At 62.7% G+C, this 57,671-nt stretch carries 38 protein-coding genes (2 of these 38 only partly in view); 18 read left to right on the forward strand and 20 right to left on the reverse strand.

Features of this window, described 5'->3' with window-relative positions; all coding sequences use genetic code 11:
• The 4 genes from LGH70_RS06705 to LGH70_RS06720 all read left to right on the forward strand — a co-directional run.
• On the forward strand, positions 1 to 2,968 hold the 3' portion of the coding sequence (locus tag LGH70_RS06705) for a DNA repair ATPase (protein WP_226183917.1). 1,940 nt of this gene lie to the left of the window's left edge; 2,968 of the gene's 4,908 nt are visible here — the last part of the coding sequence; the start codon falls outside the window, past its left edge; the stop codon is at positions 2,966 to 2,968.
• A gap of 186 nt (positions 2,969 to 3,154) precedes the next feature.
• The gene (locus LGH70_RS06710; RefSeq protein WP_226183919.1) at positions 3,155 to 3,763 is read left to right on the forward strand and encodes a hypothetical protein; all 609 of its coding nucleotides are present in this window, start codon (positions 3,155 to 3,157) and stop codon (positions 3,761 to 3,763) included.
• Positions 3,764 to 4,000: 237 nt separating this feature from the next.
• Entirely contained in the window at positions 4,001 to 4,408 is a 408-nt protein-coding gene (locus LGH70_RS06715; RefSeq protein ID WP_226183921.1) for a DUF3592 domain-containing protein, read from the forward strand.
• A gap of 142 nt (positions 4,409 to 4,550) precedes the next feature.
• Entirely contained in the window at positions 4,551 to 5,087 is a 537-nt protein-coding gene (locus tag LGH70_RS06720; protein WP_226183923.1) for a pyridoxamine 5'-phosphate oxidase family protein, read from the forward strand.
• Positions 5,088 to 5,299: 212 nt separating this feature from the next.
• Here the strand turns inward: LGH70_RS06720 and LGH70_RS06725 are convergent, their stop codons facing one another.
• A complete protein-coding gene (locus tag LGH70_RS06725) occupies positions 5,300 to 6,310 on the reverse strand; it encodes an SDR family oxidoreductase (protein WP_284438444.1) in 1,011 nt (336 codons plus the stop codon).
• 286 nt (positions 6,311 to 6,596) lie between these two features.
• On the reverse strand, positions 6,597 to 8,378 hold the full coding sequence (locus tag LGH70_RS06730) for a DUF885 domain-containing protein (RefSeq protein WP_226183925.1): 1,782 nt from the start codon (positions 8,376 to 8,378) through the stop codon (positions 6,597 to 6,599).
• Between the two features lie 173 nt (positions 8,379 to 8,551).
• Here LGH70_RS06730 and LGH70_RS06735 point away from each other — a divergent pair, with 173 nt between their 5' ends.
• Both LGH70_RS06735 and LGH70_RS06740 read left to right on the forward strand, forming a co-directional pair.
• Entirely contained in the window at positions 8,552 to 11,110 is a 2,559-nt protein-coding gene (locus LGH70_RS06735; protein WP_226183927.1) for an alpha-amylase family glycosyl hydrolase, read from the forward strand.
• A gap of 278 nt (positions 11,111 to 11,388) precedes the next feature.
• Positions 11,389 to 11,844 (forward strand): DUF4174 domain-containing protein, encoded by a 456-nt coding sequence (locus LGH70_RS06740; RefSeq protein WP_226183929.1) that lies wholly within the window; start codon positions 11,389 to 11,391, stop codon positions 11,842 to 11,844.
• 56 nt (positions 11,845 to 11,900) lie between these two features.
• Here LGH70_RS06740 and LGH70_RS06745 read toward each other — a convergent pair whose 3' ends face one another.
• From LGH70_RS06745 to LGH70_RS06755, 3 genes are all read right to left on the reverse strand, one after another.
• Positions 11,901 to 13,418 (reverse strand): efflux transporter outer membrane subunit, encoded by a 1,518-nt coding sequence (locus LGH70_RS06745; RefSeq protein WP_226183931.1) that lies wholly within the window; start codon positions 13,416 to 13,418, stop codon positions 11,901 to 11,903.
• On the reverse strand, positions 13,415 to 14,884 hold the full coding sequence (locus tag LGH70_RS06750) for an efflux RND transporter periplasmic adaptor subunit (protein ID WP_226183933.1): 1,470 nt from the start codon (positions 14,882 to 14,884) through the stop codon (positions 13,415 to 13,417). The genes LGH70_RS06745 and LGH70_RS06750 overlap by 4 nt, the downstream gene beginning before the upstream one ends.
• Before the next feature lie 199 nt (positions 14,885 to 15,083).
• Complete coding sequence (locus LGH70_RS06755) at positions 15,084 to 18,428, reverse strand: efflux RND transporter permease subunit (RefSeq protein ID WP_226183935.1); 3,345 nt, start codon at positions 18,426 to 18,428, stop codon at positions 15,084 to 15,086.
• 446 nt (positions 18,429 to 18,874) lie between these two features.
• On the opposite strand from LGH70_RS06755, the gene LGH70_RS06760 reads away from it, so the two are divergent.
• Positions 18,875 to 19,894: a hypothetical protein gene (locus tag LGH70_RS06760; RefSeq protein WP_226183937.1), complete on the forward strand. Its 1,020-nt coding sequence runs from the start codon at positions 18,875 to 18,877 to the stop codon at positions 19,892 to 19,894.
• A gap of 317 nt (positions 19,895 to 20,211) precedes the next feature.
• Here the strand turns inward: LGH70_RS06760 and LGH70_RS06765 are convergent, their stop codons facing one another.
• From LGH70_RS06765 to LGH70_RS06775, 3 genes are all read right to left on the reverse strand, one after another.
• On the reverse strand, positions 20,212 to 20,547 hold the full coding sequence (locus LGH70_RS06765; protein ID WP_226183939.1) for a hypothetical protein: 336 nt from the start codon (positions 20,545 to 20,547) through the stop codon (positions 20,212 to 20,214).
• 298 nt (positions 20,548 to 20,845) lie between these two features.
• The gene (locus tag LGH70_RS06770; RefSeq protein ID WP_226183941.1) at positions 20,846 to 22,129 is read right to left on the reverse strand and encodes a PQQ-dependent sugar dehydrogenase; all 1,284 of its coding nucleotides are present in this window, start codon (positions 22,127 to 22,129) and stop codon (positions 20,846 to 20,848) included.
• A gap of 365 nt (positions 22,130 to 22,494) precedes the next feature.
• Positions 22,495 to 23,232, reverse strand: a complete 738-nt coding sequence (locus tag LGH70_RS06775) for a hypothetical protein (protein ID WP_226183942.1) — start codon at positions 23,230 to 23,232, stop codon at positions 22,495 to 22,497.
• A 191-nt stretch (positions 23,233 to 23,423) separates the two neighbouring features.
• Between LGH70_RS06775 and LGH70_RS06780 the strand changes: the two genes are divergently transcribed.
• Positions 23,424 to 23,906, forward strand: a complete 483-nt coding sequence (locus LGH70_RS06780; RefSeq protein ID WP_226183945.1) for a DinB family protein — start codon at positions 23,424 to 23,426, stop codon at positions 23,904 to 23,906.
• A 110-nt stretch (positions 23,907 to 24,016) separates the two neighbouring features.
• On the opposite strand, the gene LGH70_RS06785 is transcribed toward LGH70_RS06780, so the two are convergent.
• On the reverse strand, positions 24,017 to 24,841 hold the full coding sequence (locus LGH70_RS06785) for a GNAT family N-acetyltransferase (protein ID WP_226183947.1): 825 nt from the start codon (positions 24,839 to 24,841) through the stop codon (positions 24,017 to 24,019).
• Between the two features lie 123 nt (positions 24,842 to 24,964).
• Here LGH70_RS06785 and LGH70_RS06790 point away from each other — a divergent pair, with 123 nt between their 5' ends.
• Together LGH70_RS06790 and LGH70_RS06795 are read left to right on the forward strand one after the other, a co-directional pair.
• Entirely contained in the window at positions 24,965 to 25,720 is a 756-nt protein-coding gene (locus LGH70_RS06790; RefSeq protein ID WP_226183949.1) for a ThuA domain-containing protein, read from the forward strand.
• Between the two features lie 294 nt (positions 25,721 to 26,014).
• Positions 26,015 to 26,404, forward strand: a complete 390-nt coding sequence (locus LGH70_RS06795; RefSeq protein WP_226183951.1) for a hypothetical protein — start codon at positions 26,015 to 26,017, stop codon at positions 26,402 to 26,404.
• An 87-nt stretch (positions 26,405 to 26,491) separates the two neighbouring features.
• Here the strand turns inward: LGH70_RS06795 and LGH70_RS06800 are convergent, their stop codons facing one another.
• From LGH70_RS06800 to LGH70_RS06810, 3 genes are all read right to left on the reverse strand, one after another.
• A complete protein-coding gene (locus LGH70_RS06800) occupies positions 26,492 to 27,610 on the reverse strand; it encodes a pectate lyase family protein (protein ID WP_226183953.1) in 1,119 nt (372 codons plus the stop codon).
• A 500-nt stretch (positions 27,611 to 28,110) separates the two neighbouring features.
• Positions 28,111 to 32,739, reverse strand: coding sequence for a glycosyl hydrolase (locus LGH70_RS06805; RefSeq protein ID WP_226183955.1), 4,629 nt, complete (start codon positions 32,737 to 32,739; stop codon positions 28,111 to 28,113).
• A 535-nt stretch (positions 32,740 to 33,274) separates the two neighbouring features.
• Positions 33,275 to 34,879, reverse strand: coding sequence for a protein adenylyltransferase SelO (locus LGH70_RS06810; RefSeq protein ID WP_226183957.1), 1,605 nt, complete (start codon positions 34,877 to 34,879; stop codon positions 33,275 to 33,277).
• A gap of 273 nt (positions 34,880 to 35,152) precedes the next feature.
• Here LGH70_RS06810 and LGH70_RS06815 point away from each other — a divergent pair, with 273 nt between their 5' ends.
• Entirely contained in the window at positions 35,153 to 36,124 is a 972-nt protein-coding gene (locus tag LGH70_RS06815) for a helix-turn-helix transcriptional regulator (protein ID WP_226183959.1), read from the forward strand.
• Between the two features lie 64 nt (positions 36,125 to 36,188).
• Entirely contained in the window at positions 36,189 to 36,713 is a 525-nt protein-coding gene (locus LGH70_RS06820; protein WP_226183961.1) for a DinB family protein, read from the forward strand.
• Positions 36,714 to 36,882: 169 nt separating this feature from the next.
• Here LGH70_RS06820 and LGH70_RS06825 read toward each other — a convergent pair whose 3' ends face one another.
• The 4 genes from LGH70_RS06825 to LGH70_RS06840 all read right to left on the reverse strand — a co-directional run bounded on the left by LGH70_RS06825 (position 36,883) and on the right by LGH70_RS06840 (position 39,085).
• Positions 36,883 to 37,251, reverse strand: a complete 369-nt coding sequence (locus LGH70_RS06825) for a cupin domain-containing protein (protein ID WP_226183963.1) — start codon at positions 37,249 to 37,251, stop codon at positions 36,883 to 36,885.
• A 303-nt stretch (positions 37,252 to 37,554) separates the two neighbouring features.
• A complete protein-coding gene (locus LGH70_RS06830; RefSeq protein WP_226183965.1) occupies positions 37,555 to 38,142 on the reverse strand; it encodes a hypothetical protein in 588 nt (195 codons plus the stop codon).
• A 102-nt stretch (positions 38,143 to 38,244) separates the two neighbouring features.
• Positions 38,245 to 38,742 carry a hypothetical protein gene (locus LGH70_RS06835; RefSeq protein ID WP_226183967.1) on the reverse strand — a complete coding sequence of 166 codons (498 nt, stop codon included), beginning with the start codon at positions 38,740 to 38,742 and terminating at the stop codon, positions 38,245 to 38,247.
• A 112-nt stretch (positions 38,743 to 38,854) separates the two neighbouring features.
• Positions 38,855 to 39,085, reverse strand: a complete 231-nt coding sequence (locus LGH70_RS06840; protein WP_226183969.1) for a hypothetical protein — start codon at positions 39,083 to 39,085, stop codon at positions 38,855 to 38,857.
• Between the two features lie 235 nt (positions 39,086 to 39,320).
• Here LGH70_RS06840 and LGH70_RS06845 point away from each other — a divergent pair, with 235 nt between their 5' ends.
• The 4 genes from LGH70_RS06845 (at position 39,321) to LGH70_RS06860 (ending at position 47,325) form a co-directional block, all read left to right on the forward strand.
• Positions 39,321 to 42,563 carry an AsmA family protein gene (locus LGH70_RS06845; protein WP_226183971.1) on the forward strand — a complete coding sequence of 1,081 codons (3,243 nt, stop codon included), beginning with the start codon at positions 39,321 to 39,323 and terminating at the stop codon, positions 42,561 to 42,563.
• A gap of 24 nt (positions 42,564 to 42,587) precedes the next feature.
• Positions 42,588 to 43,904, forward strand: a complete 1,317-nt coding sequence (locus tag LGH70_RS06850; protein WP_226183973.1) for a flavin monoamine oxidase family protein — start codon at positions 42,588 to 42,590, stop codon at positions 43,902 to 43,904.
• 149 nt (positions 43,905 to 44,053) lie between these two features.
• Positions 44,054 to 45,070, forward strand: coding sequence for a zinc dependent phospholipase C family protein (locus tag LGH70_RS06855; protein WP_226183975.1), 1,017 nt, complete (start codon positions 44,054 to 44,056; stop codon positions 45,068 to 45,070).
• 410 nt (positions 45,071 to 45,480) lie between these two features.
• Positions 45,481 to 47,325, forward strand: coding sequence for an endo-1,4-beta-xylanase (locus LGH70_RS06860; protein WP_226183977.1), 1,845 nt, complete (start codon positions 45,481 to 45,483; stop codon positions 47,323 to 47,325).
• Between the two features lie 145 nt (positions 47,326 to 47,470).
• On the opposite strand, the gene asnA is transcribed toward LGH70_RS06860, so the two are convergent.
• From asnA to LGH70_RS06880, 4 genes are all read right to left on the reverse strand, one after another.
• Positions 47,471 to 48,511 (reverse strand): aspartate--ammonia ligase, encoded by a 1,041-nt coding sequence (gene asnA / locus LGH70_RS06865; protein ID WP_226183979.1) that lies wholly within the window; start codon positions 48,509 to 48,511, stop codon positions 47,471 to 47,473.
• A gap of 407 nt (positions 48,512 to 48,918) precedes the next feature.
• On the reverse strand, positions 48,919 to 49,632 hold the full coding sequence (locus tag LGH70_RS06870) for a PD-(D/E)XK nuclease-like domain-containing protein (RefSeq protein ID WP_226183981.1): 714 nt from the start codon (positions 49,630 to 49,632) through the stop codon (positions 48,919 to 48,921).
• A 119-nt stretch (positions 49,633 to 49,751) separates the two neighbouring features.
• Complete coding sequence (locus LGH70_RS06875) at positions 49,752 to 51,797, reverse strand: HelD family protein (RefSeq protein ID WP_226183983.1); 2,046 nt, start codon at positions 51,795 to 51,797, stop codon at positions 49,752 to 49,754.
• Positions 51,798 to 51,976: 179 nt separating this feature from the next.
• Positions 51,977 to 53,218, reverse strand: coding sequence for a BamA/TamA family outer membrane protein (locus tag LGH70_RS06880; RefSeq protein WP_226183998.1), 1,242 nt, complete (start codon positions 53,216 to 53,218; stop codon positions 51,977 to 51,979).
• 520 nt (positions 53,219 to 53,738) lie between these two features.
• On the opposite strand from LGH70_RS06880, the gene LGH70_RS06885 reads away from it, so the two are divergent.
• Positions 53,739 to 56,561 (forward strand): family 78 glycoside hydrolase catalytic domain, encoded by a 2,823-nt coding sequence (locus LGH70_RS06885; RefSeq protein ID WP_226184000.1) that lies wholly within the window; start codon positions 53,739 to 53,741, stop codon positions 56,559 to 56,561.
• A 22-nt stretch (positions 56,562 to 56,583) separates the two neighbouring features.
• Positions 56,584 to 57,671, forward strand: the 5' portion of a protein-coding gene (locus LGH70_RS06890; protein WP_226184002.1) for a glycoside hydrolase family protein. It continues 55 nt past the right edge of the window; 1,088 of the gene's 1,143 nt are visible here — the first part of the coding sequence; its start codon is at positions 56,584 to 56,586; its stop codon lies beyond the right edge, outside the window.

Raw genomic sequence — 57,671 nt, forward strand, 5'->3', positions numbered from 1 at the left:
CGACAACATCTCGACGGTGTACGCCCGCTTCAACCAGATTCGGGCGGCGCTGAAGCGGCGGCGGCAGGCCCTGGCTGGCACCGAGGCCCAGGCCGAGTTTACCGCCCAGCTCAAGCTGCTGGAACAGGCCCTGACCAACTACCTCGACCTCTCGGACACCCCCGCCAAGTGCGACGAGTACCTGACCAAGCTCATGGTGCAGCTCGAAGAGCTGGAAGGCAAATTCCCCGATTTCGACCAGTTCATTGAGCAGCTCACCACCCGCCGCGAGCAGGTAGTAGAAGCCTTCGAATCCAAGAAAACGGCCCTGGTAGCCGCCCGCAACCAGCGCGCCACCGCCCTGCTGCAAAGCGCCGAGCGGCTGCTGAAGGCCGTGCAAAGCCGCCTCACCCGCCTGGAATCGGTGGCGGATATCAACGGGTACTTTGCCGCCGACGTGATGGTGGAGAAGGTGCGCCAAACGGCCCAGGAGCTGATTAACCTCGGCGACTCGGTGAAGTCGGATGATGTGCAGAGCCGACTGAAAACCCTGCGCGAGGACGCCGTGCGCCAGCTCCGCGACCGGGCCGACCTCTACGCCGACGGCGGCCAGACCCTTAAGTTTGGTCCCCACGCCTTTACGGTGAACACTCAGCCGTTGGAGCTGACCGTGGTCCTGCGCGACGGCGACCTGCACTACCACCTCACCGGCACCAACTTTTTCCAGAAGATAACCGACCCGGCCCTGCTGGCCTCCCGGCCCGTCTGGGAGCAAACCGTGGTGTCGGAAAACCAGGACGTGTACCGGGCCGAGTTTCTGGCCTGGCGCATCCTGCAGGCCGCCCAGCACCCCGCGCCGGCCAACCCGGAAGCGGGGCACGCCGCCGTGCTGTCCGTACCCGAGCTGGGCCACCTGAGCCCCGCCGAGCTGCTAACCTACGTGCAGCAGTTTATGGCTGCGCGCTACCAGGAAGGCTACCTCAAAGGCGTGCACGACCACGACGCGGCCTTGCTGCTCACGGCCCTGGTGCGCCTCACCCGCACCGCTGACCTGCTCCGCTACCCCGCCGATACCCGTGCCGCCGCGGCCCTCTACTGGCTGCGCTTCGCCGACCCCGACCAGCGCGCCCACTGGGAGCGGCAGCTCCAGGGCATCGGCGTACTGCTCCAGGTCTTCCCCGATTCGCAGGAGTTCGACGAGCTCAAAACCGAGCTGCAAACGGCAGCAGACCATTTCGCGGAGCAAACCGGCCTCTTCACCTCTCCTCAGGTGGCGGAAACCGGCGACTACCTCTTCCAGGAGCTGACTCACACCGGCACCTTCATCATTGCCGCCGAAGCCGCCGAGCTGTACCAGCAGTTCCAGAAGCAGCTGCACGAGCGCCAGGCCACGGAGCTGTTCCAGCAGTCGGTGACGGGCCTCCAGGACCAGCCCGCCGCCCAGCTCCCCCTGATCCGGCAGTGGCTGCAGGCCTACCTGCGCCAGGCGCCGGCCGCCGCTACGCTCTCCGATTTCTGCAACGAGTGCGCCGTGCTCTTGCTCACCGGCACTTACGATTCGGCACGGGTGGTGCATACGCCCCTGCGCGAAACGCTGGCCGACTTCCAAGGCACTCACGCCCGCCTGGCCGACGACCGGACCTACCACCTCAACTTCCCCGATTTCCGCCGTCGCCTGCTGCACTACGACCGCGCCACGGTAACCCAGTACGAGGCGTTTCAGGAGGTGAAAAAGCAGCTGCTGGCCCGGGCCGCCGAGGACATGCGCCTGGAAGATTTCCGGCCCCGCGTGCTCACGTCGTTCGTGCGCAACCGCCTCATTGACCAGGTGTATTTGCCCATTATTGGCGCCAACCTGGCCAAGCAGATCGGGACGGCGGGGGAAGGCAAGCGTACCGACCTGATGGGTTTGCTGTTGCTTATTTCGCCGCCGGGCTACGGCAAAACCACGCTCATGGAGTACGTGGCCAACCGGCTGGGCCTCATCTTCATGAAGATCAACGGGCCGGCCATCGGGCACGCCGTGACGAGCGTGGACCCCGCCCAGGCTCCCAACGCCGGGGCCCGGCAGGAGCTGGAGAAGCTGAACCTGGCCTTCGAGATGGGCGACAACGTGATGATCTACGTCGACGACATCCAGCACTGCAACCCCGAGTTTCTGCAGAAGTTCATCTCGCTCTGCGACGCCCAGCGCAAGATTGAGGGCGTGTACCAAGGCCGCCCCCGCACCTACGACTTCCGCGGCCGCAAGGTGTGCGTGGTCATGGCCGGCAACCCTTACACCGAAAGCGGCGACGTATTCCAGCTGCCCGACATGCTGGCCAACCGCGCCGACATCTACAACCTCGGCGACATTCTCACGGCCGGCTCCGAAGACGCCTTCCGCCTCTCCTACCTCGAAAACGCCCTCACCAGCAACGCGGCCCTGGCCCGCCTCGCCACCCAAAGCCCCCAGGACGTGCCCGCCCTCATCCGTCTGGCCGAAACCGGGCAGCAGGACGGCCTCAGCTTCGAGGGCAACCACACGCCCGAGGAGCTCAACGAGTACGTGGCCGTACTCCAAAAGCTGCTCCGCCTGCGCGACGTGGTGGCCCGCGTGAATGCGGCCTACATTGCCAGCGCCGCCCAGGCCGACGCCTACCGCACCGAGCCGCCGTTCAAGCTGCAGGGCTCCTACCGCAACATGAACAAGCTGGCCGAAAAGGTGCGCCCCGTGATGAACGACCAGGAAATCGAGCAGCTCCTGGCCGCCCACTACGAAAGCGAGGCCCAAACCCTGACCAGCGCCACCGAAGCTAACCTGCTCAAGCTGCGCGAGCTGCTCGGCTGGCTCACCCCCGAGCAAACCGCCCGCTGGCAGCAAATCAAGCAAACCTACCTCGACAACCTGCGCAACTCCGGCGCCGGCCAGCTCCTGCAGATGCTCGATAAACTGGAGAATATTGCCGGTGGGTTGAGCGGGATTCGGGAGGCGCTGAAGCGGGAGTAATCTTCGGCATTAATTTTAAATTCCGAATATTCCTGTCGTTTGCTGTAAGTGCCTCATGTATGCCGTTAGGCAACAACCCGCATAACAAGTACCAGCACCTGAAGAAACACCGTTAATAAACCACCATTTTAGCAAGCAGCATCCATAGCCTAATCAATTGGGAGCGACTACTTATCCTGTCAAATCATGACGAGCCTGTTTACAAAAACGGTTACTATTCTCGCCCTTCAGCTTGCACTAAACAGTGCGGCAACCGCACAGAAGTGCGAAACATCCATCAAGATGCTCTACGACAAGCTGCACCTTGACTCACAAGCCAATCAGTACCAATACGAAACGGCCTTTTTCAGCTGCTTCCCAAACGATTTCGCCAGCTTTAATAATTTATTTGGGTGGGATGATAAAAAGGGTAAACCCGCCCCATTGTACCACAACAGTGAGCAATACGTCAATCTATTCTTTGCCTGCCAGCACATTCCCGTACAGCGAAAAGTTGATAAAATAGTTGCCATTTGTAAGCACGGCACCTGGGATGCTGACGCTATTAATTTTTTGCAGCAAAACACCCATAATTTCTTTCTAAAGCATCCGGCCAATTTCTTACAGGCGCTAAGACACCAAAAGCCGCAGGACGCAGAATCATTCTGGAGCTTCTACTTCGATTACGAATCTGACCATCACAGAGCCAAGGACCTGCAAGCTGTCAATGCGCTCGTCTCAAAAGATGACATAGCTATGCGCAGAATCATAAAGCAAGCCTATCAAGCACGAGTAAAAGCCTGGACTGTTCATTAGCAGGCCCGGGCAGTACTGAGGCTTTACTTTTACACTAATCTTCCCTTTGGCAACTGCTAGGGCATTTTTATTAGCATGTATACCAAGGCCCATCATTGTTACTAGTGCCTCATACACGACAACCTCCCCACTCCGGCCCCACCCAGCTCCTGCAGATGCTCGACAAGCTGGAAAACATTGCCGGCGGGCTTGAGCGGGATTCGGGAAACGTTGAAGCGGAAGTAACTAACTTAAGCAATGACTCTTTTTGATAGTGTCCTGACCTACCTGGCAACGGTTGATTCAGACCTGCTGATCTGCTTTCTGGTAGGCCTTGTTTTCATCCTGGTGGGGGAATTGATAAAGCGGCAGTACGCCCATTTCCAACAGCACGGGATTCCCGCGCAAGGAATCATCCTCGATTTTCGGGGCACCGGTGACAACCGGCGCTGCGTGGTGCGCTTCGTTACCCAGGATTTGCGCTGGATTACCGAGGAAAGCTCCGACCTCAATTATGCTCAAGGCGAGGAAGTCCCGGTGCTGTACAATCCCAGTAATCCGAGTGACTTTATTATTGGCTCCCCCCACGAAACCAAGCCGTTCTTTCTCTTCACGGTGGTCGGGTTGCTACTGATTGCGTATGTCGTGTACATGCTTCTCAGGTAGCTATTCAAGGCCACATTCTGCCGTTGCTCACTTAGAAAGAGCCTAGCTTGCGGGCAACGCCGGCCCTACTTTTAGCCGGCTACAGGCTTGGCATCCACACGCCCCGGCCCTACCTTGCTGCCCAGCCAAACCCTTCTTCCGCATGGGCAAGCAATACCCCGCCATCAGCGCCGACATTCAGGTCTTTATCGAACGGCAGCACGTGTTCTTCGTGGGCACGGCCGCCGCCGATGGGCGCGTCAATATTTCGCCCAAGGGCCAGGATACCCTGCGCGTGCTGGGCCCCAACCGCGTGGCCTGGCTGAACCTGACCGGCAGCGGCAACGAAACCGCCGCCCACCTGCTGGAGGTCAACCGCATTACGCTGATGTGGTGCGCCTTCGAGGGTCCGCCCAACATCCTGCGCCTCTACGGCACGGCCCGCATCTACCACCCGCGCGACGCGGAGTGGGCCGACTTGCTGCCCCTGTTCCCGGCCCTGCCCGGCGCCCGGCAGATCCTGGTGGTCGACGTGGACCTGGTGCAAACCTCCTGCGGCATGGCCGTACCCTTGCTCGATTACCGGGCCGAGCGCAACCAGCTGAACGACAACATGGACAAGCGCGGCCCCGAGCAGGTGGCGCAGTACTGGCACACCCGCAACACCCGCAGCATCGACGGCAAGCCCACCGGCATCTGAGGTGGGTACCTGGAAGAAGCTTGCGGCATCCCTCTTTCCGCCGTCGGGTAGCTAGCCCACAAGAAAATGCCCCGCAACTCACGTCACGGGGCATTTCTGCAGGGTTATTTGTCAGGCTAAGGACGGTGTAACGCGCACTTGGTAGCGCGCGTGCCCCGCGCCGATTGAATCGTTCTGCCCCGCGAACTACACAGTTTGCGCTACTGCTACCGTTACGGCAGGCCTTTGCCGCCGGCGGCGCCATACACCTGGCCAGTGGCGTAGCTCGCCTGCGGATCGGCCAGCTGCACGTAGATGGAGGCCAGCTCCACGGGTTGCCCAGGCCGCATCATGGGCGTGTCGCCGCCGAATTTCACCAGCTTTTCCTGGGTGGCCCCGCCGCTTACCTGCAGGGGCGTCCAGATGGGGCCCGGCGCCACCCCGTTCACCCGGATTCCCTTCGGGGCGAGCTGCTTGGCCAGAGAGCGTACGTAGTTCGAGGTGGCCGCCTTGGTCTGGGCGTAGTCGTACAGGTCTTCGGAAGGGTCGGTGGCCTGCTCGGAGGTGGTGCCGATGATGGCCGAGCCCGGCTTGAGGTGGGGCAGGGCGGCCTTGATAATCCAGAACGGGGCGTACACGTTGGTTTTCATCGTGGCGTCGAAGTCCTCGGTGGTCACGTCCAGAATCGACTTGCGGGTTTGCTGCCGGGCCGCGTTGCTGACCACGATATCGAGCCCGCCCAGCTGGCGCACGGTTTCCTCGACCAGCTTCTTGCAGAAGGCTTCCTCGCGCAGGTCGCCGGGAATAGCCACGGCCTTCTGGCCGGCCGCCTTGATCAGGGCAATAACCTCCTTGGCATCGGCTTCCTCGGCCGGCAGGTAGTTGATGGCCACATCGGCGCCTTCGCGGGCGTAGGCAATAGCGGCGGCCCGGCCCATGCCCGAGTCGCCGCCCGTAATCAGGGCTTTGCGCCCCTTCAGGCGGCCCGAGCCCTTGTAGCTTTTCTCGCCGTGGTCGGGTTTGGGGTCCATCTGGCTGGCCAGCCCCGGCCAGGCCTGGCTCTGGCTCTTAAACGGCGGCTTGGGGTAGGCTGTGGTGGGGTCCTTTAGGGGTTCGGCCGCGGCTGTTTCGGCCATGCTGCCGCCGCCTTCCGCGCCCAGCACCGGGCCCACGGCCGCTACGGCCAGACTGGCCCCGAGCCCACTGATTACCTGTCGGCGGCTAAGTTTATTTTCGTCTTTCATAGTGATAGAGCGTTTAGGTTGTCTTTCCCTTACGTGCGGAGCCCGCGCCGTAGTTACCCCTACTCGCCCACCACCCGCTCACCAGGCATGAACGCCGATTTCAGACCGTTTAAACCGTGTTTTCTCTGTCATCCTGAATCTGACGTCCACGCAGTGAAGGACCTTACCACGCCAGAACGAAAATCGTTGTTACGACTCGTGCTAACGTGACAAGGTCCTTCACTGCGTGGACGTCAGATTCAGGATGAGACGATAAACAGGATGACCGCCACCGCCGGGCTTACCCTTACTTCTGGGTGGCGGCCCAGGCGTCCATCGTTTTTTCGGCAATGGCCAGGGGCATGGCGGCGTTGGCCAGCAGCTGGTCGTGGAAGGCGCTGAGCTTGAACTTGGAACCCAGCTGCTTCTCGTACTTGCGGCGCATCTCCATGATTTTCATCTGGCCGGTTTTGTAGGCCAACGCCTGCCCGGGCCAGGCCATATACCGCTCGATTTCGGCTGTGGCGGCCTGCTCGTCGATGGCGCGGTTGTCCATCATGTACTTGATGGCCTGCTCGCGGGTCATGTTCTTGGTGTGCATGCCCACGTCTACTACCAGCCGGATGGCGCGGTGCATTTCCCCGTTCAGGGCGCCCATGCGCTGGTAGGGGTCGGTGTAGAGGCCCAGCTCCTTGCCCAGGCTCTCGGTGTAGAGGGCCCAGCCCTCGCTAAAGGCGCTGTAGAAGGCGTAGCGGCGGAACTGGGGCAGCTTCTCGTTTTCCTGCTGCAGGGCAATCTGGTAGTGGTGGCCCGGAATGGCCTCGTGCAGAAACAGCGACTCCATGCCGCGCGTCACGTTGTACTTGGTGGCGTCGATGATGGGCACGTAGAAGATGCCGGGGCGGGAGCCGTCGGCCAGGCCGCGGTTGTACTGGGCCGAGGCCGAGGCGGCGCGGAAGGCTTCGGTCTGGCGCACCTCGAAGCCGGTGCGGGGCACGCGGCCAAACATCTTCTTCAGGTTGGGGTCTATCTTGGCCTGAATGCCGCGGTACACGTTCAGCACTTCCTCCGGCGTTTTGAAGGGCATGAACTTAGGGTCGGTGTTCAGGTAGGTGAAAAAGGCATTCAGGTCGCCCTTAAAGCCGGTTTCCGTCTTGATCTTCTCCATCTCCTGCCGGATGCGCTTCACTTCCGAGAGGCCGGTCTGGTAGATTTCCTCCGGCTTTTTGTCCGTAGTCGTCCAGAACTTCACGGCGTAGCGGTACATATCGGCCCCGCCGGGCACGGCCGAAATACCGGTCGTGGGGCGGGCTTTGGGCAGGTATTCGTTCTTGAGAAAGTCGTGCAGCTTCTGGTAGGTCGGCGCCACCTGCTCCCGGATGGCCTGCTGGTAGGCAGCCGCGAGGCGCTGCTGCTCGGCGGCCGGCACGGCGGCCGGAAACTTGCTCACCGGGCCGTAGAAAATGCTCTTGCTGGGGTCCTGCGTGACGAGGGCTTGCAGCTGGGGCAGCATTTTCTCGACCAGCGGCCGGGGCATCACCACGCCGGCCCGCATGCCGCGCCGGAAGTTGCTGATGGCCGTATCGGCCCACACCGGGTAGGCCCGCACCCGGCTCAGCCAGTTGTCGTAATCCTGGGTGGTTTTGAAGGGCTGGTTGCCCGAGCCCGCACCCAGCTGGGCCAATGAAATAGGCAGGCCGCTGAACTGGGTAAATGGCATCATCCAAGAGTTCTGCTTGAGCCCTTCCAGGCGCATCTGCATCTCGTAGAGGAAGATGTCGTAGCTCACCCGGTCGTTTTCCGACAGCTTCGTGCGGTCAAATTTTTTGGCCTGGTCGAGGTACTGCTGGAAAAACTGGCGCTGGGTCGCGCGGTACGCCACCGTGCCATCGTTGGGCAACTGGTCGTTGTAGCGGTTGTCGCCCTGCGAAGTAGCTTCCAGCGGAAACAGCTTGGCGCGCTCGTCCCAGTACTTCTCGAACATGGCGGCCAGCTGCGGCGAATCGGCGGCGGTGGGCGCAGTGGTATGGCTCGTCAGAGTGCCCAGCAGGGCGGCAGCCAGGGCCGCCGACAGAAACAAGTGTTTCACGGAGAGGAGTTCGGGTTGGTGGAGGCTAAATGTAACGCCATTTGGGCTTGGGGTTGCAGGGAAGCCGCCCCCGAAACTTTCTTTTCTGCGGATGAGCTGATTTCGGGGTACCTTTAGGGGGCTGACTGCGCCCGATTTGTTGCGCTGTTTTTTTCGCCTCTTCCCTCCTGCTGATGAAACACTTTTTACTCCTGGCCCTGCTGCTCTCCAGCCTGGGCGCCCGGGCCGTGCCGCTCACCTTCCGCGTGGATATGCGCCAGCAGACGGTAGCGGCCAGCGGCGTGTACGTGGCGGGCAACTTCCAGGCTGCTGCCGGCTTTGCTGGCGACTGGAACCCGGCCACTACCCGCCTCACCGACGCCGACAACGACCAGATCTACGAAGTGACGGTGAACGTGCCCGCGGGCGTGTACCTCTACAAGTTCGTGAATGGCAACACCTGGCCCGGGGCCGAGCTGCCCTCGACTACCTGCGGCGTGGCCGATGGCAGCAACGTGAACCGCCAGGTAGTGGTGGGCGGCAGCGCCGTGCGCCTGCCCGCCCCGGCCTTCGGTGGGTGCAATACCCAGGTGACGTTTGCCGTAAACATGCGCGGGCAGACCGTGTCGCGCAACGGGGTGCACGTAGTTGGCAACTTCCAGCCCCTGGCCGGCTACGGCACTGAGGGTGATGCCAGCGCCCTGCCCCTCTCCGACGACAACGGCGACGGTATCTACGAAGCTCAGATTTCGTTGCCCGGCCCCAGCCGGTTTCTGTACCGCTTCGTGAACGGCAACACCCTGGCCGGGGCCGAAGCCGTGCCCGCCGCCTGCGGCCCGGCCGATGGCGCCGGGGTGCGGAATCGGGTGTTCGAAGCTCCTGCCGCCGTAAACATGATGCCGGCCGTGTGCTTCGCCACCTGCCAGACCTGCGCGCCGTCCCTGACCGACTACAGCACCCACTGGTGGAACGACGCGGTGTTCTACGAAATCTTCGTGCGCAGCTTCTACGACAGCAACGGCGACGGGCAGGGCGACTTTGCCGGCCTCACCCAGAAGCTCGACTACCTCAACGACGGCAACCCGGCCACCACCACCGACCTGGGCATCACCGGCATCTGGCTGATGCCGATGATGGAGTCGCCGAGCTACCACGGCTACGACGTGACCAACTACCAGGCCACCGAGCCCGACTACGGTACCATGGCCCAGTTCGAAGCCTTTCTGGCAGCAGCCCATGCCCGCGGCATCAAGGTTATTATCGATTTGGTACTGAACCACTCCTCCGACCAGCACCCCTGGTTTCAGCAGGCAGCCGGCAGCGCCACCAGCTCCTACCGCGACTGGTACCGGTGGTCGGCCACCAGCCCCGGTGCGGGCTGGCACCAGCGGGGCGGCAGCTACTACTACGGCTATTTCTGGAGCGGCATGCCCGATCTGAACTGGCGCAATCCGCAGATGAAGAGTGCTATGTGGGATGCCACGCGCTTCTGGCTGCAAAAAGGCGTGGACGGCTACCGCCTCGACGCGGTGAAGTTTCTGGTGGAAAACGGCACGGTGAATGAAAACACCCCCGAGACTATGCAGGTGCTCGAAGAGTTTCACGACGTGGTGCGCCAGGCCAACCCCAACGCCTTTACCGTGGGCGAAGCCTGGTCGAATACCGCGGCCGTGGTGCCCTACGTGCTAAATCAGCGCCTCGATGCCTGCTTCGAGTTTGACCTCTCGGCCGCTATTCTCAACAGCCTGAACACGGGCAGCCCGGTGCCGCTGCGCACCCAGCTCGACGTGGTGGACCGCGCCTACCCCAAGCTGCAGTACGCCACCTTCCTGACCAACCACGACCAGAACCGGGTGATGGATATGCTCGGCGGCAACGCGCTGCGCATGAAGCAGGCCGCCACGCTCTACCTGACCATGCCCGGCGTGCCCTTCCTCTACTACGGCGAGGAAATCGGGATGAGCGGCTCGGGCGTCGACGAGGAAAAGCGCAAGCCCATGCAGTGGACGGCCGGCCCCAACGCGGGCTTCAGCACCGGCACGCCCTGGCGCGCCCCGAGCAGCAACTACCCGCAGGTCAACGTAGCCACCCAAGCTACCAATTCCTCGTCGCTGCTCACCCACTACAAGCTGCTGATTGGCCTGCGCAACACCCACGAGGCGCTGCGCAAAGGCTACCTGCTGCCCGTTACGCCCGCGGCTCCTTCGCCGGCTCCTTCCCTACTGGGCTACGCCCGCGTGTACGGGCAGGAAGCCATTATTGCCCTGTCGAATCTGAGCGGCAGCGCGTCGGTCAACAACCCATCGTTGTCGCTGAGCGTGTCGACCTTGCCGGCGGGCAGCTACCGCGTCCGGGAGCTGATCTTCGGCCAGACGTTTGGTGATGTGACGGTGAATGCCCAAGGTGGCATCAGCAGCTGGACGCCGGCCCCGGGCGTGCTGAACCCGAACCAGACGTTGCTGCTGCACCTGGCGCCGGCCGTGCCCACGGCTACCAGCGGCTCGCAGGCCGGCTTCGCGGCCCAGCTCTACCCCAACCCGGCCACTACCCAGGTACGCCTGGCGCTAAGCGGCCCCGCCACGGCCACGACCAGCGTGCAGGTCTACGATCTGCAGGGCCGCCTGCTGCACACGGCCTCCTTTGCCGGCCGCCAGCACACGCTGAACACCAGCGCCTGGGCCGCGGGCATGTACTTCCTGCGGATTCAATCGGGCGCGGCAGTTTCTATGCAGCGCCTGCAGGTGGCGCGCTAACCACGGCTGGCGGCGCGGCTCTTACTTTTCCGGGTTACTTGCCACCAGTCATGGTCGTCGCCTAGTTAGCTGGCATCAGGGAGCCCACAAAACTCAACCAACATGCCCGTGCGCTCTTTCCCGCTGATTTAACTCCGCCAGCCAGAAAGCATGCTACGCCCGTGGCTGCCGGCTTCATTCGATTTCGCCGCGTTGGCCTCAGCAGGTACGGCAAGCGCCCGATGGGATCTTCTCAACGCCACGTTGCGTTATAGGCTCGTCTGCTTTCCCGTCCGATCATGACTCGTTCTACCCTGCGTGGGCTGCTCATACTCTGTAGCCTCTTTACCTTGTCTGCTGTAGTCCGCGCGCAGTCCCTTCCTGACCAACGCTCACTGGCGGCCTTGCTCAAAGCCAGCCGCTGGCAGAAGCGGGTGCTGCTGCTTTGTGCGCCCACCGCCGACAGCCCCGCTTTGCTGCGCCAACGGCAACTGCTGGCCGCCGACCGCGCCGGCCTGGAAGCGCGGGAGCTGCTGGTGCGCGAAATAGTGCCTGCCACCCTCTCGGCCGCCGACCGAGAGTACCTGACCCAAACGCTCCGGGTTTCCACCACCGGATTTACCGTGCTGCTGCTGGGCAAAGACGGCGGCGTCAAGCGTCGCGAAACCGAGCCCGTTGCACCTTCCTCGCTGTTTGCGACAATCGACGCCATGCCCATGCGCCAGCGGGAAATGCAGGGCAGTAAGCCGCGATAAAGCGCTCCGAAGTACTTAGCAGGCTTCTCGCCATCTGCGGTCCGGGACTTTCCCTGTTACTGCCAGCTTCCTCCCAGCGCCCGCACCAGCTGCACCAAGTAGCGCAGCTGCTCCCCCCGGTTCTGGGCCACGAGCCGGGCCGCGTTCAGGCTGGTCTGGTTGGCATCCACGACTTCAAAGTAGGTGGTCAGGCCCGTGCGGTACCGCTCCTGAGTGAGGCGCACTGCCAGGCGGGAGGCACGCTGTGCCCGCTCCTGGGCCGAGAGCTGCTGCTGGCTGAAGCGGATATCGGCCAGCGCCGTCTCCACTTCCTGCATGGCGACCAGGGCCCGCTGCTGGTACTCGGCTGCCAGGGCCTGGTAGCGGGCGGCGGCTACCTGTTCGGTAGCCCGGTTGCGCCCGCCGTTGAAGATGGGAATAGACACCATGCCGCCCACATAATAAGTGTAGTTGGCGCTTACTTTGGGCAAATCGGCCAGCTCGGCACTCTGCGGGCCAATAGAGCCGTTAAAGGAGACGGTTGGCAGGCGGGCAAGCCGGGCCACATCCCCGCGGGCCTGGGCCGCGGCCAGCTCCCGCTCTGCCCGGAGCAGATCGGGGCGGCGGCTGAGCAGCGTAGCAGGCAGGGACTGGGGAACGACCGGCACGGCAACCACCCCGGGCCGGGGCGCCAGGGCAAAGGCACTGGCTGGCTGCCCGACCACCGTGGCCAGGGCATTCTCCAGCCCGGCACGCTGGCGCTGCACGTCCAGCAGGGCCGCCTCCACCAGGGCCAGCTCACTTTCGGCCCGGCGCACGGCAATCTCATTATCGACGCCGGCCTTGAAGCGGGCCTGGGTTAAGAGCAGGCTTTGCTGGCGGTCTAGGCGCGTCGTATCGAGCACGGCCGCGTCGGCATCGAGGGCCCGCAGGCCGAAGTAATACGTGGCCGCGTCGGTGGTGAGGGTGAGCTGCACGACGCGCAGGTCGGCCTCCTGCGCCTGGGCGTCAGCCCGGGCGGCCCGTACCTCCCCGCGCAGCCGGCCCCATACGTCGGCCTCATAGCTCACGTTCAGCGGCACATAATACTGGGTTTGCACTACGCCCCGCCGGTTGGTAGCCCCGTCGCCGAGGGCAAAGGGAATCGGCCGCAGCCCGGAAAGGCGGGTGCGGTAGGCCTGCGGATCGAGCGTAATGTCGGGCAGCCGATACGAAGTGGCAAGGCGCACGTTGGCCCGGGCTTCCTCTACCCGGGCGGCCGCCGCCCGCAAGGTCGGGCTGGCCGCCAGGGCCTGCTGCTCCAGCTTGTTTAGCTCCGGGTCCGCAAATACCTCCCACCAGGCCGGCAGGCTCGGCAGCTGCTCGGCTACCGGGGCCACCGTGGGCGTGAGCGGCTGCACAACCGGACCCGCCGCCGGGGCCGGGGCGTTTTTCCAGGCTGCCGGCACGGCTACTCCGGGCCGCTGATAGCCGGGGCCGCGGGCACAGCCCAGCAACAGCCCCGTAAGGGAACCCAGGAGTAGCAGCACCCAGCTACCCGCATTCAGATTCCGTTTCTGAATGCAGCGCCCAGAGAAGTAAGACCGTTGCTTCATGGTTTCGCCGCTGGTTTTTGGGCCTCTTCTGCCGACTCCGCGGGCTTGGCCTCAGCCCCGGCCGGCTTACGGGCTTTGTCGACGGGCAGGGACACCCGGGGCCGGTCCGGGTCGTAGAGTGGCTCGGGGCCTTTGGGTTGATCTTTGCCCTTGCCTTTTTTCTCGTCCTTACCCGACTTGGCCTGCCGTACTTCCACGGCCAGGCCGTCGCGCAGGGCTTCGCTCGGGTTGATAACCAGCAGCTCCCCTCCTTTCAGACCTTTGGTCACTTCCACCTGGTCGCCAAAATCCCGGCCTGGCTCGATGGTCTGGAAATACACCTTCTTATTGCGCACCACCACCACCTTGGACTCCAGCCCGCTCGGTACCAGGGCGTTGGCGGAGATAATGACGCTGGGTGCCGTTTGCGGCAGCTGAAACCGGACCAGGGCGAAAATCCCGGGCTTGAGCTCATCCCTGGGGTTGGGTATTTTGACCTCCGTCAGCAGCGTGCGGGTGTCGGCGGCCAGAGCCCCGGAGCTGCGGGAAACGCGGCCGGGAAAAGGCCGGTCCGGAAACTCCGGGACGATAAACTCGGCCGTCAGACCGGGCCTGATGCTGGGCACAAAGTTCTGCGGCACGTTAACAAAGGCGCGCAGCGTGTCGGTTTGCTCCAGCTTGAAGAGCTGGCTACCCTCGGCGTTGCTGGTCGAGACCAGCGCCCCTACCTCCACGGCCCGCTCGGTAACGATGCCGCTGAACGGGGCCGTGACGCGCCGGAAGCTGCGTTGGGCCAGCAGCTGGTTGAGAATGGCCCGCTGGGCTTCGTATTGGGCCCGGCCCTGGTCCAGCTCCTGCCGGGAAATGGCGCCGGGCAGCTCAATGCTGCGCAGGCGGTTGTAGCTGCTGCGGGCCAGTTCCTGGTTGGCACGGGCTTCCGTTACGCGCTGGTCCAGCTCGGGCGTGGCAATCAAGGCCAGTAGCTGACCCTTATTCACCCGGGCGCCGATGTCGGTGTACCAGGCTTCTACGTAGCCGTCGGTGCGGGCAAAGAGGAAGGTTTCCCGGTTCGAGCGGGTGTTGGCCGGCAGCTCCACGCGGGTGGTATCGGGCCCTTTCCGGGCGGGCAGCACCTGCACCACGGGCTTGGCAATGAGTACGGCCCCGGCCGCCTTTTTCCGAGCCCGCGCTTTCTGAATACGCGGGATGATGCCGACCAGCAGCAGCACCACGAAGAAGCCCCCGATACCGAGCAGAATCAGCCGTAAGCGCCGTTTGCTCCGCGGCTTTTTGGCCCCGTCCTCTTGGGGCGCTCCTGCCTGTTCCGCAGCCTTTTCGGGAGCTTCTGGCTCGTCTGGGGCCTCCGACGCGGCCTTTTTTGCCGGCGCATCCTGGGCAGGCGCATCCTCTTCCCCGGCCGGCTTGTCATCGTGCTCCCCAAAGCGCATGTGGTCCCTGATGGCCTGCTCGGGCTGATTGTGGTTCACATCGTCAGCCGGCTTTTTGGGCGGGTCTTTCTCTTCCGCCGGCCGATTTTCGGCTGGCGCATCACGGCCGACGGCCCCCTTTGGCCCAGCAGCGTCATTCTCTTCCGGCTCGGTGGCAACAGGTTTATCAGTCTTATCAGGAGGCAAGTCAGGCATAGGAAAACAGCACGATGGATGAGCGTCAGTAATGGAGGTAGGATCAGGCGGCCACCCGCGCGGCAGAGTGCTTCGCGGGGGCTTTTTTCTTGAGCAGACTATACATAACGGGCACCAGCAGCAGGGTGGTGAAGGTGGCCAGCAGCAGTCCGCCAATCACGGCGCGGGCCAGCGGGGCGTTCTGCTCCCCGCCTTCGCCCAGGGCCAGCGACATGGGCAGCAGGCCGATAATGGCGGCCAGGGCCGTCATCAGCACGGGCCGCAGGCGGGTGAAGCCGGCGTCCAGAGCCGCATCCAGCGGGCTCAGGTCGGGGTCGGCCTCCAGCCGCTCGTTGGCGAAGCTTACGACCAGAATGCTGTTGGCCGTGGCAATACCGATGCACATGATGGCCCCCATCAGCGACGGCACGCTAAACGTGGTCTGGGTCACGAACAGCATCCAGAGCATGCCGGATAAGGCCCCGGGCAAAGCCATGATGATAATAAAGGGCGTCAGCCAGCTTTGGAAGTTGACGACCATCAGCAGGTAGAGCAGCACGATGGCGCCCACCAGCCCCAGACCCAGCCCCAGAAACGAGGTGCGCATGCTTTCTACCTGCCCCCGAATCTCAATTTCGCTGCCCTCGGGTAAGTTCTGCTCCAGGGACTTGACAATGTCGCGGATGTCGCTACTTACCCCGCCCAGGTCGCGGCCTTCCACGCTGGCGTAGATGTCGAGCACGCGCTGAATGTCGTAGTCGCTGACTACGGCCGTGGCCTGCTCCCGGCGGGTGGTGGTGAAGTTGCCCAGCAGCTGGGCCTGCTCCTGGGTGGGGCCGGTAATGCCAATGTTCCGCACCGCGTCGAGCGTCGAGAGCTGTTTGGGCGGGGTTTGCACGGCCACGGTGTAGTTCACGCCCGACTCGGGGTTGAGCCACTGGTTGGGGTCGGTCTGGGTGCTGGAACTTAGGTTGACCAGCACGTTGTCGGCCACGTCGGTCTGGGAAAGGCCGGCCTGCTGGGCCCGCACCCGGTCCACGTCCAGGCGCAGCTGCGGGGTTTTGGTCTGAAACACGAAGGCGTCGACCACGCCCGGCACGGCCGCAATCTTGGCCTGCAGGCGGCGGGCCAGCTTTTCGTTGTCCTCCACCGAGCGGCCACTGATCTGCACGTCGATGGGGGCCGGCAGGCCAAAGTTCAGAGTCTGGTTGACGATGTCGGCGGGCTGGAAGAAGATTTCTAGGTCGGGATACTCCTGCTTGATGCGGCGGCGGATTTCGGTGATGTACTCCTGGCTGGGGCCGTGCTCTTCCTTGAGGGCGACCAGGATTTCACCGTCGCCGGGGCCGATAACGGGGTTGTCGCTCAGCAGCAGGTTGATGGGAATGTTGGGCAGGCCGATGTTGGACAAGACCAAATCCAGCTCCTCGGCCGGCACCACCTGCCGGATGAGCTGCTCCACCTGCCGGAAGCGCCGCTCGGTTTCCTCCAGCCGGGTGCCGGTGGCCGTGCGCACGTGCAGGCGAATCTGGCCCGCATCGACCTTGGGGAAAAAGTCCTGGCCGATAAACGGATACAGGCAGCCCGATACCACAAACAGCCCGGCAAAGCAGCTCACCACCAGCTTGCGGTGGGCCAGCGACCAGCGCAGCGTATCGCCGTAGGCGTCGCGCAGGCGGTTGAAGCGCTTCTCGAAAGCCACGTGGATGCGCCAGATCCAGCCTTTCTCGATGTCCTCGGCCGCTTTTTTCTCTTCTTCGCTCAAAGGCGCTTCCTCGGCTTCCTCAGCCGGTGTGGCCCGGGAAGCTTCCTTATCCAGCTCGGCGGCCCGCAGCTGCTGCAAGCCTTTTTCGGCTTCGCTCACCGGCTGCCCGTCCCGGATTTCCTCGCTGGGCACCCGCTCGGGGCCCTGCCGGTGGAAGATGGGCAGCTCCTTGCGCATAAACTGCATAGCCATCGTCGGCAGCAGCGTGCGCGAGAGAAAGTAGGACACGAACAGCACGATGATAACCGTCAGGGCCAGTGGGGTAAAAATATCGGCGGCCACGCCCTGCAGAAAGAACACCGGCACAAACACGATAGCCAAGCCCATGGTAGAGACCAGCGCGGGCAGGGCCACTTCGCTGGCGCTGTCGAGAATGGATTTTTTGACGCCCTTACCCATGGCCATATTGCGGTGCAGGTTCTCCACTTCCACCGTTGCGTCGTCCACCAGGTTGCCGATGCTCATGGCCAGCCCGCTCAGGGTCATGATGTTGAGCGTCTGCCCGCAGAGGTGCAGAATGATGATGGTCAGCAGCGCGGCCAGCGGAATAGACACCGTAATCATGCCCGTGGAGCGCCAGGAGCCCAGAAACAGCAGGATCATCAGCCCAGTCAGCACGGCCGCCGTTACGCCTTCGATAATCACCCCGGAAATGGCGGAGCGCACGAAAAACGACTGGTCGAAGAGCAGCTTCACATCCAGGCCCGGTGGGGCCGTGCCGATAACGCGGGGCAGTTCCTCCTTGATGCCCTCAATCACATCCAGGGTGCTGGCCAGGCCGCTTTTCAGGATGGGAATGACGGCCGTGCGCTTGCCGTCCTGCCGCACGATGTTGTTTTGCACGGCCGAGCCCTCGTGCACGAAGGCCACGTCGCGAATGTAGACCGGCACCCCGTTCACGGTTTTGATGGGTAAATCGTTGAGCGTGCCGATCATTTCGGGGCTGCTGTTGAGGCGCACATCATACTCCCGGTCCCCGATTTTTGCCACGCCGGCGGGTAGAATCACGTTTTGGTTAATCAGGGTATTGACCACGTCGTTGCCCGACAAGCCCTTGCCGGCCAGCGCGTTGGGGTTGAGGTCCACCATGATCTGCTTGCGCCGGCCGCCGTTGGGCACCAGCAGGGAAGCGCCCTTCACGACGGCCAGTCCGGGCCGGATAAAAGAGCTGCTCGCGTCGTAGAGGTCCGACTCACCCAAGGACTCCGAACTGAGGCTGGCCTGGGCAATGGGCACGTTGGAGGCCGAATACCGGATGATCAGCGGGGCGCCGATACCCTGGGGCAGGCCGCGCAGGATGGTGGCCGTGACGGCTGTGAGCTGGGCCACGCCAGCCTCGGGGTCGGTGCCGGGCTGGAAAAATACCTTGATCAGGCCCACGCCCTTGATGGAGCGTGACTCCAGGTGCTCGATGTTGTTGACCGTGGTGGTATAGATGCGCTGGTTGACGTTGAGCACACGCTTGTTCATCTCCTCGGCGCTCATGCCCTCGTAGCGCCACACCACGCCCACCACCGGAATATTGACCTCGGGGAAGATGTCCACGGCCATGCGCAGGATGGTGGCCACGCCCGCCGCCAGAATGAGCAGGGCCATTACGATAAAAGTATACGGACGCGCAAGGGCAATTCGGACTATCCACATATTCTCTTCGGCGGCGGTAGGTAGTAACGCTAGTGTTCCAAGTTCTTACGGGGAGCGGCGGGTTTACGCCGAACGCCTTCTATGGGTGGGCATAACTCTTAAATCCAGATTTATACCTGCTTGTTTACAATCACCCCGATAAAATCATGGCTGGCTGCAAGCAATGGCGTCACATATTCAGGCGTGGCGGTGGTCGCGCAGCAACGCCACGATGCGACTCCATGCCAGTGCAGCAGTGCTGTCCGGCAACTGTTCCGCTGCCGCGGGCTCTACTGCTTGCTGCCTTACGCGCATGGCCATTCTTTAGCGGAGTACTCCACCTACCTTGGCCGATACGCTTGTTTTACAATCGCACACGACCTCTTGCATGCTAGCGGTTGTGCTTCCAGAGCACGGCACAATAGCCCGGTTTGTCGACCCAGCACTGTCGAGTGCGTATACCGGTTATGCTTCGCCGTTTTCTTCTCGACCCCGACCGTAGCGGCCTGTTCTACCTGCTGCTCTTTATTGCCCTTATTGCCGCCGCGCTCTTCGTCGACCATGCCTTTGACGCGCACTACTCCGTTATTGGCAGCGTGGCCTCCTTCCTGGGCCTGTTCACGGCGTTTCAGAGCTGGAAAGCGGCCCACGAGGCCTCGCGCAATGCCGATCAGGCCCTGGCCCAGATGCAGCAGGTAACCCGCGAAACCCAGGCCCTGGCCCAGTCCAACCATCTGATTGATCAGCAAATCCGGCTGGCTGTCACCACGATCAGCGACGCCACGCGCGAGCTGCACAAGGGCTACCAGCCGGTGCTGGCCGAGGTGGCCGAGTTCCTGGAAAAAGCGGCCGGCAGCGAGTACATGGCTATTATGACGGACACGGCTGCCATTGGCAAGTTGTTCCTGGGCTGCCAGCCCCAACAGCCCCACCGCGACCTGCACGCCCTCACCGACCGCATCCACGAGCTGCTGCTGGATCGGGTGCGCGACGCGCGCGAGTTTTACCTGGCATCCCTGGCGGCCGAAGACCAGCCCGGCTGCTTTCCCCCGGCTGGGGAAGCCAATAGCCTGTTTACCCATTTTGCCCAGCCCGTGTGGCAGCACCTGCGGCCCGGCGAGCCCCTGCCCGAGCCAGACTGGGACAAGCACCGCCGCCTCCACGGGGCCACACTGCGCCAAGTGCAGGACACCTTTGAGCTGTTTTCGGAGCATGCGGCGCAAAAAGCCGCGGGGATAGGCCCACTATTGCCTCTGTCGGTGCTGCCGCTGCAGCTTTTTCTGCGCGTGGATGTGGACGCGCCGGAGCCTTTCCGGGCCCTGGTCATCTTTGTGGGTCAGTACAATCTCAACCGCCTTTCCGAGGCCCGGGCCATGCACACAGCCGACCCAGAGCTGGTCCGCACATTTCTGAGCATGTTTGAGTCCATTGCCGGGCTCGATGGCCATGCCGGCTACCAGCAGCTGCGCCAGCAGTGGCCGTTGTAAGCCAGCGGGCAGCCCTTGGCCGTTAACTCCGTTCGCAGATCTTGTATGGTATGTAGTAGCAACCAATGCTCTGCTTTTTCCGGTAGTTCTTCGCGCACATACTCTCCCACTAGAGCGGTATCACCAGCACTAGGCTATACGACAAGAGGATTTCTTCGCCCAGCTAAGCCTCTGTAATCAGGTTCAGCTTGAAGCAAGTATTTTCATGCAGCAAAAAAGCCCCTACCTACCCAGGCCGGGGCTTTTTGGTGCTGTAGCCACGTCAGCAGAGGCAGAATGGGCGAAGCGCTACTTGCCTGCGCAGGCAAGTATTCGCTCTACCACTGATCGGCCGTAATGGTCATGTCGCAGTCGGCCGGGGTATTCAAAGACACCGGGCCAGTATCACCATTGTGGGCAATCGAACCCCCACTAAAGTCGAACTGACGCGTTTGACCCGTGTGGTCGGCGATAAGGAAAGTACCGTCCGATTTGCCATCGGTAGTAGTGAATTGGGTTTGTGTATCCGCGTTGGCGGGTACGACCCAGGGGCCATTTTCGGCTGTTCCGGTGCCCGCTCCCGAGAAATACACGTTGCCGCTGTTGCCGCCCTCATCGTAGGTCACGGTGAACGTCCAGGGCTGTTGGGATTGGTTGTAGATGTTTCTGTCCATAGTCTGGCTTGCCAGGATGAAGTGGTGGTGTAGAGAGGAGCGACAACGCTCGCCGAAGAAAGGTAGATGATTTGTGCGTAGGACTACGCGCATACCAGGTAGGGCATGCAACGCATTCCAGCAGTGGGGCAAGGGCCCCGGAAGCGCCAACCCGATGCTGCGGCGAGAGCTGGAAATAACGTAATCTGACAACAAGACCCCTCGCCGGCACTTCTCGGGCCTGTCCGTAAACGAAAAACAGTGGCCCGGGAGAAGTGTCTACTTCTCCCGGGCCACTGTTTCCTGGCAGGTGGCGGTATTATGGGCGACTCTTCCGGGGCGCAATCTTCCATAATTCGCCGCTGTCCTCGTCTGTGACAACGTACAGGGCTCCATCTGGGCCCTGGCGCACGTCGCGGATGCGCTGCTTACGTTCGGAGAGCAGGCGCTCTTCTCCCGTTACGCGTCCCTGTTCGACTTGTAGCCGCACCAGCTCCTTATCCTTGAGCGCGCCCACAAACAGGTTGCCGCGCCAGGCCGGAAACGCGTCGCCGGTGTAAAACTGGGCCCCCGATGGCGCAATAACCGGGTCCCAGTAATAGACTGGGTCCACGTAGCCGGGCTTGGTTGTCACGGCGTCAGGGACGGGCTCGCCCGAGTACTCCTCGCCAAAGGTCACCAGCGGCCACCCGAAGTTTTTGCCTCCCTCAAGCCGGTTCAGCTCGTCGCCGCCCTGCGGGCCCATGTCCACGGACCAGAGCTGCCCCTGCGCGTCGAACGCCAGCGACTGCACATTGCGCTGGCCCACCGTCCAGATTTCGGGCAGGGCGCCGGCTTGCTTAATAAAGGGATTACCTGGGGCCGGCTGGCCGTCGGCGGTGATGCGCAGCGTTTTACCCATATGGCTGCCCATTTGCTGGGCCTGGGGCCGGATTTCCAGGTCCGAGCGCTCCCCCAGGCTGACGTAGAGCAGGCCATCGGGACCAAATGCGAGGCGGGAACCATAGTGCTTATCGCCGTCATAAGCCGGCAGGGCCCGGAAAATGACCCGTACCTGACTCAGGCTTCGCTGGTCGGCAGAAAGCACCCCTTTGGCCACGCTGGTGGCGTTGCCCGTAGTGCCCCGGGGCTCGGAAAATGACCAGTAGATTGTGCGGTCCGAGCTGAACGTTGGGCTCAGCGCCACGTCGAGCAGGCCGCCCTGCCCCTTGGCGTACACGGCGGGCACCCCACGGATGGGTTCCCCCAGCTGGCCCGCGGCCGACACGATGCGCAGGGCACCCGGCCGTTCGGTAATCAGCAGCTCGCCGGTGGGCAGCGGCTCTACGGCCCAGGGGTGCGCCAGCCCTTTGGCCAGCACCGTCACCTCGAAGTCGGCCGACGCGGGCAGCTTCCCGGCCCGGGTTTGTTCGGGGAACGTCGGACGCTGCCCGGGCACGTTCGCCACCCGGGTTTCGAGCGGCGTGCGGCCGTTCTGGGCCGTAGCCGGCGCCGGTGCTTTCTCCTGGGCATTGGCGCGTTGCTCCTGGCCGGAGCGGTTGCAAGCGGCCCCGACGCCCAGCAGCAGCAGGGCGGAGGCACGAAGTAAACGGCGTTGGATCATGGGGTAAGGTTGGCTGGTGCAAAAAGCTACCCTTGGATACGCAACTGGCCGGGGACAGTTATCCAGCGCCATTCGCCAGGAAGCCGCCCGCCTACGCAGACGGCTACCCTTCTGAAGCCAAACAAGAACCGGAACTGCATCCACCGGCCTCTTCGCGCACCAGCACACGCTGGGCCACCAGCTTGGCGATGTCGTGCCCGGCCGTGTCCTGCGAACAACGGGCCATGCGCTCCTACTTCGCCGTAGTGAACTTACCTTCGAAGCCGTCGAGCAGGCGCGGAAGCAACTACCCATGCCGTTCGGTAGAGGGCGTCGGCTGGTGGCGCTCCCAGAAGCGGGCCTTAGCCAACACCTGGCCCAGGTGCTTAAGGCAGCGGCTTGCGGGAGACGTAAATAACAGCGGGCAGGTTTTTGCCATTTTCCTGGGGAAGAACTGCGCCGGTGGTGGCATCAAAGCGCAGACCCGACGCCGCAACGTACAGGCGGTTGCGGCCATCCAGGAAGAGGTTGTTGAGATAGTGCCGCGCCGGCAGCGGCAGCTCCGTCTGGGCCGCTCCCTCCAGGCGCAGCAGGTCGGAAGCCGTGTTCCGCCGGGAGGTGGAGTTGGGCATGGGCTCGGAGTTTTCCCGAATCCGGTAGGTGGTATTGGCCGCCGTAGTCACCTGCCCAATGGGTCGGCTCATGGCGCGGTACTGGTCGTAGGGGTACACGCCGGCGGTGTAGTGCCAGGTAACGCCAAAGTCGGCGGTATACATGTCGGCGAAGGTGGCCACCGTTTCGCCCTGCGGCGTGGTGCTGGTGTTTGTCAGCGCGAATATCGTGTCGTTGCGCTGCAGCAGGCCGGGCACGGAGCCATTAAAGTTGTGGCTTTCCCGCCAGGTTTTGCCTTTGTTGGTGGAGGCATACACTTTCTGCTTCGTGGCTACGAGCAGCGTGCGGTCCAGGTCGCCGGCAATGGAATAGGCGGCGTCACCGGAAGACACAGTGGCAATTTCCAGCTTCACCCAGTTCGGGTCGGGGGCTTCGGCGGGCTCTACGGCGGCCTGTTTCTGGCAGGAAGCTGCCGCCAGGCCGGTAATCAGAAGTAGATAAGTCTGTTTCATTGACAAGTAAAAAATGGATACAATACCGCGTTGAGGCAATAGATAGGGCGGTAGCAAGGTAAGTAACAAATTTCTACTATTATGCTTCTCCCAGCACTTGCCTACGCATCTTTGAGCCCAACCGGCCGGCATCCGGATTACCTCTGCTGGCCGTAGATTGGCTATTCTATTTCTCTACCCTTTTGTCGTTTATGGACTCTACCACCCGCGCTACTCTCGTAGCCGAACTCATCGGCATGCTGGAAAAAGGCTACGCCCACGCTTCCTTAGAAGAAATCTGCGCCGACATACCACCGGCCGACCTGAACCGGCGCGTGCCGCAGGTGCCCTACACCCTCTGGGAGTTGACCGAGCACCTGCGCATTGCCCAGTGGGACATCCTCGAATTCTGCCGCGACGCCGCCCACGTTTCGCCCGAGTGGCCCGCCGGCTACTGGCCCGATGCTGCCGTGCCCGCCGATGAAGCCACCTTTCAGGCCACGCTCCGCCGCATCACCCACGACCGGGAAGAGTTTATAACCCTGCTCCAAGACCCCGCTCAGGACCTGCTGACGCCCTTTGCGCACGGCACGGGCCAGAATTTGCTGCGCGAAGCCATGCTCATTGCCGACCACAACAGCTACCATATGGGCCAAGTAGTGCTGCTGCGCCGCCTGCTCGGCAACTGGGAATAGCGCCCGGTCTTTGCACCAATAAGAAAGGCCACCCGTTGGGGTAGCCTTTCTTATTGGTGCTATTCGACAGAAAGGCCGCGGTGTGTCTCTGCTTTGCAGCCGCTCAGCTCCTATTGACTAGGGCTTTCGAGCTGCCACTTAATGCGCGTATAGGCTATGCGGAAGCCGTTTTTCTCGGCATTGCGCTGCGACTGGCTGCCGGGCACCGCGCCCATCATGGCCAGCGTGCAGCCCTGTTGGGCCGCGTGGTGCAGCCGCGCCGCCAGCAGCGCCGACTGGGCGCCCTGCCGCCGCCCACTGGCTACGGTGCTGGCGCCTATGAGCAGGGCCACCCCTTCGTGCATAAACAGGCCGCCCGTTGCAATGGGCTGCCCGGCCAGCTCCACCAGGAAAGGCACCGTCCCGGCGCTACTGGCGCTGAGCTGCCCGTACGCCAGCATAAAGTCGCTTGCCTCAAACGATTCTGTGGCCCAACCGGCGGCCGAAGTCTGCGCCCAGAGCATGGTTTCGGCGGGGGTAATCGGCCGGGTGATAAGCTCAGGGCTGGTAGATACCGGGGCGGCGTGGGCGGGGCTGAGGGGGCGGTAGAGCACGTTGGTATACTCCAGGGGCCGGTAGCCGCGGGCCGGCAGCTGCACCAGCAGCCCCAGCTCGGCCAGCGGACTGACTTCGTGGTAAACAGGTGCGCCATGTGCGGTGAAGAAGCTTTCCATCCGGGCCAGGTCCGGGGCATATACCGGCCCGAACAGGCCCAGGCCGAAGCTCTGGGTCAGCGGCGAGTCGGCGCCGTCGAACATGGCATAGGCGCCGGCCACGGTGAGCCACTCCGCGCCGCTGTCCGGAAACTGCCGCCTGCGGGCTTCTACAAAGTTGGCATTGGCCTGGCCTTCGGTGCGCTCCAGGCGCCGGGCCAGATCCTGATCAGCAAACAGCATCGGGGTATAGGTTAAGAGGCGAGTATGGCCGCAAGGTAAGTGCCGGGCGTTTCTTTCCCTGCCAAAATCCAGTAGCTTACTGCCCCGGCTTCGTTCCTATACTTCCCCACCTCTCTCTTCTCCGTGTCTGCTCTACCCTTGCTTGCGCGCCGCTGCCGCCAAACCCTGCTGCCCCTGCTGACGGCTGCTTTGCTAAGCAGCTCCTTTGGCCGCCCTCAGCCCGCGGCGCCGCCCGCTATTCTGGTGTTCAGCAAAACCGCGGGCTTCCACCATAACTCCATCCCGGCGGGGCTGGCGGCCCTGCAGCAGCTGGGGCAGGCTCACCGCTTCCGCGTGGATACGACTTCCGACAACTCCCGCTTCACCCCCGAACAACTGCGCACTTACCGGGCCGTGGTATTTCTGAACACCACTCAGGATGTGCTGACCGACCCGCAGCAGCAGGCTTTCGAAGCCTATATCCGGGCCGGCAACGGCTTCGTGGGCATCCACGCCGCCGCTGATACCGAGTACGACTGGCCCTGGTACAACGGGCTGGTGGGCGCGTATTTCCTGAGCCACCCGCAGGTACAAACGGCTACGGTGCGCCGCACCAGCGCGCGTCATGCCGCCACGGCCCACCTGCCCGCCGCCTGGCCCCGCACCGACGAATGGTACAACTTCAAGAGCCTAGCTCCCGGCCTCACGGTGCTGGCCACCCTCGACGAGACGACCTACTCCGGCGGCACCAACGGCCCTACGCACCCTTTTGCCTGGTACCACGCCTACGATGGGGGCCGGGCCTTCTATACTGCCGGGGGCCACACGCCCGAAAGCTACCGGGAGCCGCTGTTTCTGCAGCATCTGCTGGGCGGAATCCGGTATGCTATGGGCAAGTAGCCGCTCTGCCGCGCCTACCCTCCGCTGGCAACACGCGGGCCGGCGGGAGAAAATCGCCGGAAACGGCTGGCTGCGGCCCTGACCGAGGTATAAGAACCTGAAAAAGCACAACTCCACCGAACCCGATTCCCTACATTTGCGGGTCATTGCCTGTATTTTTTCTATTCAACTTTCCATTTGATGTCATTTTTACGACGTGGTTTTTTAACCGCCTCCTTGGTTGGTGCACTTGCCTTTGGCAGCCAGGCCCAAACTACCGCACCCGCCGCAGCTTCCGCTACCCCTGTTGCCCAGATGCCGCTGCTCCGCCCCAACCAGCTGAAGGGCGAGAAGTACAAGGATTATTTGAACAAGCGCTACGCCGACGACAAGGAGGCCCGGGCCGTGATTCATCTGTTCAACCGCAAGCACACGGGCGGGGTGCTGTGGCTGCTTACCGGGGCCGGCGTAGTCGGCTTTATTACGTCCCAGACCGGCACCAAAACCACCAGCTCGGGCACCACTACGGTGGAGGTTACGCCCTTGGGGTGGGGCATCGTGCTGGGGCTGTTCGGCGGCGTGGGCATCGGGAAGCTGGCCCGCTTCAACAACGAAAAGCTCTACGCCACCCTGGCCGACTACGACGCCAGCCACGCGTTTACCGGCACCGTAATGGGTAAGCTCAAGGACAAAGATTACCGCTAAACAGCGCTCCGCTTCCTGCAAAACGTTAAACAGCCAAAAAAGCCCCGACAGTGCCGGGGCTTTTTTGTGCTACCAAAGACCCGGCGGCTACAGCTTGCCAATGCCGGCGTTGGCCGTCACGACGGCCTTCACCTCGGCGGCGGGGTTGAGCACGGCCGAATAGGCGTAGGACGGCGTGAAGGTGCACGACGAGTTGGTGGGCTGGGAGCCCAGGCAGGCGCTGTAGGCATTCCCAATGGCGGCCCACTTGCCCAGCGTCGCGCTGTTCTTGCTTACCACCGGGTCGCGCACGTCCTCGAAGGCGTTTTGCTCGGCCCGCACGCAGGCATTCACCCGCGAGTTCACGCCCGAGCCCGTTACGTGGTAGAAGTAGTTGTTGAACACATGGGCCGTGCCGCCGCGGTAGCTGGGCACCCGCTCTTTCACGTTGCGGTAGTAGTTGTGGTGAAACGTCATCTTGCGGTCCGAGGCGTCCGAATCCGAGGAGCCGACCAAGTGGGCCTTGTGGTGGTCGTGGAAGTAGCTCCAGGAGATGGTAATGAAGGCGCTGGTGCTCTTGGCGTCCACTAGGCCGTCGTAGAGGTCCTGGTTGGTTTGGGTGGCCGGGTCGCGGTTATAAAACTCACAGTGGTCAACCCAGATGTTCTGGCTGCTGCCCTGAATGGTCATGCAGTCCCCGTCGTTTACCGCCACCTGGGCCCGCCCTTCGCTGTTGATATAGGTGTTGGTGACCGTGGACATGGTGAACTTCAGGTTCTGCACAATGATGTTGCGCTTGCTGCTGATATTCAGGCCCACGCCTTCCAGAAAGCCGGCCGTACCCACGCCCAGCAGCGTCTTGTTGGAATTCACATTGATCGAAGCTCCCTGCGTCCCGCCCGATATTTTGCGGTCGATGCGGATGATGTAGGGCGTGGTGCTGGTGGCGTAGGTCTGCAGCTGGGCCAGGGTAGTGGCCGTCACGGTGGCCCCGCCGGCTCCGCCCGTGGTACCGCCATTCTGGGTCGAGAAGCCGGTTTGCGCAAAGTTGACGACAGCATCGGCGCTGTTCGCAACGTCAGCCACGCTATCTGGCTGGGGGCTGACGTCCTTGCTGCAGGCCAGCAGTCCGCCCAGGGCCGTCGTGCTGAGCAGCGCTGCCCAGCGGGCCATGCGGAAATGACTGCGAACGGCCGGGCGGCCCGCCAGAAGATTGGGGGTGTTCATGGTAGTGGGAATTAGGTAGAAAAAAGGAACGAAACGCCAGGTCAGCACCACGCGGGGCGGCGGATTCTACCACGAAAAAACCTTGGAAACCTCTGGGCTCAGCAGCAGATGGCTGCCTAGCGGAAGCGGGCCGTAGTTCGCGGCGGCAGCAAGAGGTGGAGGGGCGGCGGGCCCCATTCAGGAGCACGGCGCAGAGATACTAGCGGGCGGAAAAGCGGGCCGGCGGCCCCGGGTACAGCACAGGTGCCGGGCAAAAGCTGCGCAGGCAAAACGACCGGGCAGCCGCAATGAAGCAGTAGCTCATCGACTTGTGGTCTAAGGTTGGCGCCTACCCGGAAAAAGCCAAGCATAGCGGCAGGTTTATTTATGCAAACGTTGCCGGGAACGTTGTCAGCCAGCACGTTGGCATTGCTCCTCCCCCACCAGCCTGTTGTGAGCCACAAAAAAAAGCCCCGACCATAGGCCGGGGCTTTCGTGAAAACAGGCTGTTCCGCCGGGCCTTAGCGCGTGAGCACCAGGCGCTGGGTGCGCGTATGCCCGCCCGCAACCAGGCGCAGCATGTACACTCCGGCCGGATATGAGCCCGCCAGTAAGCGGAGTTGCTTGCTCCCGGTGGCAGTGCCGGTAGCTACGTGCTGCACCAGGCGGCCTTGCAGATCGTAGAGCGCCACGGAGTAGGCGCCCGACTGCGGCAGGGTGAAGAATACATGGACCAGACCCGCGCTGGGGTTAGGCGCTAACTGCAGCTCCGGTAGCGCGCCCGCCAGGCTTGGCGAGGCCGTGGGCAGCGCCGTACGGGCCTGCCCCGAGCAGGTAGCACCCACCGTGTAGCTGAACGGGGTAGCGGCCGAGTTGCGCTCGGGGCCGCCCGCGCCCACCTGGTAGGTGAAGTACAGGCTCGTGACAGTGCCGCTGGCAATGGCCTTGGTGAAGGTGAAGTCCCCGGCGGTATTCTTGGTCATGGAGTAGCCCGGGTAGCCGCCCGCGCTGCCTTCGCGCAGATACAGAATAGCCAGGTTGCCGCCCGCCGTAGCCCCGTTGGGATGGAAGGTAAACGTGACGTTGCCGTTGCTGGTCACGGCCCCGTAGCTAAAGTCGGTGGTGGTAGCGCAGTAGCCCGTTGGCGTCGCCGGGCCGTTCACGGTGACGTTTACCGCCCCGGAAGTCGTGGTAGCGCCGGCGTTATCGGTGGCCTTGGCGGTCAGGGAATACGAGCCGGCCGCTACGTTGGTCCAGGAAAAGCTGTAGGGCGCCGAGGTATCGGTGCCGAGCAGCGTGGTGCCTCGGTAGAATTCCACTTTGCTCACCGTCCCGTTGACATCGGCCGCGTTGGCGGTAATGTTGAGGGTAGCCGGGGCCGTAAAGCTGGCGTTATTCGCGGGCGAAGTCAGGCTGACGGTGGGCGGCGTGTTGGTTGTGCCGGTGCCGCAGCTGCCTACCACCACGCTGTGGGGCGTGCTGCTGGTGTTCCGCTCCCCGCCTTCGGGTACGCTGTAGGTGTAGTAGAAATACACGGTTTGCCCCGCAGAGGCGTTCAGGGTGAAAGGCGCGTTGGCCGTCACTACGTAGCCCGGGTACGGTCCGGCGGCGTTGGTACCATAGTACAGCAGCAAGGTAGTGCTGCCCACGCCCGAGCGGCCGGGCACGAAGGTCAGCGTGGGGTTGGGGCTGGCCCCGGATACCGAGTAGGTATAGTCGCCGCTGGTGGGGCCGCCGGTGCAGGTACCGCCGGGGTTGGTAGTTCCGCTGGTTACGCTCACGCTCACGGCCCCGGAGGTCGTGGTGGCGCCAGCGTTGTCGGTAGCTTTGACGGTCAAAGAATAGGTGCCGGTCGCTACCCCGTTCCACGAGAAGCTGTAGGGCGCCGTCAGGTCTTCGCCCAGCTTGGTGGCCCCCTGGAAGAACTCGACTTTGCTCACCGTCCCGTTGGCATCGGCGGCATTAGCCGTGATGTTAATGGTAGCCGGCGCGGTAAAGCTGGCCCCGTTGGTGGGCGAAGTTAAGCTGACCGTGGGCGGCGTATTGGTAGACGTACCAGTGTAGGTGAAGGTCAGGCGGCCCACGTTCAGGCCGCCCTGGGTGAAGCTCAGGCGCAGCACATGCTCGCCGGCCGGCAGGTTCAGGCCGGTAATGGTTTTGGTGGCCCAGGTGCCCCAATTGCTGGTGGTCGTCACGGTCTGGTTGCCGCCCACGGCGTTGCCGTCTACCGACAGCGTGAAGGGCCCGCCGCCTTCCGCGTTGCCGGCCGCGTAGCGCAGAGCCAGGGTGTGGCTGCCGGCCGTAGCCACGTTCACGGTGTACTCCAGCCATTCGCCGGCATCGACCCAGCCCACGGTAGCGCCCTCGGCCGCATCCGACACGGCATCCACGTTTTCACTGGTGCGGAAGGCTACCGTCGGGGCCGGCTCGTAGGTGGCCTGGTTGCCGTCGGAGGCATCGTTGTAGCTGATGCCCTGCCCTTTGCCGCCGGGGTAGGTATCGTAGCGGCCGGCCTCGATGGTACCCGGAATGGGCTGGGGCGAACCGGTAAACGACACCTGCTTGCCCACCTGCACCGCGGCAATATTAGTTACTTTAAAGAGCGAGCCGGCGTACACTTTCGCGTAGAAGTTGTGAATGGCCACGGGCAAATTGGCGGCGGTGCGGGTGTAGGGTGCCGCCGTGACGGTTCCCAACGAAGTGGCGCCGTCGAAGAATTCCACGCCCGTGATGCCCGAGCCAGTGGTGCTTACCGTCAGCGTCACGCTGCCGTTGGCGGCTACTTCCGCCGCGCTGGCCCGGATGGTACCGGCCACGGCCACGTCGCGGCTGGTGGCCAGCTTGCGGGCCGGCACTGGCAGCGAGTAGCCGTCCGAGAAGGTCACGGTGATGGGCGCGCTGCTGTAGTTGTGGGCCACGTAGGTTTTCTGGCCGTTCTTGTTGAACACGGCCGCTTCGGGGTTGTTGGCCGTCACGGTGGCGTCTACCTGCCCCAGGGCATTCATGGCGTGCAGCCAGTAATAGGTCTGGGCGTCCGACACGCCGAATTTGATGGCGCGGTTGGGGTAGGAATCGTAGAGCTGAATGGCCTTCACGGGGTCAATAAAGGCCAGGTATTCCCAGAGCAGGTCGTGCCAGGTATTGGGGTTGGCCTCGTTCTGCAGGATGCCGGTATTCTGGGTAATTTCGGTCCACAGCTTCTGCACGTAGGCTTTGTTCTGGCCCAGGTAGAGCGAGCCGCCGTGCATGGGGTAGAGCTGAATGCCGTAGACGGCCCGGATGTCGGGCGTCCAGAAGGTGCCCGCGTCGTAGCCCGCGCCCCACACCCGGCCGGTGGCGCTGTAGGCGTAGTCGGGCTGGAACGTACGGTCCCTCACGTCAAACCAGTACTCCTCAATGGCCGTCTGCTCGGTGGCGTAGAGGTAGATGCCCAGGTCGCGGGTAGCTTTGTTGCCAGTAATGGCGCCCCAGTGAATCAGGGCCGAGTTGAACTGCATGCTCTCGGAAGTGGACTCCTGGTTGTTGCCCATCGGCGAGCTGGCAAACCCGTCGGCCCAGGCGTGGCCGGCGTAGGGGTCGAAGTTGCGCAGGAAAGGAAACTTGGTGTCGGTGCGGCTCGGGTTGGCCGCGTCCCGGATGAGCATGTTCACCATCTCGCTCCACTGGCTGGCCCAGCCGGGCTGGTACTGCTCCACGAAGGCGGCGGCGTGAATAAAGTAGCCCCAGTGGAAGTGGTGGTCGTTCAGGTTGTCGTCCTGGTGGTGGCCGGCCGGGTAGCCCAGCAGCGTCGACCACTTGGTGTCGTAGTAAAACAGAAAGGCCTTCTCCCCGCCTTCCACCGACAGCCAGTCTTCCAGCCGCGTCTTGATGGTCGCCAGGATTTTGTCGCGGGCTTCGGTGTTGCCGGCCTCATCGGCAATGCGGGCCGTCTGAATCAGCTTGTTCATCTCCTGGCCTTCGTTGTAGGAGTCGGTCCACTCGGCCAGGCCGTTATTTTGCAGGGCCTGCACCTTGTCATTGAGCTTCACCGGGCTGAAACCGGCGCTGTAGTTGGCCAAATAGGGCAGCGTGGGCAGCACCCCGCGGAACGTATAGGCAGTAGCAAACGTGTTGCCGGCCAGCATCTTCAGCTGCCCCCGCACCGACGGATACACCTGCCCGGCGGGCTGGGCCGAGCCGCTGGCCAGATGGCCCCACTGATGGGGCAGCAGCCCCTGGAGCACCACATTGTTGGTGCCTTCCTTCACGGCGGGCGTCACGGTGAAGGTGGTTTTGAGCACCGCCGTGGCGTCCGTGTACTGCCAGTCGACGCGGGTGCCGGCCGGAAACACGTAGGCGTACTTCTTGTAGTCGTTGGCGGCGGCCAGCGCGTCGGCGGCCGTTGGGTTCAGCAGGGCCATCGACCAGTAGGTTTTGCCGCCCAGCGTGGAGGTATAGGTGCCCGCGTTGTTGGTCCAGGTGGAGCCCACCGGGGCGTACACGGCGTAGTCGGCCCCGTTGTAGGAGTCCCGTATCAGCAGCATTTCCCCGTTAATGGTCACTGTGCCTACCATTACTTTCACCTGGGCCACGTCGGCGGCGGCTTTAGTGAAGTACACGAAGGGCATGCCCATGCCCACGGTGGCGCTGAAGTCGTTCGAGTTGCTGCGCCAGTTCATGGTCACGGTCCAGTCGGAGTAGTCCGACACGGTGGCGCGCACGGCGTTCAGGCTTTGCACGCCCACCGTCACGGCCATTACGTCGCTGTTGGGCTGCCGGTACTCCTTGGGTCCCGAGGGCGGAATGATGTAGTTGACCACCAGCCCGGTTTCGTGGGTGCGCAGGGTCAGCGGGTAGTTGAAGATGTTGTTGACATGGTCCCGCTGCAGCTTGGCCGACCAGAACTCGTTGGTAGGCACCGGCTTGGTAGCCGCCACCCCACTCACCAGCGGGGAGCCGGGCGGCACGGCGTTGCGGCCGGCGGCATCCGTACCTGGAAACTGGGTGGTGTAGCTGCCCGAGCCCACGGGCACGATTTGGCTGCGGGCCGGGGCGGCACTCAGGCCCAGGGCCAGCAGGGAAATGGTCAGAGACTTTAGGGCGTGGAGCCGGGACTTGCGCGGCTGCGCCGGCCCACTGCCGGGCCGGCGGTTAGGTAGGGATATACCCATAGTCAGAAAGGTTTTGGTGGGTTATGGAAAGAAAGAGAGCGGCAAGGCAAACAGCGGCCGGCAGTGGCCGCCAGGCAGCTCTACCGCGCAGGCGCGGGAGCTGGGATAATAGGAAGTAGCCGTATTAGCCGACGGCGCTGGGTGCTATTTCGGGAAAGCTCCTCTTCGGGGCAAACTCGGTTTACCAGCCTAAGCAAAGCAGAACAAGTCCGAGCCGTAGTAGGCGCGGCCTGCGGGAAAACGGAGCTTTGCAAAGCTAAAATTATATCTTTTTAGACGCGCTATGTGCTCAAAATAAACTCTTTAGACACAATTCAGCAGCACCAACCGGCCCAACCGCCACTGCTTACGGCCCGTTTCCCACGTGTTACGCAAGCGTATATTCCTTACCGAACTTACTTCTACAAAACAGGCAGCGCCGTGGCCTCAGCTGGGTATTATGCAAAAAGGCCGTGAGCAACAGCTGCTGTTGCTCACGGCCTCGGCCTTACCCATTGCATCCGCACGCTGGGCGCTTACGGCACACTCCCGGAAGTTAGGAGCTGCACGAAAGCGTGGCGCAGCCGGGCTTTTCGCGGGCCCACTCGGGGCGTTTGGCGGCCAGCTCCTCGTGCTCGGGCTGCTCGGCAAAGGGGGTTTTGAGCACTTCCATCAGCCGGTTCAGCACCGACAGGTCACCAGCCTCGGCGGCTTCAATGGCCTGCTGAGCCAGGTAGTTGCGCAGCACGTACTTGGGGTTGGCTGCCAGCATCTGCGCCCGAATGGCCTCGGGCGCGGCGGTTTCCTGGCGGAGGCGCTGCAGGTAGCGCGGCAGCCACTCCCGTAGCCTGGCCTCGGCGGCCGGTGCGGTAGCGTAGCCGGCAGCGGCCAGCAGCGTGTCCCAAGCGGCGGCTTCCTGCTCCTGTCCGCTGAGCAGCGCCGGGGCGAGGTGCGAAAGATGGCGGAAAAACAGCGTCATGTCGGTTTCGGCCTCGGCCAGTGCTTCGTTCAGAGCCTCAAACAGCGCTTTGTCTTCATCGGGAGCAATATTGGTCAGGCCCAGCTTGCGCAATAGCATCTCGTGACGGGTAGACTCGTAGGTGGCCGAGTACAAATCCAGGCCGGGGCGCAGCAGCTCAGGGGTTTCTACGAGGTGGGCCAGGGCACGGGCCAGCTGCCAGAGGTTCCAGAGACCCACGTTGGGCTGCTGCCCATAGGCATAGCGGCGCGAGCCGAAGTCGGTGGTGTTGGGCGTCCAGTCGGGGTCGTAGGGTTCCAGCCAGCCGTAGGGGCCGTAGTCGATGGTCAGGCCCAGAATGCTCATGTTGTCGGTGTTCATCACCCCGTGTACAAAGCCCACCGACATCCAGTGCGCCAGCATAACGGCCGTGCGGCCGCAGATTTCCTCGAACCAGCGCACGTACACCTGTGGCCCCGACGGCTCGCCCAGCTCGGGGTAGTAGCGCCGGATAACGTAGTCGGCCAGGGCCCGCAGATTGTCTAGCTCCCCGGCTGCGGCCATCATCTGGAAGTTGCCGAAGCGCACGAACGTGGGCGCCACCCGGGCCACGATGGCGCCGGGCTCGGCCTGGGGGTTGCCATTATAGAACATGTCGCGCACCACTTCGTCGCCGGTTTGCACCAGGCTCAGGGCGCGGGTGGTGGGCACGCCCAGGTAGTGCATGGCCTCGCTGCACAGAAACTCGCGTACCGAGGAGCGCAGCACGGCCCGTCCGTCGGCGCGGCGCGAGTAGGGCGTGGGGCCAGCGCCCTTCAGCTGAATTTCCCAGGGCGTGCCATCGGTGGCCGTTACTTCGCCCAGGGAAATGGCCCGCCCGTCGCCGAGCTGCCCGGCCCAGGAGCCGAACTGGTGGCCGCCGTAGCGGGCCGCGAAGGGCTTCATGCTGCCCGTCACCAGGTTACCAGCCAGGGCATCGACGGCCGGGCCCCGCTCGGCGGGCTTGCTCAGCCCCAGAAAAGCGGCCAGCTCATCGGCCCAGGCCAGCAGCTTGGGGTCGTGCACCGGCGTGGGCGTCACGCGCGAATAATGGTAGCCCGGCACCTGACGCGGGGAATTGTTGAACGTAGCTTCGCCCTTCATTTCCTCCACAAAGGAGTTGTGAAAGGTGGCCTGATCTATCGTTGGAAAGGAAGTTGACATAGGTAAGCAGTAGGTAGTTGCGCATCAGCCGGGCAAGGTCAGCTTTAAACCAAGCCCGGCAGTAAGCCGGCAGCAGTGGTGCTGCAAAGGAAATAAACGTGTAAACGGGGGCCGCAAGTTCGCCAACCAGGTTTCAACGGGCTTGTTTTGAAACTTCCACAGCAACGTGTGCGCCAGCAAGCAGAACAGTCGCGCTGAGCACTGGTGCAGCATAACAACAATAGCCGCCGGCCAGTGGGCCGCACGGCGCAGAATCGGTATTTTGCCGCCGCTATGAACCGCTTCGACCGTATCACCGCCCTTCTGATTCAGCTCCAGGCCAAGCGCGTGGTGAAAGGCCCCGAGCTGGCCCAGCGCTACGGCGTGAGTCTGCGCACCATTTACCGCGACCTGCGCACCCTGGAAGAAGCCGGCGTGCCGCTCTGCGGGGAAGCGGGCGTGGGCTATTCGCTGGCCGAGGGCTACCGGCTGCCGCCCGTCATGTTTTCGCGCGAAGAGGCCACCGCCCTGCTCACGGCCGAAAAGCTGGCCGCTCAGCTCACCGATGCCCACACGGCCCAGCTCAGCCAGACGGCCATGGACAAGCTGCGGGCCGTGCTCCGCCGCACCGACCGCGACTATCTGGAGGATTTAGGCTCCCGCATCCGTGTATTCGGTGGGGCCCGCCGCCCTACTGCCCCGGCCCCCGCCGCGGGCACCCAGCAGCCCCTGCTTGACGCTATTGCCCGCCAGCGGGTGGTGCGCCTGGAGTACCGGGCTGGTCATCAGGGCACACCTTCCCGCCGCGACGTGGAGCCCATTGGCGTGTATTTTGGCCACTACTGGCACGTGGTGGCCTTTTGCCGCCTGCGCCAGGAGTTCCGCGACTTCCGCCTCGACCGGATTGCGGGCCTGCTGGTGCTCGACGAAGCATTTGAGCCGCGTCCCGACACGCTGCAGTCGTACTGGGCCTCGCTGGCCGAGGAGCGCCAGACGCAGGTGGCCGTGGTGCGCTTCGGGCCCCAGGTGCTCGGGCAGGTGCACGAATACAAGCACTATTATGGCTGGAAGCAGGACCAGGCCCCCGATGCCGACGGCTGGGTGGAAATGACGCTGGTGCCCGGCTGCCTGAAGCACTTCAGCCGCTGGCTGCTGCTCTTTGCCGGGCAGGTAGAGGTGCAGGCCCCCGCCGAGCTACAAGTGCTGGTGCAGGAGCTGGCCCGGGCGGCCCACGATTTTTTTTGCCAGCCCGCCAAACGCTGCTGACATAGGGCTGTCACCGGGGGCCGCGAAGTTTGGGCTATCCATCAACCCAAACCCCTACAAGCCCATGGAAACTACCCTGGTAACAGCCCCCCTCGCCCAAGCCTTCAGCACCGAGTTGCTCGACGAAGCCCAACTCACCCGCCGCGTGCTGGCGCGCGTGCCCGTGGCCCGGTTCGACTGGCAGCCCCACCCCAAGTCGATGACGCTCGGCACGCTGGCCCGCCACACCGCCGACCTCATCGGCTGGATCAAGGACACGCTCGATACGACTGAGGTGGACGTGGCCGTATTCGACGATGCGCCGGTGGTGCCCATTACCAGCACCGAGGAGCTGCTGGCCTACTTCCAGCAACGCGTTGAGGGCGCCCACGCGGGCCTGCTGCACGCCACGCCCGAGGACTTACAGCAGTCCTGGGCCATGCGCAGCGGCACCCAGGTAATTGTCGAGCAGCCGCGCGCTGAAGTAGTGCGCCACCTCATCAGCCACACGATTCATCACCGCGGGCAGCTGAGCGTCTATCTGCGCCTCCTCGACGTGCCAGTGCCCTACATCTACGGCCCCTCCGCCGACGAAGCAGTGCCGCAGTAAAGGAGTAAAGGCGTCTCTCCAACCGGCGCAGGCGAGCAGCGCGCACTATAGCGGCCCTGATCTTCGGCTGTAGTCTGTGCTACCGATACCAACACTACCCCGACTGGCTCCAGGGCCGGCCGGGGTAGTTTGCTTGGTGAAGCAGCACGGCCTGAACCGCGGCTAAGCGCTAGGAAATGGCGCTGGGACTGTGGGTTAGCGGCAGCTCCAAGCGCTCCACGGTGTCGCGCTCAAAGTCGAACTCTATCAGAATAGCCGGCTCCTCGCCCACCACCCAGCCGTCGTGGCCCGGCTCAATGGCCACGGCCTGGGGGGCCACGAAGGTTTCGAGCACGCCGTCGGCATACTGAATGCTGATCTGCCCCTGAGCCAGGAAGCCCACGTGCGCGTGCATACACAGGGGCGTGCCCATGATGGCTTTCAGATTCTGGGACCAGCGGAACCCGACCGGATACACAATGCGCTTGACGCGGGCTGCGCCGGTGCGTACCACGTCGACCGTCACGCCGCCTACTTCCTTACGTTCGGCCCCTTTCATAGGGCCCAGCAATGCGTTATTCTGATTCATACCCGACAATTAAAAATAAACCTTGAAATAGGACAAGTACGCAGGTCGGCGTTGCTATTATCGCTCCTGAAACGCTTACCGGGGCTTTCGTACTACCTAAGCCTTAGCTAAATATAGAAAAAATTCGGGATGAAACGCCCGCCATACATCGAAACATAGGGGTTGGGAAATGACAAAGCCGCTGCCCCTAATCGGGACAGCGGCTTTGCTGAGCGGCCTGCCTCCTGGCGTTGCTCGCAGAAACGAGCTTAGGCTGAAGGAAGGCGCCGAAATTTATTTTTTTACCGGGGCCACGATTACCACGGCGTTGGTGGGCAGCGGAATCTCGCGCGAAGTCTGAAACTCGGGGATTTTATCGGCTGTCTCCTCCACTTTGCGCTGCAGGATGCGCAGCGTGCGGCCACCCACGTTCATGATAGCCAAGTCGTTGCTGGTGCCCGAGCCGGGGTCGTAACTGCGGAAGCCCATGAGCATGTCGCTGGGGAAGCCGGCTTTCTTCGCTTCTTCCTTGTCGACCACATCGGGCTTGCCGCTGAACTGGCCCAGGTCGATGTCCTGGTCTTTGGAGCCTTTCAGGAGCAGGTGGGCGCTGGTTTTGCGCTCCTCCGAGCTGGCGCCGGGCTTGAAGCTGAAGCTGATTTTCAGGTTTTCGGTGGTGCTGGCCACGGGCTCGGCGGCCGGAGCGGCGGCAGTAGCGGCGGTGGTATCCGCTGGGGCGGCGGTGGTATCCGGGGTAATATCAGTGGCCACGGGCGCCGTGTTGGCTTCGGGGCCAGCCTGCTCGGTGGCGGGGGGCGTCTGGTTGCAGCTGGCCAGCAGCAGGGTTACGGCCGCGGCCAGCGTCAGGGTAGAGAACTTCATCGGTATGAAATAAGAAACGAGAAAAACGGGGTTGAGCGGCCCCGAATACCGGCGCAGTAGCCAGGCTTCCGGGACCGGGTGGCAAAGTTGCGTTTTTTCGTTTTACGGCAGCCGCAACTTTGGATCAACCGGCTCTTTCACCCGCCGAAACCGCAGCGTATTGCCCCGGGCCGTGTAGCTCAGGGTCAGAACCGAGGGCGAAACGTCGACCACTTCGTAGCACAAAGGCGCGCTGCAGGCCACGTCGACCACCGTGACGTAGGCGCCCCGGGCCACGATGTGGGCCGCCAGGGTTTCACAGGTGGCCGCGCAGGTATCCGTCACGGCCAGGCGCAGCACGTCGTCGTCGGTGCTGGTGCCGCTGGTGACGTAGCGCATGGTCAGGTCGGTGCCCTTCACAATCCAGAACTCTCGCTGGTCGTCCACCGACTGCCACTTGCCCTGCAGCGCGGACAAAGACACGAGAATGGGCGGGGGAACTGATGGCCGCGGCCGCGCCACCGGGGTCCGGGCCGGCTTGCGGACTGGCCCCGATTTTTGCTGGGCCCGGCCCGGCAAAGTCAGCAAACAGGTCAGAATGAGCGGAAACAGGTATTTCATTCAGCAGAACGGTGGGAATAAAGCAACGATGCGGCCGGCCCGGCAACAACCTGTCCAAACCGGAAGGTGGGTTGCCGGGCCTACGACCTGAGCCTTCCAATGTAGCAAAAAGCTATAACGGGTGCGCATCGGCAGTGGAACTGGCGCCGGGGTCGGTGAGTTCCGCGGGGTTGGCAGCGGTGGTGTCCGGGGTGGTGTCGGTGGTCGGGGCCGCCGGCTCCTGCGCCTCGGCCGTTTCGGGGGCCGCCGGCACCGGGGCCGGGGCTGTGTCGGGCGTGGGGCCCTGCTGCTTGTCTTTGGGGTCGGGAGCGGCCGGAGCCAATACAGAGGTAGGGCGTGTCATGGGCGGAGGGCCGAAGCCATAATGCGTGTGATACAAGGGTTGAGCTTACAACGTAGCCGGAGCAGGGCGGGTTGATTTTCAGGCCGTTTCCCGTCCGGCGGCTTTTTACTTTCGCGCTGCCGCCGCTCCCGGCTTGCCTGCAAGCAGCTAGGTCCCTACTTTTCCCGTATGTCAGGTAATCCCAGCCTGATGGAAAGCTGCGGCGTTGCCGTACCCGGAATTAGCGGCCTATTGTATGAAATTGTTGCTTTTCCGACGCCTGGTGCTGGCCGGAGTACTCTTATTGCTGCTTGCGCTGGGCTTGGGCTGCTGGCTACTGGGCACGCGCTGGGGGCAGCGGCGGCTGGAGCACTGGGTGCGGCAGCAGGTGCAGGGCAGTTCGGAGCTGGTGCTGGCCCCATTTAAGGTCACTATTTCCCCCTGGCGCGACTTTCCCCACCTGACGGCTTCCATTCACCACGTCAGCCTCACCGATACGTCTTTCGGCCAGCAGCACCCGGTACTGGCCGTGGGCCGCGCCGATTTACGCCTTGAGCTGCGCAGCCTGCTGCGCAAGCAGGTGCGCATCACCCGCCTGGTGGTCTGGAACGTCGATTTTCGGGAGCGGGTCGACTCGCTGGGGCGCAGCTGGGGCCTGCACGGCAAGCGCCGCCACACCAGCGCCGGCACCGGCCCGCCCCTCGACGTAGCCCTCGACTCACTGCTGGTCCACAACTTCCGCATCCGCACCCGCAACGACTACGCCCGCAGCGCCTTCGGGGCTGAGGTACGGCGGGCCCATCTCACGGCCACCATTGCCCGGGGTGTGCTGCGCGCCCACGGCACCCTGCACGGCGAGCTGAACTACCTGCGCAACAACCGCGGCACCCTGTTTCGGCGCAAGCCCGTGTGGGCCTCAGTAAACTACGCGCTGGTATTCAAAAAGCACGAAGGCACGCTCAGCAACACCCGCGCCACGCTCAACGGCGACACCATCCGGATTCGGGGCACCCACCAAACCGTGGCCAACCAGCCCGGCACGCGCCTCAACTTTCAGTTCGACGGGCAGCAACCCCTGATGGAAGTGCTGCGGGCCGCGCTGCCGCCCAGCCAGACAGCCTATTTTGCCGAAGCCACCAGCCCCAGCAAGGCCCGTATCCGCTACCGCATTTCGGGCCTGACCGGGCCGACCACCCGGCCGCGCAACGTTCTTACCTTTTCGCTGCGGCGGGCCCAGCTGCTGTGGCCCGGCTCGGCGCGCCGCATCAACCACTGGGACTTGCTGGCCACCTACGACAACGGCGCGGCCCACAACCTGACCACCACGGTGCTGACCGTGCGGCACTGCCGCCTCTATTCCTCGGCGGGCCAGATGAACGTGAACCTGACGCTGCGCGACTTTTCCCGGCCCTTTATCAGTGGGCGCTTCCGGGGCAAAACCGAGCTACCACAGCTGGCCGCCGTACTGGCCCCCGAGCAGTGGCAGGCCCGCCACGGTACCGCCGAAATGGACGTGCGCCTGCACGGCCTGCTCCCCCCTACCGACGACGGCAGCGAGTTGCTCACCCCGCAGAAAAGCCTCTCGGTGCGGGGCTCCGTGACCCTGCGCAATGCCTCCTTTCTGGTGCTGAGCCGCCGGGCCGACTTCTCCGCGCTGAACGTGCGCATCGGCCTGCGCGACAGTGTCTGGACGCTTTCCCACGCCTCGGGCGTGCTGGACCGGATGCGCTTCACGGCGGCAGCCACCACCACGGGCCTATTCGACTACATTACCGGCCAGGCGCTGAACATGCAGGTCACCGGCAATTTCGCCGTGGAGGAACTGCGGGTGCAGCGCCTGCGCGAGCTGCTGCGCCCTCCCCGGGCCGCCACACGTCTGGTGGCCCGGCAGCGGGCCGCCGCCGCTTCCACCCAGCTGGCCACGCTGGGCGGCAGCCTAATTCCGCCGGGCGTGCGCCTGAACGTGGGTTTGCGCTGCGCCCGCCTGATTCTCTCGGCCGATACCCTGAGCGAGGTGGGCGTCACGGTGCGCCACGACGGGCAGCGCGTGCAACTGGACAAGCTGGCCGCCAACGTCTGGGGCGCCGCCGTGCGCGGGCAGGTGTCGTGGCCCACCGATACGCTGCAGCAGGTAGCCCCCATCCGCTTCGACTTGTCCGTGGCCTTCGACACGATGAACTACCGGCGGCTCGTGGCCCGGTTGTCGCGCCCGCCGCAGCGCTCGGCCACGGCTCCGGCCAGCCCGGCCCTGCGCGAGCTGCTGCTGGCGGCCAACGGCCAGCTGACCTGCTCGATCCAGACCCTGCAGCTGGGAGCCGGCGAAAACCTGCGCCAGATGCGCGTGCAAATGGTAAAAACCGGCGCGGAGCTTAACCTGCCTTCGCTCACCTTCACCACCACCCGGGGCGGCACGGGGCAGGCGTCGGCTCTTATCCGCCTGGCCGGTATTCGTCTGACGACGGCGCACGTAAATCTGAACCTACACTACAACGCCCTCGACGTGCAAGGGCTGCTGCTGCTGCTGGCCAGCCTGAACCCGGAGGATAAGTCGGTACCGCTGCCGGCCAGCCTGGCCGTGCGCCGGGCCGAGCGACGGGCGCGGCGCCAGCACCAACCCGAGGGCTCGATTCTGACCAACGGCATTTTGCGGGCTGTGGTGCAGGTGAAAGCCGACCGGGTGAACTATGGCGCGGTGCAGGGCCGCAGTTTCGAGCTGGTGTCGCACCTGCGCGACGGCGTGGCGAGAGTCGATAAATGCACGGTAACGGCGTTCCGGGGCAACATTGAGCTGCGGGGTCGGATGCTGCTCAACGTCGACCGGCAGCACCACCCGCTGCGCGTACAGATGCACCTGCAGGACGTGGAGCTGCCCGACCTGTTTGCCGCCGGCACGGCCATCGGCCTGAACGTGCCCGACCAGTACAACATCCGGGGCAGCATGCGCTGCGTGACGGACCTGCGCACCGACCTGGATTCTACCTTCCTGCCCCGCCTCGACCAGACGCTGTGCTACCTCAAAGCCGACCTGCGCAACCTGGAGCTGGTCAACATCGAAGCCCTGTCGCAGGCCCTGAAATTTATGCGCGAGCAGCGCACCAACCACCTGTTTTTCGAGCCCTTCAGCAGTGAGTTTGTGCTCAACCGGGGCGAGCTGCTGATTCCCAACCTCAACCTGAACAGCAACCTGAGCAATATGCAGATCAGCGGCACCTACTTTCTGGATGGCCGCGCCAACCTGTATATCGGCCTGAACCCCATGCAGGCCCTGTTTGGCGACAACGAAAAGCGCATCGAGCGGATTCAGCAGAGCGAGCCGCTGCGCCGCCCCAATCATAAGCTTACCTACATCAATCTGCAGCGGCCGGCGGCCGGCAGCCGCTATTCCGTGCGGTTGTTCAAGGGCAACGAGCAGCGCCAGCAACAGTCCTTGATGCGCCAGCAGCTCCGGCAGCTGCTCATCATTCAACGCCTCGATACCACGCTAAAGGTGCTGCGCTAAGCTTTTCCAGTACGTTTTCTTATTATGACTGATCCTGACATTCTGATTATCGGCGCCGGCGCGGCTGGCCTGCTGGCGGCCCACCGCCTGGGCCAGGCCGGCCGGCGCGTACTGGTGCTCGAAGCCCGTAGCCGCATCGGCGGGCGGGTGCACACGTTTTCCGGCGGCGGATTTTCTGGCCCCACCGAGGCTGGGGCCGAGTTTCTGCACGGCGAGGTGCCGCTCACCCGGCAGCTACTGGCCGCTACCAAAACGGAGTGTCCCGACACGGCCGGCAACACCTACGAAGTGCTGGCCGGCGAGGTGCAGACCACGGAAAGCTTCTTAGAAGATATGCCCCTGCTGCTCGAAAAGCTGCACGCCCTGCCCCAGGATATGCCCCTGGCCGACTTTCTGACCCAGTATTTCCCCGGCGACGGGCACCAGCTGCTGCGCCTGACCGTGACGCGCTTTGCCGAAGGCTACGACGCGGCCGATGCCCGCCGGGCCAGCTCGTTTGCGCTGCGGGAGGAATGGGCGGGCGGCGGGGCCGAAGACTCGCCGCGGCCGGTGGGTGGCTACGGCCCGCTGCTACAGTACCTGGCCGACCATATACTGGCCAGTGGCACCATGATACAGCTGGCTACTGTGGTGGAGCAAATCCGGTGGCAGCGCGGGCGAGTAGAGGTTATTTGCGACCAAAACCGCCGCTACTCAGCCGCCCAGGCTATTGTGACGGTGCCGCTGGGCGTGCTGCAGGCTGATGCGAGCAGCTTGGGCTACGTGGCCTTTGAGCCCGAAATTGCGCCGCAGCGGGCGGCCGTGCGGGCCCTGGGCTTTGGGCCGGTTATTAAAGTGCTGCTGGAGTTTCGGGAAGCTTTCTGGGAGCAGGAGGCGCCGGCCTTGCGCCAGGCCATGCCCGAGCTGGGCTTTCTGTTTTCGGATGCCGAGGTGCCCACCTGGTGGACGCAGCTGCCCGACCCGCGCGCCCTGCTCACGGGCTGGGTGGCCGGCCCCGCCGCCGACCAGCTCCGCACTGCCCCCGACGAAGCTATTCTCACCCGGGCTCTGGAGTCGTTGGCCTACCTGTTTGGCACCACTACCGACTTTCTGCGCGCCCAGCTCATAGCCCAGCTAGTCGTGAACTGGGGCGCCGACCCGTTTGCCCGCGGCGCTTATGCCTACGCCACCGTGGGCTCGGCCGCCGCGCGCCAGGTATTGCAGCAGCCCCTGGCCGACACGTTGTTTTTTGCCGGCGAAGGGCTCTACGAAGGGCCGGCCATGGGCACGGTGGAAGCAGCCCTGGCCAGCGGGGCCGCCGCGGCTGCACAGCTGCTGCAAATTACCTTTGAGCCTGAGTAAGCGCCGCGCAAAAATTGCAGCTAATCCACACGAAATAGGACACTTGTGGTATTGGCGGCAGCGGGTGGCGCTTTTAGGCGGGAAGGCTTTTTTCTTGGCGGCAAAGCCCGGACATTTGCCTTCTTGTCTCTTCTCACTATCCACCTTTCATGCAACATCTTACCCGTCGGGCCCGCCGCATCGTCGTTGCTACGGCTCTGTTTCTGAGCGCGCCTTCCCTCCTGTTTGCCTGGGGCACCTGGGGCCACGAGCGTATCAACCGGGCCGCCGTGCTGGCCCTGCCGCCGGCCATGCGCACCTTCTTCTACAACCACGTCGATTTTATGGTGCAGGAGTCGGTGGTGCCTGATTTGCGCAAGTACACCCTCAACGACAAGGCCGAAGGCCCGCGCCACTTCATCGACCTGGAAGATTACGGCAACCAGCCCATCAGCCAGCTACCCCAGACCTCGGCCGAAGCCTACGCCAAGTATGAACCCGCCTTTCTCGATAAGAACGGCCGCCTGCCCTGGTTTATTCAGGACATGCTGGGCAAGCTGACGCAGGCTATGAAAAACGGCCGTAAGGAAGAAATCCTCTTCATTGCCGCCGACCTGGGCCACTACCTCGGCGACGCCACCCAGCCTCTGCACACCTCCCAGAACCACGACGGCCAGCTCACTGGCCAGAAGGGCATTCATGCCTTCTACGAGTCGCAGATGGTCGAGAAATTCGGCAAGACCTACAACTTCAAGCTCAAGGAGCCCCAGTTTATCCAGGACCCGGTGGCCGAAACCTGGCGCATCATTGCCCAGAGCCACGCCTCGGCCGATACGCTGCTGGCCATCGAGAAAAAGCTGCTCACCGAAACGCCCGCCGCCAACGTGCTGGAAGTTGATGCCCAGGGTCAGCCCAAGAAGAACGTCTTCAACAGCAACATCCGCACTGCCGCCTACACCGAGAGCTTCCACAAAGCCCTCAAGCGCATGGAAGAGCGGCAGCTGCGCACGGCCGCCCAGGCCGCGGCCAACTACTGGTACACGGCCTGGGTGAATGCCGGCAAGCCCGACCTGACCAAGCTCGACACCGAATACACCACCCGCAGCAGCCAGGCCAACCTGAAGGAAGAGCTTAAGCTGCTCCAGACCGGTAAGCTGGTCGACTTCTCCTCCTTCATGGAGTTCTAAGCGCATACCCCGCCGCCCCCTACCGGGTGCAGCAGTTGTGAAGCCTGTTTATGCCGCCGCTAAGGGGTGGGATAAACAGGCTTTTTTGCGTCCGTGCCAGCTGGGCTTAGCTGCCAAGCAGGGAAGTCTACCTCCCTGTTTTTATGGTCGATTTTGCACTGCGCTTTCTGGTAAGTGGCCGCTCACTTCTTCGGCCAAAAAATATTTTGACACCTCCCGGGCATTTGTTCCTATCGGAACCGATTGCAGAGCACTATCACAAACGATTGCATAGTTTATCTGCTAAACAGCTTCATTTCAGCCTATTCACCCAGCAGGTTCACACCGTATTTTTAGCACCGGCGGCTAGTCAAATAGCACTTTTACTATTGGCTGTCCGCCACACTCCACTATTCTCACCTCATTCCCACATGCGTAAACCTCGACCCTTACTCTTTTCCACTGCCTTACTCTTTGCCGGTCTCAGCGCCGCGCAGGCCCAGAACACGCCCGTCATTCAGCAGGCCGAATCCGGCACGCTGGGCGCCGACTGGACCAGCGCTACGGCCTCTGGCGTGCAGTACATCTCGGTGGTGCCCACGGCTACTATTGCCGCCCAGAACCCGGGTACTGCCGCCCGCGTGGCCACCTACAGCGTTACCTTCCCCGGCCCCGGCACCTACGACCTCTACGCCCGTGTGCGGGTAAACGCTGGTGCGGCCAACGACGACAGCTTCTACTACGGCAACGGCTTCGGCATCAAGTCGCCTACTAACGACAACGACTGGATTACCATCAACCAGGTAGCGGGCGTGGGCTATATAAACGGCTCCCAGGTGGTTGATGGGGCCGGCTCGGCCCAGAGCAACGTCTGGAAGTGGGTGAACATGTCGAAAATCGGTGGTGCCGAAACCCCGATTTCCTTTACGGTAGCGGCCGGTAGCCTCACCCAGACGTTCCAGCTCGGCGCCCGCGAAGATGGCTTCGACATCGACAAAGTCGTGTTTGGTGCCACGGGCCTCTACTTCACCGTCACCAACCTCGACAACGGCCAGCAGGGCTCCGTCAATCCGCCGCCGCCGCCGTTCACGCCGGTGGGGCCGCCCATGGCCACGGGCAAGCCCAAGTTTCTGGGCGGCGTCTACAGCACCCCGCAGTTGCCCAACTTCTCGGCTTACTGGAACCAGGTGGTGCCCGAAAACGCCGGTAAGTGGGGCAGCGTGGAAGCCACCCGCGACGTAATGAACTGGACCGAGCTGGACGCGGCCTACAAACTGGCCAAGGACAACGGCTACCCCTTCCGCATGCACGTGCTGATCTGGGGCAGCCAGCAGCCCGCCTGGATTGCCACTCTGCCCGCTGCCGAGCAGCTGGTCGAAATCAACCAGTGGTATGCCGCCGTGGCCCAGCGCTACCCCGCCATCGACTTTCTGGAAGTGGTGAATGAGCCCCTTCACCAGCCCCCGGGACCCAACAGCGGCGGCGGCAACTACCTCGAAGCCTTGGGCGGCAGCGGCGCCACCGGCTGGGACTGGATAATTACCTCCTTCCAGCTGGCCCGCCAGTACTTCCCCAACACCAAGCTCATGCTGAACGACTACAGCGTGGAAAACACGGCGGTCAGCGCCCAGCAGTACTTAGGTATCGTGAACCTGCTCAAGGCCCGCAACCTGATTGACGCGGTAGGCATCCAGGGTCACGCCTTCTCGACCCGCGGCCTGCCCGTCGCCAACCTGACCACCAACCTGAACACCATTGCCTCGGCGGGCTTTCCGCTCTACATCACCGAGCTGGATATCGACGGCGTGAATGCCCAGAACCAGCTGGACGACGCCGTGCAGCTGGCCGAGTACCAGCGCGTTTTCCCCGCGTTCTGGCTGCACCCGGCCGTGAAAGGCATTACGCTGTGGGGCTACCGGCCCGGCCACTGGCGCACGACCCAGGGCGCCCAGCTCGTAAATGACGACAACACCGAGCGCACCGCTATGGTCTGGCTGAAAAACTACGTACGCTCCACTACGCTGGGCACCACCAAAGCCGATAATGCAGCCATCAGCCTGTATCCGAACCCGGTTACAAACGGCAATTTTGTTTTAAAAGGCACGGAGAATTTAAATGCTGTGCGCATCGTGGACATCCGCGGACAGATAGTGCAGGATATTGCGCTGCATAACCAATCTTCAGTGAACGTAAAAGCGGACCTACGTCCCGGGATTTACGTCTTGCAGCTGTTCGATGGCAAAACGATATCCTCCAAAAAGCTAATCGTTGAGTAGCCTTTTCATATCAGTTGAGCACCGTTCTTATATTAATTTCCTATAAGCGTCCTGAAATATTGAAGTAAGAATCATTCATTATTACCAACAAGAATAGCCGTGTAAAGTAATTTACACGGCTATTCATTTTTTGTGGCAGCTTAAATTACAGCAGCTCTATTCCGCTGGCAGATAGTTCCTGACGCACTGCTTCGGGCCAGATGCTTACCTGCACTTCGCCGATGTGGCCTTTGCGCAGCATAAACATACTCACCCGCGACTGACCAATGCCACCGCCAATGCTCTGGGGCAACTCGTCGGCGAGCAGCAGGCTGTGGAAATGCAGGTCCTTGCGCTCGGGGCAGCCACGCAACTCTAGCTGGCGCGTCAGGGCGGCTTTGTCGACCCGGATACCCATAGAGGACACCTCGAAAGACGTTTCCAGCACTGGGTTCCACAGCAGAATGTCGCCGTTCAGACCGTAGTGTCCGGCTTCGTTCTGGGTGCTCCAGTCGTCGTAGTCGGGGGCGCGGCCGTCGTGAATCTCCCCGTGGCTCAGCTCTCTGCCGATACCCATCAGGAAAATTGCACCGAACTCCCTGGCCGCTTCGTGCTCCCGCTCCTTGGGCGTGAGGCCGGGGTACTTCCGAAGCAGGTCTTCGGCGTAGATAAAGGTAATGGCCTCGGGCAGCACCGGCTCGATTTCCGGATACAGCTCAGCTACCTGCTGCTCAGTGGTTTTCAGGGCCGCGTAGATTTTTTCCACCGTGGCTTTCAGGAAGGAAATTGTGCGCTGCTCGGGAGCAATATGCTTTTCCCAATCCCACTGATCCACGTAAATGGAGTGAATCGGGCTGTAGTCTTCGTCGGGGCGCAGGGCGCGCATGTCGGTTAGCAGGCCCTTGCCCTGCTCGATGCCGAGCTCCTGCAGGCGCAGGCGTTTCCACTTGGCCAGCGAGTGTACCACCACGGCGCGGCGCTCGTCGAGGGCTTTCACCGGGAAATGTACGGGGCGCTCAATGCCGTTCAGGTCGTCGTTGATGCCGGTACCGTCGAGAACGGCAATGGGCGAGGATACTTTCACCAGGTTCAGCTGGCGGCTTAGCTCTTTGGCAAAGCTTTCTTTCACGAAGCTGATAGCTTCTTCGGTTTTGAGCAGATCAGCTGGCGTCGTGAGCACGCCGGGGGTAATGAGGGTAGTTTCCATGAATAAAAATGGGTTGTTAGTGAATTTTGTTTGCGAGAAAATGAGGACGAAAAAGGCAATACAGTGCCGCCTGCCCTAACGGCAGTTTTTTTGTTTTTTCATAAGTGCTTTTTAAAGAATAATTAAATAGTTAGGTAAAAAAAAAGCCTCCCAAAACGATGGAAGGCTTATAACTGGATTGTTGTTCTTTTTTGTTTTATATGAACAACAGCCTTCCACTCCCGGAATAAATTATTATTCGAGTTATTATTAAAAAGGCTGGTGCTAAAAAATTGCATGTCTTGCCCTGATTGTGTTTAACGTTGCTAATAAAGAAGGAATATTTTAAACATCCAAATATCACGTTTATTTAAATGCAATATTTTTTTCATGATGTAGTATACACCTGCGCCTAAAACCGCCTTTAGCTAGTCGTTTACCCCCATTAGGCCATTGCGCACGTCGCGCACGGCATCGGTCAGGTAGCCGGGCAACTCGGCCTCGGGCTGCAGCAGCTGCAGCAGCCGCAGGTACTTGGCGCGGCCTTCCTGCAGCATGTGGGTGGGCACCTCAACGGTATACAGGCTGAAGGGCTCGACCTTTTGCACGCCCACCAGCAGGAACCGGTCGGCACCCAGGGCATCGAGGTAGAAGGCGGCCTGCCGGTCGTAGTCGTAGCCGCTGCACTGGGCCAGAAAGTGGTTGTAGTCGCGGGCCATCGTCGTTTTAAAATCGATGATGGTATAGCCCCGGTCGGTTTCGGGCGTTACCAGGTCGGCGCGCAGCTTGCACACGGTGTTGGTCGTGGGCTCCGTAAAGATGCAGCTGGGCTCGGGCACGCCGTTTTCCAGCAGCTCATTCAGGGTAGGATTCAGCTTGACGCCCTCCACCATCCACCACACCAGCGAGTCGTTGATACCAGGCTGGCCCGCTTCGTACAGCTCGGGCTCGAGCAGGGCCGTGTGAAAAGCCGTGCCCAGCCCCAGCGCCCCGCTCATCGAGGAGGGCTTCTGGTAACGCCCGTTCAGCGCGTCGCGCAACCGCGACAGGTCGGAGTTGGCAATGGCGGGCATGGCGCGGTAATCGTCATAGGGCAGCCGGAGCAGATCGGGCCGACGGAAGGAGTCGTGTTGTATGGGCATAGCTGATGGGTCAACAACCAGAACCGGCGCATTGTCCCGGATGTCTACGATATTTTCAGGCGGCTGGTACCACCGGGCACTAAGGCAAACCAGGAAGAGCTGCCGGCCGGCAGCTCTTTTTAGACCGACAGGAACGTGGTAAGTTCCCCCGAATACGTTAGCGTGAGCTGGTGCATGGCCCGGGTGCAGGCCACGTAAAGCATGCTTTTATCTACCTCCGTCTTATAGGTGCGGGCCGAGGCAAAAGGCACGATGACCTCGTCGAATTCCAGGCCCTTGGCCAGATGAGCCGTGGTAATGACGACGCCTTCCTTAAAAGTCGTGGAATCGGCCGTGAGCAGATGCACGCCCGGGGCCTGCAGCGCCCGGTGCGCCTGCTTGGCCTGCCGCAGCGTTTTGCAGATGATGCCCAGGGAATGATTGCCGGAACCCTGGAAGGCCAGCACCAGCTGCTGAATGGCCGCCAGCTCCTCTTGCTGGCCATCGAAGCGCACCACGGCGGGCTCCTGCCCGTGTCGTTCCAGTGGCATAATGTGCGGATTGGGGGCAATGCGCTGCGCGAAGGCCGTAATTTCCACCGTGGAGCGGTAGCTACGGTAGAGCTTGACAATATCGGCCTGGGGGAATACCCGCTCGATGGTTTCGGCCGAGGACGCGCTGTAGGGGTTCACCGTCTGGCTGACATCCCCCAGAATGGTTTTTCGGCACAGGAACAGACGCGACAACACGGCGTATTGCACGGGGGTGTAGTCCTGCATTTCGTCCACCAGCAAGTGCTTCACCTGCTCGTAGGCCGTGATGCCCTCCAGGCGCAGGCGCAGGTAAATCAGGGCAAACACGTCGGCGTACTCCAGGTGCAGGCGGTGGTCGAGCTTGAGCAGCTCGGGCCGGCCTACCCATTGGTAAAAGTCGCGGTAGAGGTCCAGCACGTTGTTGAACCGGAACATGCGCGGCAGCCCCTCCCCGATGGTGGCTTTCTCCTGCCCGGTCAGCTTGCGGCCCGCGGCATCCCGCACGTAGGCCCGGATATCGTTGGCCACCAGGGCGAAGCGCTTCAGGAGCGGCACCCGGTGGTAGGTCCGGAATTTTTGCTGCAGCACGGCAACCGGAACCACGGTCCGGCCCACTCGCAGGTCGGCCCAGGCGACGTAGGTATTCTCGATGTGGAGCAGGTACTGGTTCAGCTTGCTCAGGAACTCAAACGACGATTTGAACTGGATGCGCTCAATGAAAGCCGGCTCGTGGTCGTCGAGCAGCGCGGAAACCTGCTCGAAGAAGGTCTGGAACTGGTAGCGGCCTTCGAGCAAGTCGGTGGCCAGCTCTTCCATGCCCATCTCAGGAATGTGCTCTTCCCCCAGCTCGGGCAACACGTTGGAGATATAGTCGGCGAAGACTTTGTTGGGCGAAATAATCAGAATGTCTTTGGCCGCAATGGTTTCCCGGTACCGGTACAGCAGAAACGCAATCCGGTGCAGGGCAATGGAGGTTTTGCCCGAGCCGGCCACGCCCTGAATCACCATCACCGTGGCGTCCTCGTTGCGAATCACCGCATTCTGGTCGCGCTGAATGGTGGCGACGATATTCTTCATCTTGTCATCCGACGACTTGGCCAGCTCGCGCTGCAGCACGTCGTCGTGGATGTTCACGCCACTGTCGAGCATAAACTCCAGGCGGCCATCCCGGATTTTGTACTGCCGCTTTAGCTCGATGGTGCCCTTAATCGGGCCGGACGGGGTGGTATAGGACGCTTCCCCCAGCTCGAAATCGTAGAACATAGAGGAGATGGGGGCGCGCCAGTCATAAATCAGGTTCTGGCGCTGCTGCTCATCCAGGAAAGAGTACACGCCGATGTAAACCGGCATGGCGGCCTTGTTCGGGGCCGCGAAATCAATGCGGCCGAAGTACGGCGACTGGCCCAGCTTGAGGAGCTTGCGCTTGCGGGCCACGGCGGCACCGCCCGTAAAGGCCATGCGGTTGATGGATTGGCCGGCGGCCACCATGTCGGCGTCGTCCATGCCGGACTGGTGCTCGTGGATATACTGCTTTTTCTCCCGCAGCTCGTCGGAAAACTGCTTTACGGCATCATCCACCCGCTTCACGGCCAGCGTCAGCTTCTCCTTAATTACTTCCAGGTACTCTCGTTCTTCTTGTTCCGTTGCGTTCATCCGGTGCGGCTCTTGGGAAAGGGACCTCAAAGGTGCCATCAAATTCCGGTCGGCAGAAGCATTTCGCCTAGTTTATTAGGCGCGCGGCCTGCCGGCAGCGCAGCCGGGCGCCTGATTTTTCCTCGTGGGTCCTGCTGCTCACCCTGCTACCGCAAGTAGGTAGTAAGGTGCCGGAATGGTTAAAAAGCTTCTCCGATGGAAAAGTAGATGCCGGAGCTGCCACCCGAGCCCACGCCGTAGTCCAGGCGGACGTTGAGCCGGTCGCGCTGGTTGAGGCGGAAGCGCCCTCCCACGCCACCCGCGAACTTCGTGCCCCGGACCGAGAAGTCGCGCAGCTGGTTGGCTACTTCGCCCACCGAGCCAAACACGGCCCCGTCGAACCGCCAGAACAGCTTCTGCCGGATTTCGGCCTGAAACGTCATCATCTGCCGGTCGCGGAAGCGGCCCTCGTAAATACCGCGCATCAGCGTGGCGTAGTTATAGATGGAGCCGCCCAGGTCGGCACCCATGGCGCTCAGCTCCCGAAACGGCACCCGGCCGCCGGTGTGAAACTGCCCCAGGTATTGCAGGGCCAGAATGGTATTGGTGCTCTTGATAAGGGGCTGAAAGTGCCGGGCATCCACCTGAAAACGGTTGAAGCTGTAGTCGCTGCCGGCGTAGCGGCCGGCAAACAGGCCGTGCACGTGCAGGTACTGGCCGTGGTAGGTGGCCAGCACATTGTCGCGGCCGTCGTAGAGCACGGCGGGGCCGAAACCGGACGTATTGCCGCCCCCAGCCTCCCGGGTCGTGAGGTTTCCCTGTTGCAAATCGGTCTGAAACTTGTTTTGCCCGCCCTGCTCGCTGGGCTCCTCGTAGAGGATGTCGCGCAGGTGGGTGAAGCGGTACTGCAGGCCGGCAAAGACGTTGTGCTTCACCTTCCAGAGGGCCCGCTGATTGAAGATAAAGACGGTGTAATCAACCTGCGACTCATCGGCCTTGCGCGTCTCGTTGCCGATGCCGTAGTAGAAGTAATTCACGTCGTAGTAGCTCACCTCGCCCAGCAGATACAGCTTTTCACCGGGCGTGAAGATGTTGTGCGTCAGCTGCACGGAGGTCTGACCTTTCTGACTAATCCAGGCCCCGAGACGAACATTGGATTTGCGCGTGGTTGTGTCGGAGCCGAAGCGCCACACCGGCAACGACGAAAGGGCAACAGCCAGGCCGGTTTCCTGCTGGGAGAACACCGAGGGAATAGGCACAAAATTGGGTTTGTCGCTGGGGGCAAACAGCCGGACGAGCCGGCCGGGCCGTTTGGCTTTTTCAGGCTCGACCTGGGGCGGGGCAACGGCCGCCGAATCGGAGCCCACGGGCGCCACCTGCGCCGAGCTCCACCCGCTGAGGCTGCAGAGCGTCGTAATCAGCACTAATCGGATAAACCACATATTCGTTTTTATAGTCCAAAGCCCAGCGTTTGTGCTCCGGCCGCCTCACTTACGTGAATCCAGTCAACAAGAATCACGCGGCGGAGTTTTTCTTTTTGGTAACCTTCTCCGTACGGATGCCAGCAATTTCTTGCTGTAGTCGGCGTACCGGCCCACCCGGCAGCTCTTGCGTCCTGTTCCTGTCAGCAGCGGGTGCCATTGTTCGGAAGGGGCGTTTTTTCGCGGTTGACAAGCCCCGCCGCCCCCCGGCCCGGCCGCCTGCTGCCTTGTTCCTCAGGCTCCTGCTGTACCATGTTGGGCAGAAAGCAGCGGGTCCTTTCTCGGGGCGTGCTAACATCCTATAACAAGATGCTAAAGGGTGGCACAGCAGCCTGCGCAGGCAAATTACATTTGCGTAGGTACTTCCCCCAAGTCCTGGCCGGTGCCGAAATTCCGGCGCGGGCCGGGCTGGTCAGCCCCTGGTCTTCCCTTTAGCGCGCTTCCCTACCCCGCCGTGAACAGCCGAAAAACGTCAGCACCAATGCTCCCCTGCTCCCTGGGCCTAGCCGGGCAGGTACTGGCGTGGGTGGTGGGGCTGTTGCTGGTTTTGCTGCCCGGGCAGGCTTCGGCCCAGCGCCTTACGGTGCTCAACCTCACGTGTGACTTTCAGCCCAGCCCGCTTAGCGTGCAGCACAGCCAGCCGGGCCTCAGCTGGCAGCTTACGTCGGCCCAGCGGCAGGCCACCCAGACGGGCTACCGCATTCTGGTGGCCGACAGTGAAAAGCTGCTGCGGCAAGACGTCGGCAATATCTGGGACTCGGGGCGGGTAGCCTCGGGCCGGTGCCTACAGGTACCGTACGCGGGCAGCCCCCTACAGGCCACCAAAGCCTACTTTTGGAAAGTAATGGTGTGGAACAGGACCGGGCAGCCTTCGGCCTGGAGCCCACCGGGGCGGTGGCAAATGGGGCTGCTGGCCCCGGCCGACTGGCTGAGCGCCGAGTGGATAGCCTACGAAAAACTGCCCGAGGAGCACGTAAACGTGCTGCCCACCGATGGCAAAAAGGATGCATTTACCGGCGGCAACGTGCTGCCGCTGCTGCGCAAGGACTTTGCCGTGGGCCGGCGCCTGCGCAAAGCCACGGCCTACGTGTGCGGCCTGGGCCAGTTTGAGCTGCGTCTGAACGGCCGGAAAGTAGGTGACCATTTTCTGGACCCGGCCTGGACCAAGTACGACCAGCAGGCCCAGTACGTGGCCTTCGACGTGACCGAGCAGCTGCAGCAGGGCGCCAACACCGTGGGCGTGATGCTGGGCAACGGCTTTTACTACGTGCCGCCCGTGAAAGGGCGCTTCCGCAAGCTCAAAACGGCTTTCGGTTACCCCAAGCTGCGCTGCCGCCTCGTGCTCGACTACCAGGACGGCCACCGCGAAAATGTGCTCAGCGACGCTTCCTGGAAAGCAGCTCCCTCTCCGGTCACCTTCAGCAGCATCTACGGCGGCGAGGACTACAACGCCACGCTGGAGCAGCCCGGCTGGGACGCTCCCGGCTTTGCCGACCAGGCCTGGCAACCGGTGCTGCGGGTAAGCGGTCCGCCCCGGCTGACGGCCCAGAACGCCGAGCCGCTGAAGGTGCACGACGCCTTTACCAGCCCGAAGATAACGCCCGCAGGAGTTGGCAAGTGGGTGTATGATTTTGGGCAGAACGCCTCGGGCATTATCGAGCTGCAGGTGCAGGGCCGGGCCGGCGACACGGTGCGCATCCTGCCGGCCGAGCTGCTCAAAGCCGATAACAGCATTACCCAGAAGAACAGCGGCGGCCCCTACATCTTCACCTACGTGCTGCGCGGCGGCGGCGTGGAAACCTGGCGGCCCCGCTTCAGCTACTACGGCTTCCGCTACGCCCAGCTGGAAGGCGGCGTGCCCCAGGGCCAGGCCAACCCGCGCAACCGGCCGGTGGTACTGGCCCTGACGGCGCTGCACACTCGCAACGCCGCCCCGGTGGTGGGCGAATTTGCGTGTTCCAACGACCTATTCAACCGCACCAACACGCTGATTGACTGGTCTATCAAGAGCAACATGGCCAGCGTGTTTACCGACTGTCCGCACCGCGAAAAGCTGGGCTGGCTGGAGCAAACCCACCTGATGGGCGCCTCCATCCGCTACCGCTACGACATTGCCACGCTCTGCCGCAAGACCATTGACGACATGCAGACTTCACAGCTGGAAAACGGGCTGGTACCGGAAATTGCGCCCGAGTACGTGAAATTTGAGTGGGGCGGCGACATGTTCCGCGACTCGCCGGAGTGGGGCAGCGCCAGCATCATTCTGCCCTGGTACGTGTACCAGTGGTACGGCGACCAGCAGGTGCTAGCAGAAAGCTACCCCATGATGCAGCGCTACGTGGCCTACCTCGGCACTAAGGCCCAGGGCCACATCCTCAACCAGGGCCTCGGCGACTGGTACGATCTGGGCCCCAAGCCGCCGGGCACCTCGCAGCAAACCCCCATGGGCGTAACCGGCACCGCCACTTATTACTACGACCTCACGATTCTAAGCCAAGTGGCACGCCTACTAGGCAAGCCGCAAGAGGCCGCCGCGTATGACAAGCTGGCTACCGAAGTCCGGGCGGCCTTCAACCAGAAGTTCTTTAACCCCAGCACCAAACAGTACGCCACCGGCAGCCAGGCCGCCAATGCTATGGCCGTGTACATGGGCCTGGTAGAGCCCGCCCACAAGGCCGCCGTGGTAGAGAACATCGTGCAGGATATCCGCAGCCGCAACAACGCCCTGACGGCCGGCGACATTGGCTACCGCTACCTGCTGCGCGTGCTGGAAGACGCCGGCCGCTCCGATGTCATCTTTGCCATGAACAACCGCGCCGACGTGCCCGGCTACGGCTACCAGCTGGCCCAGGGCGCCACCGCCCTGACGGAATCGTGGGCGGCGCTGCCCACGGTGTCCAACAACCACCTGATGCTGGGGCACTTGCAGGAATGGTTTTATGGTGCGCTGGCGGGTATTCGGCCCGCTGAGGGTTCGGTGGCCTTCAACAAAATCGACATCCGGCCTGAGCCGGTGGGCGACGTGACCAGCGCCAGCGCCAGCCATAACTCACCTTACGGCCCAATCAAAAGCGAATGGAAGAAAACCGCCACCAGCTTCGAGCTGACGACCACCATTCCGGCCAACACCACCGCTACTATTTATCTGCCGGCCACAGCTACTTCCACCATTCTGGAAGGCACGCAGCCGCTGGCCCGCTACCCGGAACTCAAGCTGCTGGGCATTGAAAATGGCAAAGCCCGCATCCAAACGGGTTCGGGCACTTACCATTTCACGGTCAGCACGCCGGCCAACACCAACTAATTCCTTCCCGCTTCCTCCCCGCATGAAACTGAAATCCGCCTGCTACTTGCTGCTTGCCTGCCTCAGCCAGACGTACGCCCACGCGCAATCCGGCAAGCCCAAAGAGGTGCCGGCCGCCGTGATGCAGAAGGTGTACGAGGAAGTGAAAACGCCCCACAAGTACGGGCTGGTGCTGGTAACCGACGACAACAAGAAGAAGATGGACTGCCCGAGCGTGTTCCGCAAAAACGGGCAGTGGTGGATGACCTACATCATCTACGATGGACGCGGCTACGAAACCTGGCTGGCGCAAAGCAAGGACTTGCTGAAGTGGGAAACCAAAGGCAAAATCATGGCCTTCACCGACACCACCGACTGGGATACCAACCAGAAAGCCGGCTACGTGGCCTTGCAGGACTATAAATGGGGCGGCAGCTACGAGTGGCAGCCCTACCAGGGCAAGTATTGGATGTCGTATTTCGGGGGTAAGTCGCGGGGCTACGAGAAGGGGCTGCTGTCCATCGGCATGGCTTACACCGAGAAGGACCCGACCACCGTGCACCAGTGGCAGCGCCTGCCCCAGCCCGTGTTGCGCCCCGACGACAAAGACGTGCGTTGGTGGGAAAACCACACCATATACAAAAGCTCCGTCATCTGGGACAAGAGCAAGCGCACCGGCCACCCCTTCGTGATGTACTACAACGCCAACGGCGACTCGCTGGACACCAAGCGGGGCGCAGAGCGCATCGGCATGGCCGTCTCGGACGACATGAAAAACTGGAGCCGCTACCTGCGCAACCCGGTGCTCAACCACCACAAAGGCATCACCGGCGACGCCTACATCCAGCAGCTGGACCAAGTGGACAAGGGCCTGTACGTGATGTTCTATTTCGGCGCCTTCTACCCCGGCGTATCGGGCGCAGTGAACCGCTTCGCCTGCTCCTACGACCTGCAAACCTGGACCGACTGGTCCGGTGCCAACCTAATCGAGCCCTCCGAACCCTACGACGAGCTATTCGCCCATAAGTCGTTTGTGGTGAAGCACAAAGGCGTGGTGTATCACTACTACTGCGCCGTTAACAAGCCCGACCAGCGCGGCATTGCCGTGGCCACCTCCAAGGACCTGGGCAA

This window comes from Hymenobacter nitidus (genome assembly GCF_020447315.1).
Lineage (GTDB): Bacteria > Bacteroidota > Bacteroidia > Cytophagales > Hymenobacteraceae > Hymenobacter > Hymenobacter nitidus.

What these genes read in the sequence shown, in the direction of transcription:
- LGH70_RS06710 (WP_226183919.1), top strand. Translation starts at nt 3,155, where the DNA reads ATGACGAGCCTGTTTACAAAAACGGTTACTATTCTCGCCCTTCAGCTT.
- LGH70_RS06715 (WP_226183921.1), top strand. Translation starts at nt 4,001, where the DNA reads ATGACTCTTTTTGATAGTGTCCTGACCTACCTGGCAACGGTTGATTCA.
- LGH70_RS06720 (WP_226183923.1), top strand. Translation starts at nt 4,551, where the DNA reads ATGGGCAAGCAATACCCCGCCATCAGCGCCGACATTCAGGTCTTTATC.
- LGH70_RS06725 (WP_284438444.1), bottom strand. Translation starts at nt 6,310, where the DNA reads ATGAAAGACGAAAATAAACTTAGCCGCCGACAGGTAATCAGTGGGCTC.
- LGH70_RS06735 (WP_226183927.1), top strand. Translation starts at nt 8,552, where the DNA reads ATGAAACACTTTTTACTCCTGGCCCTGCTGCTCTCCAGCCTGGGCGCC.
- LGH70_RS06740 (WP_226183929.1), top strand. Translation starts at nt 11,389, where the DNA reads ATGACTCGTTCTACCCTGCGTGGGCTGCTCATACTCTGTAGCCTCTTT.
- LGH70_RS06745 (WP_226183931.1), bottom strand. Translation starts at nt 13,418, where the DNA reads ATGAAGCAACGGTCTTACTTCTCTGGGCGCTGCATTCAGAAACGGAAT.
- LGH70_RS06755 (WP_226183935.1), bottom strand. Translation starts at nt 18,428, where the DNA reads ATGTGGATAGTCCGAATTGCCCTTGCGCGTCCGTATACTTTTATCGTA.
- LGH70_RS06760 (WP_226183937.1), top strand. Translation starts at nt 18,875, where the DNA reads ATGCTTCGCCGTTTTCTTCTCGACCCCGACCGTAGCGGCCTGTTCTAC.
- LGH70_RS06765 (WP_226183939.1), bottom strand. Translation starts at nt 20,547, where the DNA reads ATGGACAGAAACATCTACAACCAATCCCAACAGCCCTGGACGTTCACC.
- LGH70_RS06770 (WP_226183941.1), bottom strand. Translation starts at nt 22,129, where the DNA reads ATGATCCAACGCCGTTTACTTCGTGCCTCCGCCCTGCTGCTGCTGGGC.
- LGH70_RS06775 (WP_226183942.1), bottom strand. Translation starts at nt 23,232, where the DNA reads ATGAAACAGACTTATCTACTTCTGATTACCGGCCTGGCGGCAGCTTCC.
- LGH70_RS06780 (WP_226183945.1), top strand. Translation starts at nt 23,424, where the DNA reads ATGGACTCTACCACCCGCGCTACTCTCGTAGCCGAACTCATCGGCATG.
- LGH70_RS06785 (WP_226183947.1), bottom strand. Translation starts at nt 24,841, where the DNA reads ATGCTGTTTGCTGATCAGGATCTGGCCCGGCGCCTGGAGCGCACCGAA.
- LGH70_RS06795 (WP_226183951.1), top strand. Translation starts at nt 26,015, where the DNA reads ATGCCGCTGCTCCGCCCCAACCAGCTGAAGGGCGAGAAGTACAAGGAT.
- LGH70_RS06800 (WP_226183953.1), bottom strand. Translation starts at nt 27,610, where the DNA reads ATGAACACCCCCAATCTTCTGGCGGGCCGCCCGGCCGTTCGCAGTCAT.
- LGH70_RS06805 (WP_226183955.1), bottom strand. Translation starts at nt 32,739, where the DNA reads ATGGGTATATCCCTACCTAACCGCCGGCCCGGCAGTGGGCCGGCGCAG.
- LGH70_RS06810 (WP_226183957.1), bottom strand. Translation starts at nt 34,879, where the DNA reads ATGTCAACTTCCTTTCCAACGATAGATCAGGCCACCTTTCACAACTCC.
- LGH70_RS06815 (WP_226183959.1), top strand. Translation starts at nt 35,153, where the DNA reads ATGAACCGCTTCGACCGTATCACCGCCCTTCTGATTCAGCTCCAGGCC.
- LGH70_RS06820 (WP_226183961.1), top strand. Translation starts at nt 36,189, where the DNA reads ATGGAAACTACCCTGGTAACAGCCCCCCTCGCCCAAGCCTTCAGCACC.
- LGH70_RS06825 (WP_226183963.1), bottom strand. Translation starts at nt 37,251, where the DNA reads ATGAAAGGGGCCGAACGTAAGGAAGTAGGCGGCGTGACGGTCGACGTG.
- LGH70_RS06830 (WP_226183965.1), bottom strand. Translation starts at nt 38,142, where the DNA reads ATGAAGTTCTCTACCCTGACGCTGGCCGCGGCCGTAACCCTGCTGCTG.
- LGH70_RS06835 (WP_226183967.1), bottom strand. Translation starts at nt 38,742, where the DNA reads ATGAAATACCTGTTTCCGCTCATTCTGACCTGTTTGCTGACTTTGCCG.
- LGH70_RS06840 (WP_226183969.1), bottom strand. Translation starts at nt 39,085, where the DNA reads ATGACACGCCCTACCTCTGTATTGGCTCCGGCCGCTCCCGACCCCAAA.
- LGH70_RS06845 (WP_226183971.1), top strand. Translation starts at nt 39,321, where the DNA reads ATGAAATTGTTGCTTTTCCGACGCCTGGTGCTGGCCGGAGTACTCTTA.
- LGH70_RS06850 (WP_226183973.1), top strand. Translation starts at nt 42,588, where the DNA reads ATGACTGATCCTGACATTCTGATTATCGGCGCCGGCGCGGCTGGCCTG.
- LGH70_RS06855 (WP_226183975.1), top strand. Translation starts at nt 44,054, where the DNA reads ATGCAACATCTTACCCGTCGGGCCCGCCGCATCGTCGTTGCTACGGCT.
- LGH70_RS06860 (WP_226183977.1), top strand. Translation starts at nt 45,481, where the DNA reads ATGCGTAAACCTCGACCCTTACTCTTTTCCACTGCCTTACTCTTTGCC.
- asnA (WP_226183979.1), bottom strand. Translation starts at nt 48,511, where the DNA reads ATGGAAACTACCCTCATTACCCCCGGCGTGCTCACGACGCCAGCTGAT.
- LGH70_RS06870 (WP_226183981.1), bottom strand. Translation starts at nt 49,632, where the DNA reads ATGCCCATACAACACGACTCCTTCCGTCGGCCCGATCTGCTCCGGCTG.
- LGH70_RS06875 (WP_226183983.1), bottom strand. Translation starts at nt 51,797, where the DNA reads ATGAACGCAACGGAACAAGAAGAACGAGAGTACCTGGAAGTAATTAAG.
- LGH70_RS06880 (WP_226183998.1), bottom strand. Translation starts at nt 53,218, where the DNA reads ATGTGGTTTATCCGATTAGTGCTGATTACGACGCTCTGCAGCCTCAGC.
- LGH70_RS06885 (WP_226184000.1), top strand. Translation starts at nt 53,739, where the DNA reads ATGCTCCCCTGCTCCCTGGGCCTAGCCGGGCAGGTACTGGCGTGGGTG.